Origin of the sequence: Streptomyces sp. PA03-5A, assembly GCF_033792725.1 — a bacterium.
Classification (GTDB): domain Bacteria; phylum Actinomycetota; class Actinomycetes; order Streptomycetales; family Streptomycetaceae; genus Actinacidiphila.
On the sequence record NZ_JARAVL010000060.1, the window covers coordinates 1 to 42,421 of the forward strand.

At 68.9% G+C, this 42,421-nt stretch carries 35 protein-coding genes and 3 pseudogenes; 19 read left to right on the plus strand and 19 right to left on the minus strand.

The features are described 5' to 3' along the window. Nucleotides 1–272: 272 nt before the first annotated feature. Nucleotides 273–1,510 (minus strand): annotated as a pseudogene (locus tag PV410_RS41920) (IS701 family transposase). 35 nt (nucleotides 1,511–1,545) lie between these two features. Between PV410_RS41920 and PV410_RS41925 the strand changes: the two are divergent. Continuing rightward, nucleotides 1,546–1,912, plus strand: a pseudogene (locus tag PV410_RS41925) (IS701 family transposase); the annotation flags it as partial. A 760-nt stretch (nucleotides 1,913–2,672) separates the two neighbouring features. Here PV410_RS41925 and PV410_RS41930 read toward each other — a convergent pair. Together PV410_RS41930 and PV410_RS41935 are read right to left on the minus strand one after the other, a co-directional pair. Beyond that, nucleotides 2,673–3,341 (minus strand): Type 1 glutamine amidotransferase-like domain-containing protein, encoded by a 669-nt coding sequence (locus PV410_RS41930; RefSeq protein WP_500331958.1) that lies wholly within the window; start codon nucleotides 3,339–3,341, stop codon nucleotides 2,673–2,675. Between the two features lie 95 nt (nucleotides 3,342–3,436). Beyond that, on the minus strand, nucleotides 3,437–3,850 hold the full coding sequence (locus tag PV410_RS41935) for a hypothetical protein (RefSeq protein WP_500331959.1): 414 nt from the start codon (nucleotides 3,848–3,850) through the stop codon (nucleotides 3,437–3,439). Between the two features lie 408 nt (nucleotides 3,851–4,258). Between PV410_RS41935 and sigJ the strand changes: the two genes are divergently transcribed. Continuing rightward, nucleotides 4,259–5,218, plus strand: coding sequence for an RNA polymerase sigma factor SigJ (gene sigJ / locus PV410_RS41940; RefSeq protein ID WP_500331960.1), 960 nt, complete (start codon nucleotides 4,259–4,261; stop codon nucleotides 5,216–5,218). A 12-nt stretch (nucleotides 5,219–5,230) separates the two neighbouring features. Here sigJ and PV410_RS41945 read toward each other — a convergent pair whose 3' ends face one another. Next, complete coding sequence (locus tag PV410_RS41945; protein WP_500331961.1) at nucleotides 5,231–6,217, minus strand: nitrilase-related carbon-nitrogen hydrolase; 987 nt, start codon at nucleotides 6,215–6,217, stop codon at nucleotides 5,231–5,233. A 341-nt stretch (nucleotides 6,218–6,558) separates the two neighbouring features. Further along, a complete protein-coding gene (locus tag PV410_RS41950) occupies nucleotides 6,559–7,020 on the minus strand; it encodes a MarR family winged helix-turn-helix transcriptional regulator (RefSeq protein ID WP_500331962.1) in 462 nt (153 codons plus the stop codon). 340 nt (nucleotides 7,021–7,360) lie between these two features. Between PV410_RS41950 and PV410_RS41955 the strand changes: the two genes are divergently transcribed. Further along, nucleotides 7,361–8,431 carry an alpha/beta fold hydrolase gene (locus tag PV410_RS41955; protein ID WP_500331963.1) on the plus strand — a complete coding sequence of 357 codons (1,071 nt, stop codon included), beginning with the start codon at nucleotides 7,361–7,363 and terminating at the stop codon, nucleotides 8,429–8,431. A gap of 147 nt (nucleotides 8,432–8,578) precedes the next feature. On the opposite strand, the gene PV410_RS41960 is transcribed toward PV410_RS41955, so the two are convergent. After that, nucleotides 8,579–12,436, minus strand: coding sequence for a S8 family peptidase (locus PV410_RS41960; RefSeq protein ID WP_500331964.1), 3,858 nt, complete (start codon nucleotides 12,434–12,436; stop codon nucleotides 8,579–8,581). Between the two features lie 639 nt (nucleotides 12,437–13,075). On the opposite strand from PV410_RS41960, the gene PV410_RS41965 reads away from it, so the two are divergent. From PV410_RS41965 to PV410_RS42010, 10 genes are all read left to right on the plus strand, one after another. Then, a complete protein-coding gene (locus PV410_RS41965; protein WP_500331991.1) occupies nucleotides 13,076–13,252 on the plus strand; it encodes a PLD nuclease N-terminal domain-containing protein in 177 nt (58 codons plus the stop codon). A gap of 606 nt (nucleotides 13,253–13,858) precedes the next feature. Beyond that, on the plus strand, nucleotides 13,859–14,383 hold the full coding sequence (locus PV410_RS41970) for a cupin domain-containing protein (protein WP_500331965.1): 525 nt from the start codon (nucleotides 13,859–13,861) through the stop codon (nucleotides 14,381–14,383). A 150-nt stretch (nucleotides 14,384–14,533) separates the two neighbouring features. Then, nucleotides 14,534–15,376 (plus strand): alpha/beta fold hydrolase, encoded by an 843-nt coding sequence (locus PV410_RS41975; protein WP_500331966.1) that lies wholly within the window; start codon nucleotides 14,534–14,536, stop codon nucleotides 15,374–15,376. Between the two features lie 387 nt (nucleotides 15,377–15,763). Then, on the plus strand, nucleotides 15,764–16,870 hold the full coding sequence (locus PV410_RS41980) for a metal-dependent hydrolase family protein (protein WP_500331967.1): 1,107 nt from the start codon (nucleotides 15,764–15,766) through the stop codon (nucleotides 16,868–16,870). A 626-nt stretch (nucleotides 16,871–17,496) separates the two neighbouring features. Then, nucleotides 17,497–17,904, plus strand: coding sequence for a hypothetical protein (locus PV410_RS41985; RefSeq protein WP_500331968.1), 408 nt, complete (start codon nucleotides 17,497–17,499; stop codon nucleotides 17,902–17,904). A gap of 457 nt (nucleotides 17,905–18,361) precedes the next feature. Beyond that, nucleotides 18,362–19,186, plus strand: a complete 825-nt coding sequence (locus PV410_RS41990) for an isocitrate lyase/PEP mutase family protein (protein ID WP_500331969.1) — start codon at nucleotides 18,362–18,364, stop codon at nucleotides 19,184–19,186. A gap of 59 nt (nucleotides 19,187–19,245) precedes the next feature. Beyond that, on the plus strand, nucleotides 19,246–19,893 hold the full coding sequence (locus tag PV410_RS41995; RefSeq protein ID WP_500331970.1) for a nitroreductase family protein: 648 nt from the start codon (nucleotides 19,246–19,248) through the stop codon (nucleotides 19,891–19,893). A gap of 52 nt (nucleotides 19,894–19,945) precedes the next feature. Next, nucleotides 19,946–20,863 (plus strand): NADP-dependent oxidoreductase, encoded by a 918-nt coding sequence (locus tag PV410_RS42000; RefSeq protein WP_500331971.1) that lies wholly within the window; start codon nucleotides 19,946–19,948, stop codon nucleotides 20,861–20,863. 107 nt (nucleotides 20,864–20,970) lie between these two features. Next, nucleotides 20,971–21,354, plus strand: a complete 384-nt coding sequence (locus PV410_RS42005; protein WP_500331972.1) for an MmcQ/YjbR family DNA-binding protein — start codon at nucleotides 20,971–20,973, stop codon at nucleotides 21,352–21,354. Between the two features lie 50 nt (nucleotides 21,355–21,404). Further along, entirely contained in the window at nucleotides 21,405–22,292 is an 888-nt protein-coding gene (locus PV410_RS42010; protein ID WP_500331973.1) for an SDR family oxidoreductase, read from the plus strand. A 56-nt stretch (nucleotides 22,293–22,348) separates the two neighbouring features. Here the strand turns inward: PV410_RS42010 and PV410_RS42015 are convergent, their stop codons facing one another. Together PV410_RS42015 and PV410_RS42020 are read right to left on the minus strand one after the other, a co-directional pair. After that, nucleotides 22,349–22,828: an IclR family transcriptional regulator gene (locus PV410_RS42015; protein WP_500331974.1), complete on the minus strand. Its 480-nt coding sequence runs from the start codon at nucleotides 22,826–22,828 to the stop codon at nucleotides 22,349–22,351. 135 nt (nucleotides 22,829–22,963) lie between these two features. After that, the gene (locus tag PV410_RS42020; RefSeq protein ID WP_500331975.1) at nucleotides 22,964–23,320 is read right to left on the minus strand and encodes an alpha/beta fold hydrolase; all 357 of its coding nucleotides are present in this window, start codon (nucleotides 23,318–23,320) and stop codon (nucleotides 22,964–22,966) included. Here PV410_RS42020 and PV410_RS42025 point away from each other — a divergent pair. Next, the gene (locus PV410_RS42025; RefSeq protein ID WP_500331976.1) at nucleotides 23,277–23,861 is read left to right on the plus strand and encodes a TetR/AcrR family transcriptional regulator; all 585 of its coding nucleotides are present in this window, start codon (nucleotides 23,277–23,279) and stop codon (nucleotides 23,859–23,861) included. The two genes, PV410_RS42020 and PV410_RS42025, sit on opposite strands and share 44 nt — an antisense overlap. Before the next feature lie 44 nt (nucleotides 23,862–23,905). Here the strand turns inward: PV410_RS42025 and PV410_RS42030 are convergent. The 6 genes and pseudogenes from PV410_RS42030 to PV410_RS42055 all read right to left on the minus strand — a co-directional run. Continuing rightward, a pseudogene (locus tag PV410_RS42030) lies at nucleotides 23,906–24,061 on the minus strand (IS5/IS1182 family transposase); the annotation flags it as partial. Between the two features lie 182 nt (nucleotides 24,062–24,243). Continuing rightward, on the minus strand, nucleotides 24,244–27,585 hold the full coding sequence (locus PV410_RS42035) for a S8 family peptidase (protein ID WP_500331977.1): 3,342 nt from the start codon (nucleotides 27,583–27,585) through the stop codon (nucleotides 24,244–24,246). Nucleotides 27,586–28,047: 462 nt separating this feature from the next. Then, nucleotides 28,048–28,713, minus strand: coding sequence for a GNAT family N-acetyltransferase (locus tag PV410_RS42040; protein ID WP_500331978.1), 666 nt, complete (start codon nucleotides 28,711–28,713; stop codon nucleotides 28,048–28,050). Further along, nucleotides 28,710–29,438 carry a DUF2470 domain-containing protein gene (locus tag PV410_RS42045; RefSeq protein WP_500331979.1) on the minus strand — a complete coding sequence of 243 codons (729 nt, stop codon included), beginning with the start codon at nucleotides 29,436–29,438 and terminating at the stop codon, nucleotides 28,710–28,712. Before PV410_RS42045 ends, PV410_RS42040 begins: the two co-directional genes overlap by 4 nt. A 262-nt stretch (nucleotides 29,439–29,700) precedes the next feature. Next, nucleotides 29,701–30,360 (minus strand): response regulator transcription factor, encoded by a 660-nt coding sequence (locus tag PV410_RS42050; RefSeq protein ID WP_500331980.1) that lies wholly within the window; start codon nucleotides 30,358–30,360, stop codon nucleotides 29,701–29,703. Next, on the minus strand, nucleotides 30,357–31,535 hold the full coding sequence (locus PV410_RS42055; RefSeq protein ID WP_500331981.1) for a sensor histidine kinase: 1,179 nt from the start codon (nucleotides 31,533–31,535) through the stop codon (nucleotides 30,357–30,359). The genes PV410_RS42050 and PV410_RS42055 overlap by 4 nt, the downstream gene beginning before the upstream one ends. Before the next feature lie 320 nt (nucleotides 31,536–31,855). Between PV410_RS42055 and PV410_RS42060 the strand changes: the two genes are divergently transcribed. Next, complete coding sequence (locus tag PV410_RS42060; protein WP_500331982.1) at nucleotides 31,856–32,350, plus strand: DUF308 domain-containing protein; 495 nt, start codon at nucleotides 31,856–31,858, stop codon at nucleotides 32,348–32,350. Between the two features lie 147 nt (nucleotides 32,351–32,497). Here PV410_RS42060 and PV410_RS42065 read toward each other — a convergent pair whose 3' ends face one another. The 4 genes from PV410_RS42065 to PV410_RS42080 all read right to left on the minus strand — a co-directional run bounded on the left by PV410_RS42065 (nucleotide 32,498) and on the right by PV410_RS42080 (nucleotide 36,274). Continuing rightward, nucleotides 32,498–33,034, minus strand: a complete 537-nt coding sequence (locus PV410_RS42065; protein WP_500331983.1) for a DUF4240 domain-containing protein — start codon at nucleotides 33,032–33,034, stop codon at nucleotides 32,498–32,500. A 368-nt stretch (nucleotides 33,035–33,402) separates the two neighbouring features. Beyond that, nucleotides 33,403–34,080: a hypothetical protein gene (locus PV410_RS42070; protein ID WP_500331984.1), complete on the minus strand. Its 678-nt coding sequence runs from the start codon at nucleotides 34,078–34,080 to the stop codon at nucleotides 33,403–33,405. Nucleotides 34,081–34,410: 330 nt separating this feature from the next. Continuing rightward, nucleotides 34,411–34,833, minus strand: coding sequence for a hypothetical protein (locus tag PV410_RS42075; RefSeq protein WP_500331985.1), 423 nt, complete (start codon nucleotides 34,831–34,833; stop codon nucleotides 34,411–34,413). Between the two features lie 433 nt (nucleotides 34,834–35,266). Further along, entirely contained in the window at nucleotides 35,267–36,274 is a 1,008-nt protein-coding gene (locus tag PV410_RS42080; protein ID WP_500331986.1) for a hypothetical protein, read from the minus strand. Nucleotides 36,275–36,650: 376 nt separating this feature from the next. Here PV410_RS42080 and PV410_RS42085 point away from each other — a divergent pair, with 376 nt between their 5' ends. The 4 genes from PV410_RS42085 to PV410_RS42100 all read left to right on the plus strand — a co-directional run bounded on the left by PV410_RS42085 (nucleotide 36,651) and on the right by PV410_RS42100 (nucleotide 41,961). After that, nucleotides 36,651–37,244, plus strand: a complete 594-nt coding sequence (locus PV410_RS42085; RefSeq protein WP_500331987.1) for a uridine kinase family protein — start codon at nucleotides 36,651–36,653, stop codon at nucleotides 37,242–37,244. A 276-nt stretch (nucleotides 37,245–37,520) separates the two neighbouring features. Then, complete coding sequence (locus tag PV410_RS42090) at nucleotides 37,521–38,006, plus strand: hypothetical protein (RefSeq protein WP_500331988.1); 486 nt, start codon at nucleotides 37,521–37,523, stop codon at nucleotides 38,004–38,006. A 582-nt stretch (nucleotides 38,007–38,588) separates the two neighbouring features. Beyond that, the gene (gene abc-f, locus PV410_RS42095) at nucleotides 38,589–40,223 is read left to right on the plus strand and encodes a ribosomal protection-like ABC-F family protein (RefSeq protein WP_500331989.1); all 1,635 of its coding nucleotides are present in this window, start codon (nucleotides 38,589–38,591) and stop codon (nucleotides 40,221–40,223) included. A gap of 82 nt (nucleotides 40,224–40,305) precedes the next feature. Next, the gene (locus PV410_RS42100; protein WP_500331990.1) at nucleotides 40,306–41,961 is read left to right on the plus strand and encodes an ABC-F family ATP-binding cassette domain-containing protein; all 1,656 of its coding nucleotides are present in this window, start codon (nucleotides 40,306–40,308) and stop codon (nucleotides 41,959–41,961) included. Between the two features lie 287 nt (nucleotides 41,962–42,248). On the opposite strand, the gene PV410_RS42105 is transcribed toward PV410_RS42100, so the two are convergent. After that, a partial coding sequence (locus tag PV410_RS42105; RefSeq protein ID WP_500331992.1) for an AbrB/MazE/SpoVT family DNA-binding domain-containing protein occupies nucleotides 42,249–42,421 on the minus strand: 173 nt, incomplete at its 5' end.

Sequence of the window (42,421 nt, forward strand, 5' to 3'; positions counted from 1 at the left end):
CAGCCGTTCCCACTCTGCGTCTGTCAGATCACCCCGCCCCATGTCCACATCAACGACCTGGACGGCGAGTAGTCACATGATCGGGCGGACAAGTCCTAGTACTCCAGCAGCGTTTCGCTATGTGGCCTGGTGACAGGCGCCGTTCGGAGTGTAGGGCGGGGGTTGTGTGTCGGGGGCGGTCTTGCCGGACCGCCCCTCCATCGAGTGGAGTCGTCGCCTGTAGTGGCAGTGGCGGGCGATGGCCTGGTGTCTGCGCCGCCAGAGCGACCAGCTCACCGTGTGGATGCGAAGCTGCCGGCCGGGTTGGGGCGGGCAGCGAGTTGCCAGGAGCCGGCGGACTTCTGCCACGGTGAGTGGGACCAGGGTGCCGGAACCGTTTCTGCATCCCCCTTTGCCGCCGCTTGAGCTGCGGTGGCCGCGAGAAACGCGTGGGCGAGCATGGCCAAGGTGATGTGCCGGTACCAGCCGGTGTAGCGGCGGACTTCGTACTGGTCCAGGCCGCATTCGTTCTTCGCGGCCTGGAAGCATTCCTCGATGGCCCACCGGCGTCCTGCGCCCGTAACGAGTTGGTCGATGCCGGTACCCACCGGGGCATAGCCGAGGTAGTAGGCGACCTCATCGGGCTTGGTGATGCTGCGCCGCGCCAGCGCCCAACGCTGATGTGTGGGCGTGTCACCGTCGAAGTCCTCGATCGCTGGGATTTGGACGGCCGCCCAGTGGTAGAAGCGAGGACCCTTGGCGCCGTTGCCGCACGAGCGCTTCTCCCACGCCTCCCGCGGAGCCTGTGAGAACAGGTAGTCCATGCGGCCGAAGCGAGGCACGTGCTGAGATTTCGGAACGGCAAGCACGTAGCCGACGGCGGCTTCCTCCAGCAGACGGCGAAAGCGCCATTCCTGACCGTAGGCGGAATCGGCGGTCACCCAGGCGATCGGCAGCGGTGAGGCAAGGGCCCGCAAACCATGGTCTTGGCCAGTTCGCCCTTGGTGGCGAAGGCCCGGTCTTCGGGGACCTTCGCAGCGCGGCAGCGCTGGGAGTCGTCGGTCCATGACCTGGGCAGATACAGTTCCCAGTCCACCAGGGCCCGGCCGCGGGTGGTGGCGTAGGCGGCGAACACTCCGATCTGGCAATTCTCGGTGCGGCCGGCGGTGCCGGAGTATTGCCGCTGCACGCCTGCGGAGGTGGTGCCCTTCTTGACGAAGCCGGTGTCGTCGATGATCAAGACGCCCTCGGCGTCTCCGAGCTGTTCGGCAACGTATGCCTGCAGGTCGTCGCGGACTTCGTCGGCTTCCCAGATAGCCCTGTTCAACAGCCGCTGGAAGCCGTCGGGTGTCCGATGGCCGGCGAACTCGGCCAGTTGCCAGCCGTTCTTTCGGCTGACCGGACCGAGCAGGCCACGGGTGTCGTCACGCATCCTGCGGCGCAGGTCAGCGCGGCCGAAACGATGGCCAATACGGAGGAAGAGCTCGTCGAGTTCCGGGTCCCAAGAAGCACCCGCAAAGTCGTCGATCACGCCAGGAGACTGCCCCGACCACGGCGCGGCCACGTGGACCACGTGTCTACCACTGGGCAGCAGTACGGCTGCCGGCCGTTGCCGAGTTCGACTACCAAGGCGAGATCCCCCACTGGATGCGGTGGGCTATGGCCCGGCGCAGTATCCGCAAGCCCGACGAGATCGCCTACTACCTCGCCTACGCTCCCCTGGGCACCACCGTCCAGGAGTTGGTACGGATCGCCGGGACGCGCTGGGCGATCGAGGAGTGCTTCCAGGCCGCGAAGAACGAATGCGGCCTGGACCAGTACGAAGTCCGCCGCTACACCGGCTGGTACCGGCACATCACCCTCGCCATGCTCGCGCACGCTTTCCTGGCCGTCACGGCGCACCAGGTCCGGGAAAAGGGGGCGGAACCGATGAGGCAGCCAGGACCATTGCGCTCACAGTGGCGGAGATTCGGCGACTCCTGGCAGCTTGTCTCCCCCCGATCCCCGCAGCTGCCTGGACACCGAGGACGACACCACGCGCTGAGCTGGTCGAACTGGCGCCGACAACGCCAAGCAGTCGCCCGCCATTGCCACTACTTACGTCGCTCTCGCATGATCGAGGGGCGGCCTACCGAAAGCCACCCTTGACCTTTCCGCGGCCCGCTACACTCCAGCCGCCCAGTGAAACCCGCAGGTCAGACAGCGAAATCCTGCTGGAGTACCAGACGTGTGGGTACGGTGAAGCCACCCATCGGTCCGGCACAGTACGTTGCCGAAGGCCTCAGCCCACATGTCGTCCAATACCCCTAGGAGTCACTGCCCGGCGGGTGCGGTGGTACGACGCGTTCTTCTTGCCCGATGGTGCGGTGCCGCTGGAGATCGGCCACTCACGTAGGAGGGCGTCAACCCCGCGGCCCGTACGGCGACGTCGAAAAGGGCTGGCGCGTGTCGGCGTAGGCGATGACAGGCGAACTCACCGAAGGCGAAGACTTCCTGCGGTCGCCCCGAATTGCCGTCCCGGCGGGTGCTGTAGCGGGCCTCGAAGCGCCCGCGCACGTTCACCGGATAGGTGTGGCCCGGTTTGCCTCCCATTTCCTGTGCCTCCAGGACGCCCGAGTCCCGCATCGGCTCCGCATCAGCGCGGCCCGTGGGCGCCGCACTGCCCTGCCCGGGACTCTCCACCAGGAGCTGAGTCACGGATGGAACCGCCACCGGCCTTCGGAGACGACATCCTCCTTGCCGTCCCTGACGCGAACGGCTGTCTCGTCGTCGATGAAGTAGATCGGAAAGTCCGCCCGCGCAACGATGCGATCAGCCCAGGCGTCATCCCGCTCGGGAAAATCCGGCGAGTACAGGTGGGGCTTGAGATACCAGTCGAAGAGGCCGAACGGCGGCTCCACGTTCGTCGCGCCGAGTACGTGGAGGTCCGCAGTGTCCCCGATGACGTCGGCGGAATGCCCGGTGAGATGACGACTGAAGATCATTGATCCGGCGCTGACCCCCACATAGACCCGGCTCTCCAGCGCCTCAAGGAAGCCGTCGGCCAGGCCGTTGCCGGTGATGCTGCGCGCAAGGTGGTAGTGGCTGCCGCCCTCGACATAGATGACGTCGGCGTGGAGCAGCCGGTCGAGCACCATCTGCCGGGGCAGGCCGTTCAGCTCCAGGACGTTGAACTCCCGCCAGCCGAGGCCGTGCAGGCGGTTCACGTCCTTGACAACCCACCCGTGGTCCCCGGGCTCGGCGACCGAAGCCGTGGGAACGAACACGACGTTCGCCGATCCGAACGGCTTTCCCAGCATGTCCCGCAGCGCATCTCGCAGCGTCTCGTTGCGCAGGCCACTTGCCGTCAAGAGAAAGTCCATCCGGTGAGCCAAGCACGACTGGCGGGCGCGCGCAACGAACATCGGATCCACCCCCCCCCCCGTAGCCGACGGGGCCGGACGGCCCAACCATCGGCTCAGGACTCGCCGGCGAGGAAGTGCTCGGCGAGGGGGGTGCCGGCGAACTTCTTGTTCATCTCGCGGGAGAAGAGCAGCAGCGTGTTGCGCGGCCGATGGAGCACCGCGAGTTCCTGGGCCTGCCCGTCGGCGTTGCAGGTGACCGTGACGACGACCTTCATGGGCTCGCCGAGGACCGCGGCGTCGTAGATCTCGAGGAAACCGTTGTCACCGAAGTCTCCGGTGAAGCTGAAGTTCTGGAACTCGTACAGTTCGCGGGCCTTGACCACGATGGCGCGAACCGCTTCCGCGCCACGCGCGGTGCCGTTCATGGCGGCGCCTTCCAGCGTGACGTCGTCGGCCAGGTTGTCCAGCCACCACGGGTAGTAGCTGAGTCCCTGGCGGTCGGTGTCACTGCTTTCCGCGTTCGTCATGTCGTGTCTCCTTCGAAGATCCGGCCGGGGCGGGCTTGCGTATCGATCGGTTGCCGGTGATTCCGGCGAGAGATAGGAGCAGATGCTCTCATCCGGCCGAGGGCAACCCTGCCGATCCGGCCCGCGCGGTGTGAGGCCCGTCAGGGACCTCGACACTGAGAGTATATGCTCCTATTGCTGAGGCCCGGCGAAGCCGCTGGCCACATGTCGCTGGACGTGCCGGCACCGGCGCAAGCGCACGCTGCCGCCGAGGCGACATGTGCGCCGAACCCTGGAGCACGACCGACAGGTCTGCACGACATGGGCCTCTCCCAACATGTACTCCCCGTGCAGGGAGGTGCCCACCTGAACACCGGGGCGAAGGAGGCCACGTCGATGGACGCGAGTCATGCACCCAGGCCACCTGGGATGCTCGAGAACGAGTGGGAAACCCTCCGGCCCGCCGTCTTCGGAGCGGCGTACCGCTTGCTCGGCAGCGTCGCCGATGCCGAGGACGTGGCCCAGGACGTATGGCTGCGGGCAGCCACAGCCGACCTACGCGACGTCCGTGACCTGCGGGCCTGGCTGGTCACGGTGGCAGCGCGACGGTCGTATGACATCCTCAAGTCCGCCCGCGCCCGCAGGGAAACCTATGTCGGGCCGTGGTTGCCGGCGCCCCTGCTGACGGGGCCGGACGCATCCGAGCCGGTGTTGGTCGACGAATCCGTCGGATCCGCGATGCTCGTGGTGATGGAAGAACTGAAGCCGCCCGAGCGTGTGGCCTTCATCCTCCATGACGTGTTCGGTCTCGAGTTCAGCCGCATCGCCGACGTGCTCGGCATCTCCGTGGCGGCCGCCCGACAACTCGCCTCACGAGCACGGCGGAAGGTGGCCGGGGCCAGGCAGCGCACCGTGGGCGCCTCCCGGGCGGAGCGCGAGCGCCTCATCGCCGCCTTCCGCAGCGCCTACGAAGCGGGGGACATGGCCGGCCTGGTGCGTCTGCTGCATCCCGATGCCGTATATGTCACCGACGGTGGCGGCAGGGTCGTCGCGGCGCGCAAGCTCATCCGGGGCGGCGCGCGCATCGCCATGGTGATGATGCGGGCGGGGCGCCTGTTGCGCGCGGACAGTATTGAGGCCATCGAGGTCGGAGGCGAGCCAGCGCTCCTCCTCCGCAGGGACGGGCGAGCCGTCTCCGTAGACACGGTGGAGATCAAGGACGGTCTGATCACCGCCTACCGCAGGGTCCTCAACCCGGACAAGCTTGCGCACGTGCCCTCCGAGGACACACGGTGCTCCGCTCGACCAGCGTTCTCCGCGAGGCCGGCCGGTCCGGACGCGCCGTGGCACCGGAAAGGAGGCGTGCCCACCAGCGGCAACGCCTCCTGACGCGGGGTGGCCTCAGACTTCCGAGTGCAGGCCGTCGTTGGGTATGTGGACGCGCTGGACCGGCGTGTGCGTGCTGCGGTCGAGCAGCGGTGCGGTGGGTGTGCGGTCGATCTGCAGGCTGAGGAATTCGGGGCGGCTGTAGTGGCCCCGGGCGTCCATCAGGCGCTTGCGCCGGTCGATCATCGTGAGGTCCAGGTCGGCGATCACCTCTCCCTCACCCGAGGTGAGCGGTTCGCCGATGATGCCCCCTTCGGGGTCGACGATGGCGGTGAAGAACCCTTGGGAGAACACCCCGGCCGGGGCACCGGTGTCCGCCGCGAGCTGCGCCCGCTGGTCGGCGTCGAGCCAGGCGGTGGCGTTGACGACGAAGGCGGCTGCCTCCAGCGCGTGCTGACGGATGGCCACCTCCATCTGCGGCGCGAACAAGGGGCCCCCGAACGCGCCGGGGAACATGGCGGCGTGGATCTGCTCACCGTCGGCGATCAGGGCGTAGCGGGCGAGGGGCTGGTAGTGCTCCCAGCAGGCGAGCTGGCCGACGCGGCCGACGGCGCTGTCCACGGCACGCAGCCCGGAGCCGTCGCCCTGCCCCCAGACCATGCGCTCGTGGTACGTCGGCGTGATCTTGCGGCGGCGCTGGAGCAGCGTGCCGTCTGCGTCGAAGAGCAGCTGCGTGTTGTACAGGGAGTCGCCATCACGTTCGTTGACGCCGATCGAGACGACCACGCCGGCTTCTCGGGCCGCCGCGCCGATCGCATCCGTGTCGGCGGACGGCACGGTCACTGCCTCCTCCATCAGCCGCAGGTGCTCCTTGGCCATGGTGTAGGGCGGCTGGACGAAGGAGAAGTAGGGGTAGTACGGGACAACGGTCTCCGGGAAGACCGCGAACCTGACACCTTTCCGTCCCAGCTCACGGATCTTCTCCACCACCTTCCCGACCGTGCCCGCACGGCTGTAGAGCACGGGGCTGATCTGGACGGCAGCTGCCTTCACAAGGGTCATGACGTGGTTCCTTCTCGCGATGCGGGGTCAGCGATCTCTCGGCGGTTGCGGTGACCGGAGGCGGGGCTCAGTCGGCACGGGAACCGGCCTCTTCAAGGGGCCTGGAGTCGGGGAAGGCGCCGAGCTGCGCGCTGACCAGTTCTGCAGGCGGCCGCGCCGGGCCACCATCTCACAAATAAGAGCATATGCTCCTATTTACGGAAGGGCAAGGCGCCAACACGCCCTTGCCGGCCTTCACGCACCGCGGCGGATCCGAGGTCCTCAGCGCGGAAAGACCTCGCCTGTGGGCGACGGCCCCATGGACAGCCGCGCGACCGCCCAGCACGGCGCAGTCGCAGTGTTCACTCAGCCCAGGGATCGAAGCCAGTGTCGAGGACGGCATCGAGGAAGGCGCGCATCCTGGCCGCGTTCTCGGCACCGAACTTCTTCTCGAATTCCGCCTGCACCCCCTCCCACCGCGGGACTGCCGCCCCCATCCGGGCCAGGCCGGCGGGCGTGACGGCGACGATGCGTGCCCGGCGGTCGGTTGCCGACGTCTCGACGGTGACGAGCCCCTCGCGAGCGAGGGGCTTGAGGCTGGAGGCCATGGTCGTGCGGTCCATGGCGATCACGTCGGCGAGGGCGGTGATCGTCATCTCTTCGTGGACGCTGAGCTGCTGCAGGATGCTGAACTGCGTCGCCCGAAGGCCGAGCGGGGCCAGCGCCTTGTCGTACGTCGCGCCGAGGTACCGTGACGCTTTCCGCAGCGCCAGGTTGTTGCACAGGTCCGCTTTCGACGTAGCACTTGTCATTGCGTCCTCCACAGGCTTCCCGTGCACTATACGAGCATCTACTCTTAATTGGGAAGTCCACCACCCGTGCCGATGCGGGGCCGGGCCCCTCCTCCGGAATGAGCCAGAGCACACCGCATCGCCCTTCCGAACATAGGAGCATATGCTCTTACATGTTCCTCGTATGCCAGGCGTGCCGCATGCAGGGACGCAAGGGGGCTCGTACCGGCGCAACGTCACGCCATCGGGCACTGCCGGCACCCCACCCCGTCGCCGGGCGCCTTGCCCCGCCGGCGTCGTCTGATCACCACCGCAAAAGGAACCGAGTGTGAACCCCTCTCCCATCGAACCGCCCGGCCCAGTTGGCCCCGGCATGTCGTCATCGCGCCCGGACCAGCCGCCGCGCCAGGTCTCCCGGCGCGCTTTCGTCGGCGGCGCGGCAGCCGTCACTGCCGGTCTCGCGCTCACCGGTGTCTCCGCTCTGCCCGCCACGGCCGCTCCGCGGCAGACCCCGAAGGGCTTCGGATCCGTGTCCGGTGTTCCCGGGCTCCCGGCAGGGTTCCGTCGGACGTTCACCAGCCGGCTCATCCAGGCCGGTGGCATACGTCAGCACGCCGTCGTCGGCGGCGACGGGCCGCCCCTGCTCCTGATACACGGCTGGCCGCAGAACTGGTACGCCTGGCGCCTGGTCATGCCGGTGCTGGCGCGGAACCACACGGTCGTCGCCGTGGACCAGCGCGGCATCGGGCTGACCGACAAGCCCCGCGACGGCTACGACACCGCCACCCTCGCGAACGATCTGGCCGCGCTGATGGACACCCTCGGCCACGAACGCTTCGCGGTGGTCGGCCATGACACGGGCATGCCGATCGGCTACGCGCTCGCAGCGGACCACCCTCACCGCGTCGACCGTCTCGCCGTCGCGGAAGCCGTCATTCCCGGTGTGACGCCCTCGCCGCCTCTGCTCGGCCCCGCCCAGGCCAACAACATGCTCTGGCACTTCCCCTTCAACCGGCTCGACGACGTCAACGAGCTCCTGGTGGCAGGCCGGGAGGACGTCTACTTCGGCTGGCAGCTCGACACCAAGGCCGCGCGAAAGCTGCCCGACTACGCCATCCGGTACTACATCGAGTCCCTCACCTCGCACCGTCACGCGCTGGGCGGCAGCTTCGGCTGGTACCGCGACCTCGACACCACCTTCGCGCAGAACGCCGACCGCGTGAAGCGACGCCTGACCATCCCCGTCCTCGCCATCGGTGGAGCGCAAAGCGTCGGAGAGGGAGTGACGACCACCATGAAGCTCGCGGCAGACGACGTGCAGTCCCTGGTCATCCCGGGCAGCGGCCACTGGGTTGCCGAGGAGGCCCCGCAGGAACTGCTGGCGGCACTCACCGCTTTCCTGGCCCCCTACCGCGCCACCGCCGCGGCGAGGAACCGCAGGTAGGCGCCGCAAGGGCGACCTGGACCGTCTGTCGCGTGGTCGATGTCCCGCGGGGCCGCATGCGCTTCTGACGGGGTGCGGGTGCCGGGGCTCACATACCCCGGCACCCGCCGCGACGTCACGAGGTACTGGTCAGCGTTGCAGTCCCTGTCACCGTGCGCCGCTGTGCAGGTAGGCGCGGTCGACCGTCTGCCGGACGGAGTTGCCTGCCGCGTCCTTCGCAGTCACGCGCAGCGTCACGTACGCGTCGCCGTGCACCTTGGCCGGCCGCTGCACGGTGGCGGTGAAGCCGCTGCCCTTGGGGGCCGTACGTGCCGTGGTCCAGGTCTTCCCGTCGTCGTAGGAGGTCTCGACCAACAGCCGCACGCCGCGCGGCGCCGCCATTCCGTCCTGCATCCGGACGTTGAGTCCCAGGTTGTGCGTGCGCTGCGAGCCGACCGCGTTGCGGGCGTCGACCGGCACGGCGTAGTCGACCTGGAGCAGCGGCAGCAGCGTCGTGTCGGCGGCGGCACCGGAGCGGAACGTCCACGAGGTGCGGGTGCCGGCGCCGAAGCGCCAGTCGTCCGACACCCGGGTGGTCTCCAGGTCCAGCCGGTACTCGGCGTCGCCCGCGGGCACCTCGATGTCGCCCCACGCGCCCTGGCTCGACTCGGCGATCTGCTGTCCGTCGCGGTAGAGGACCGCAGTGGCGGTGTCGTCCACCGGGTCCGCTCCGGCGCCGCGGGCGCCCGCTCCTCTGCCCCAATCGATGACGTTGAGCTCGTAGAGCGACCAGTGGCCGGTGCCGGAGTCGTTGAACTCCGGAACGAAGACGGACATGGTGTTGCCCTTGCGCACCGACGGCCAGGGCGCACCACGCGGGATCGACGGACGGACCACGGCCCCGAACCACCGCTCCGCCGCCCGCTGACCGGGCCGGTAGGTGCGTGGCAGGTCGCGCATGCCGACCGAGAGCGTGTTGTCGGGGTTGTCGACCACGTTGTGGTGCACGACATGGCGCCACAGCGTGTCCCCGCCGGTCACGTACTCCACGCGCTCCCGCCCGTTGGGGACGTAGCGGCTGTACTGGTTCCAGGCGGTGTCCTGGTACGGACGCCACCCGAAGCGCTGCTCGCTCGCCCAGGTCGAGGCACCCGTGCGGGTGTAGGTGCTGCGGACCACGGCGCTCTCGCGCGCGGAGACGGTGTGCACCAGGTTCTTGGGAACGAAGCCCTTGGACACCTGCATCACGTCGTACAGATACGGGCTGCGCACCGTACCGGAGAACTCCACGGTGGTGGTCCGCTGCTTGACGAGCTTCAGCAGGGCCGCCCCCTCCTTGAAGGAGATCCGTACGGTGGGCAGTGCCATCCGCTCACCGTCCGGACGCCACCGTGTCCAGGAGAGCTCGCCCTCCGGCCACGCCAGCAGCAGTGCCTTCGCGCCTGCGGTCTCCGCGGCCCGGGCCAGCGTCCTCGTGTCGTCGGCGATGGAGAGGACCTGTACGACGGCCACCTTGCCGCGCGCGCCACGGAAGTCCGGAGCCGCGGACGTGCCGGCGTCCACGGCGGTCAACCGGGCGCCCTTGTCCCCGAAGACCTTGGAGTCCAGTTCGTAGTAGGGGATGAAATCCAGGGAGCTGCCGGTGACCTTGACCCGCAGTTGCGGGGCCACCATCTGCCAGCGCGAGTTGAACTCGAAGGTTCCGTCGGTGACCGGCGCGGTCGTGCTGACGTAGAGCCGCTTGACGATGTCGAACATCATGTGGCCCTGGATCAGGCCGTTGCCGTCGATCACGCGGTGGAACGTGGTGCCGATGATGCCGCGCTGCTCGGCGGGCCGGGGGGTGCGGATCTTCACCTCGGTGACCTTGGAGGCGTCAAGCGTCGCTGTCATGTCCTTGGTGACCTTCACCTCGGGGTTGACGAGCTCGCCCGCCTCGAAGCCGTCCTCGACCTGTTCGAAGAAGCTACCGCTGATCTGGTAGGTGCCCTCTTCCACCTCGGCGGTCGCCGTGTCCCTGTCCGTGTACGGCACGAACCCGTCGCCGGACCCGTAGGAAGGACCCCAGATGTTCGGCAGCATGCCGGGCACGACCCGGCCCTGCCGGTCGCGGTAGACCACGGTCAGCCGGTGCGTCTTGCCCCGCACCTTGAGGGAGACGGTGGTGTGGGCGAGAACGGTGCCGTCCGTGGACTTCGCGGTGACGTAGCCGTAGTAGGTACCGCGGGCGGTCGCGCGGGCGGCGTCGGTGCTCAGCGGCACCTCGGCCGTGGCGCCGGGGTCCAACTGCACGGTCTTGGAGCCCAGGGTGACCGCGCCGTCCGCGAGGGCGCGCCCGGTGGTGGTGGCCAGATCGACGGCCAGGGAGAGCGTCACCGGCTTGTCGCCGGTGTTGGTGTAGCGCACGGTCGCGGCCCGCCGGTTGCTGCGGGTCGCTCCGGCCTGCAGTTCCGGGAGCATGACGGTGCCGGTGGCGGTGACCGGGCCCATCGCGGTGGCCAGGTCGATGCGGCCGCCGCCCTGCTCGGTCACCTTGGTGCCGGCCACCGTGTGCGAGGTGCTGACCAGGGCGTCCTTGATCTGCTGCGCCCCCCAGTCCGGGTGCTGCTGGGCCAGCAGCGCGGCGGCGCCGGCGACGTGCGGGGTAGCCATCGACGTGCCGGACGCGGAGGTGTAGTCGGCGTCGACCGGGGTGCCCATGGTGGTGCCTGAGGCGCGGGCGGCCACGATGCCGACACCGGGAGCGGTCACGTCGGGCTTGACCGCCCCGTCGCCGGCGCGAGGGCCGCGGCTGGAGAAGGGGGCCAGCGAGTCGTCGCGGTCGACGGCCCCGACGGTCAGCGCCGCGTCGGCCGCACCCGGGGAACCGACCGTGCCCGGACTCGGGCCCGCGTTTCCGGCGGCGATGACGAACAGCGTGCCGGTGGAGGCGGTGAGGGTGTTGACGGCCTGGCTCATCGGGTCGGTGCCGTCGGAGGCGCTCTCCGAGCCGAGGCTCATGTTGACGACCTCGGCGTGCTCGTCGGCCGCCCATTCCATGCCGTCGATGACCTGCGACTCGGTGCCGTAACCGTTGTCGCCCAGTACCTTGCCGACCAGCAGGTCGGCCTTGGGCGCCACGCCGCGCCGCGTCCCGGCGGACGCGGCGCCGGTGCCGCCGACGGTCGAGGCGACATGCGTGCCGTGACCGAAGCGGTCGTCGGTGTTGCCGCTGCCGGAGAAGTCCTTGGCCTGGGCGATGCGCCCGGCCAGGTCGGGGTGGGCCGCGTCCACACCGGTGTCCAGGACCGCCACCCTCACGCCTTGGCCCTCGTAACCGGCCTTCCAGGCGGTGGGCGCGTTGATCTGCGCGGTACTGCGGTCCAGAACGGCCTTGACCTTGCCGTCCAGCGAGATCCGCGGAGCGACCGCGGCGCGGGCGGCGTCGGAGGGCCCACCAGGGTTCAGCGTCTTCCAGAACGCACCCAGGTCGTCGCCGGCGACCCGCAGCGAGCGGGCGCCGATGCTGGGCAGGTTCCGGGCGGGCGTGGTGGGCGCGTGCAACGCCACCAGCCGGTCGGCGGTGTCCGCGGCGGCCTTGGCCGCACGCGCGGTCCCTCTGGTCCCGTCCGCTGCGGGCCGGGAGGCGACGATCAGCGGCAATGCGGAGGCGTGGGCCTGGTCGTAGCCCTGGGCGATCAACGCCGTCACGTCGAACAGCCGGCGGTCCAGCGTGCCGGCGGTCACCAGCGCCTCGGCGTCGGACGGCACCACCGTGAGCGCCTTGTCGTCCCCCTCCAGCGTCCTGAAGGAGACGTGCTCGCGCCCGGGCCCGGGCCGCACCGAGGCGGTACGCCTTCCGTCGGGCAACGAGGTCACGGTCACCAGGTCGCCGGTGAGCAGTCGCACGGTGGCGGAATCCGCCTTCGCGCGCTCGACGAATCGCGCCTTTCCTTCCGCACCCGTACCGGCGGAGGCGGACGCCACACCGCCGACCGTCACCACCAGTACGGTCGATATCGCCGTCGATAGACGGAACCATGACATCCGTCAGACACCTTTCATTCAGAGCCAGTTCGTGAGCTGCACGACAGAATCAGTGGTGTCCCAGCACATGTCACTGGTATCCGCATGTCGCGGAAGCGACATGTCCCAACGACGACATGGCCACGGGGCGGCGCGGTGGCGACACGATCCGGCCGGTCGGCGTCTGCGACGGCGGGCCGGCGGACGACTCCCCGGCACCCCGGCCCGAAGGGCCGCATCGCCGGCCACGTTCGCTTCGGCGCCCACGAGTTGGCCAGGGCGTGGGGCCCCAGGGATGCTCCGTCTCCTGCCGGGCGCCGCGCTTGGCCGATGGCGCGCAAGCGCTCCTTCGCCAGCAAGCCCCGCCGCACCCGTCACATTGGCGGTGGCTGTCTCGTCCACCTGAGGAAGTGGCAGCGGAGCGAGCCGGCGGATCGCGCCGCCCGGCCAACTCCTGACCGTATTCGCTCAGGGGCAACGAAGTTGCCTGGCTGCGCACCGAGCCAACCGTAACGATCACAGGAAGGGCGGAATCATCGTGACCACAACTACCGGGCATGACAGGGGATCTGCCGGACTGCCTGCGGTAATCACTGCTGCGGCACAGGAGATAACCCCGTGACGGCAGTGCTGGAATGCGCGATATACGGGATAATCGCGGTGTTGTACATCTATGCTCTGGTTGACTGCATAAGGACCCCCGAAGCCCGCATTCGCATACTGCCCAAGGCGGGCTGGGTAGTCATCATGGTCCTGACCCCGCTCCTGGGCGCCATAGCCTGGCGGAACCTGGGCAAGCGGTCCCTTCCTGTCGAAGGCCGGCCGTCCACGGACTGAGCTCGGTCGCTCGCCGCTCCCTGTCGGGTCGCAGCGCCGATCACACCCTTCGCTCCTGACTGCGACCAGCACGGCCGCTTCGCGGCGGACGGCGGGCTGTCGCGCCTTTGCACGGCCCACGCCGTGTCCGCGGAGGGGTGACGAAGGCGCCGGGCAGCGCTCCGAGTCATCCGCCTCGCAATCACAATGAACCGAAAGGCCGCGAATGGAACTCCGTAAGGTAATTGTTAGGGTCGGTTGGGGCGTTGCCGGGCTCCTGTGCGACTTTGCGATCAGTTACGGGGTCATACCTGCTTCATGGGACGGAACTCGGTGCGAGATTGCTCGTGACGCGTGACCCATCACGGCCGCCCGCGACCGTTGCGGGAATGCCTTGATCCCGGGGACTCCGGACACGGGGTTTCCCTCCGCGATCCAGATGCGATCACTCCGTGCATCCCCCCGCGGAACAGGGCTGTTGGCGGGTCGAAGGCACTCCCCTCCACCGAAGCGCCTGACGCTCCGCCTTCCCGGCCGGCGACATGCCCGGTTTCGCGATGCGTCACAGGCCCGGACGGACGGCTGTGACGCCTTCCATGTCAATCCCAGCCAGACTTCGAGGAACCGATGACCTTTTCCTTGGCCGATCTCGACTCACACGACCCGCACTGGAACAAGCGCGGCGCGCTCCATGTGCCGTCAGGCAAGGGCCCGACGGTGTGGGCCGCGGGTGACGTCTACACGATCAAGGCCACGGGTGCGCAGACCAACGGCGGGATGGGCTTCATCGAGGCCACGGTTCCGGCCGGCGGCGGACCCGTTCCTCACGCGCACCCCGAGCAGGAGGAGACGTTCTACATCCTCGACGGGGAGTTGGAGTTCCTCGACGGGGACCATCTCTTCACCGCGGTCGCGGGCGACTTCATTCACATCCCCCGGGGGGTCCGTCACCGCTTCAAGAACAAGGGCAGCCACGCCGCAAGGATGATTTTCATCTTCACGCCTCCGGGCCTGGAACAGATTTTCGTCGATCACGCCCTCCCCGCCCGGCCCGGTGAGGGGCCTCCGTCGGTCATCGACGACGACCAGCTCGCCCGGTTCGACATCATGGCCGGGCTGGCGAAGTCGATCATCATTCCGGAACCCTCCTGACTCCACACCACCCACGGCCCGACCGCGTTGCGGCAAACGAGGGCCGGGTGCTCGTCATGCACGGGGGCATCCGCCGGCAAGGCCGGCGTTCAACCGGTCATGGCCCGACCTCCGGGCAAGTGACCGCCATCGCACACAGGAGAACCAAGCATGCTCGAAGGATTCGAACACGGCTACGCCGACGTGAACGGCACCCGGCTGCACTACGTCACCGGAGGCGAGGGCGAGCCGCTCGTCCTCATGGACGGGTGGCCGCGCACCGTGCACGCTCTGCGCGAACTCCTCCCCCCACTGGCGCAGCGCTTCCGCGTCATCGCCGTGGACTACCGCGGGCAAGGCGCGTCGGACAAGCCCGCCGGCGGCTACGACAAGAAGAACATGGCGCAGGACGTCCACGAACTGATCCGCGGCCTGGGCCACGAGCAGGTCAACATCGCCGGCGGGGACATCGGGGCGATGGTCGCCTACAGCTTCGCCGCGAACCACCCCCAGGCCACGAAGAAGCTCGCCATCTGGGAGGGCGGACCCTTCTCCCAGATATTCCTCGACGTCATCAGTCCCTTCCCCACCCCGGAACAGCCGAACGCCTGGTGGTATCCGCTGAGCCAGGTCGACGGCCTGCCCGTCAAGCTGCTGGCGGGACGGTTCCGGCACATCATCGACTGGTCGACCGAGCACCTGGCGCTCCACCCGGAGCGGATCAGCGAGGAAAGCCGTGCCGTATACGCCGCGGCTTACGACGCGCCCGAAGCGGTGGCCGCGGCCTTCGGCGTGTACCGGACGTTCCACCAGGACCTGGCCGACAACAACTCCTACCCGCCGCTGACGATGCCGGTCCTGGGGCTGGGTGGCCAGTACGTCGCCGTGGTGCAGGCGATGATGGAGGGCAAGGCCACCGACATACGCTACGCCACCATCGCCGACAGCGGCCACTACATCGCCGAGGAGCAGCCTGCGGCGCTCGCCGCCGAGCTGGAGAAGTTCTTCGGCTGACGCCCCCCACGCTCACGGCGCATTGCCACACCAGTGGGGGCAACGTCGTCTTCTTGACGGGGCGCAGACCTTGCGAGGGCATCGGGCACGGCGGCACCAGCCTCACAGGCGGCAGTCCTCACCGACCATGCGTCCCGGGCGGCGAAGCATCGCCTGGTCAAGGAGCGGCCCCCGCACTGCCGAATAGGGGCCGTCGGCGGGGCTCCCGTGCGAACCCCTTCGTCGACCTGGCAGGAGTCGAATCCCGCATGTGCCGAGGCGCCGAGCGACCCACGCCTTCCGATCGGAGAAATACTGTTGAATTCCTTTGCCCTGCATGCCGGTTCGATGTTCGACGGATACACCCTGTCGGGTCCGGCCACTGTGCATGTTTCGGGGGACCGTATCGTGCGCGTCGACCGAACCGGCGCGCTGCCCGCCGACGGCAGCAAGGTCATCGACTTCGGCGTCTCGGCCTGTCTGCTGCCCGGCCTGATCGACACTCACGTCCATCTCGCCTTCGACGCCGGACCGGACCCCGTGACGTCCCTGGTCTCCGCCTCCGACAGTGACCTGCTCGCACACATGCGGGCCGCCGCCCAGTCCGCCCTACTGGCCGGCATCACCACGATGCGCGACCTCGGCGACCGCGGCTACCTCTCGCTGACTCTCGTGGAGGAGTTGACCGAACACCCGGAGCAGGGTCCGGAGATCCTGGCCGCCGGCCCCCCGCTGACCACGCCCGGCGGCCACTGCCACTTCCTCGGCGGCGAGGTCGAGGGCGCCGAAGCGCTCCGTGCCGCCGTCCGCGAGCGTCACACCCGCGGCTGTTCCGTCGTCAAGATCATGGCCAGCGGCGGCCACATGACACCCGGTTCGGTACCGCCGCACGCATCCCAGTACAGCCTGGACGACCTGCGTGCCGTCGTGGACGAAGCACACCGCCTCGGGCTGCCGGTGGCTGCCCACGCCCACGGCATCCAGGCCATCAGGGACGCCGTTGAAGCGGGCGTCGACAGCCTGGAACACGTCTCCTTCCTCAGCGCCGACGGCGTCGCCACCGACCCTGACCTCATCGACACCATCGCGAGGAAGGGCACCTTCGTCAGCCTGACGCTGGGCCTGGCCCCCGGACAAGCCGTGCAGCCGCCCAGGGCCATGACCGCACATGCCATGTCCGCACATGTCAACAGCGTCTTGGACACGTACCGCAACCTGCACAAGCACGGCACGCATGTCGTCATCGGATCGGACGCCGGCATCGGGCCCTGGAAGCCCCACAACGTCCTCCCCCACGGCGTGGCCGACCTCGCCCGGCTGGGCGTCGCGCCGCTGGACGCGCTCAGGTCCATGACCAGCTTGGCGGCCCGCCTGTGCCGCGTCGAGGGCCGCAAGGGCCGCATCTCCGCCGGTGCCGACGCGGACCTTCTCGTCGTGGGCGGCGACCTTGCGCATGATCCCGCAGCCGTCCTCGACGTACAGGCGGTCTTCCGCGCCGGTACCCGCGTACGGTGAGCTGACGGTCTTCCGCCGGACCGACCTCTCCAACATCCGGCCGACGCCGCTCGCCGAACGGACAGCTAGCACCGTTCGCCTGCGAGCGGCAACCGGCCACCACCGCCCACCAGCCAAGACGACGCGGCACCTTGGCCAACGTCCAAGGACTGGCTGCCGCGCAACCGCGCCGGAAGAGGCCTTCCGGGTCCCCCGTGGCAACGTTGCCTCGACAAGGCGAGGTCGTATCTGGTCATGCGACGGCACCGGCACCGGCTACTCCTCCGCGCTGCTGTGTCACCGCCTGTGAGACGACCTGGTCACCTCCGTCGAAATGGACCCAGCGGTTGCGGGCGCGGCCGCAACCACGCCGGCCACCCTCGGCCACGCCCCCGGCCTGATCACCGGCGACGGCCTGGCCGGACACAAGGACGCCGCCCCGCACGACCGGGTCATCGCCACCTGCGGCGCCCTCACCATCCCAGAGCGGTGGCTCCCAGACCCGCCCAGGGCGGCCAGATCCTGGCCGCCCTGGGCGGGTGGATGCACTCCTCGGAACTGGCCCGCCTCACCGTCCACGACGACGGCAGTGCGACCGGACGGCTCCTGAACGGGCAGGTTTCCTGCATGCTCGCCCGCACCTGGGCATGCTCCCCGTCACCGACGGCGGCACCGTCATCGACGCCAGCATCCTGGACGACTGGGCTGCCCGGTTCGTGGCCGAGACCACAGCACCCGGGGCACAACGGCTCGACCTCGGCACCCAAGGCCAGCTGCTCGTGGACACCGCCGCCGGGAGCCGGGCCCTGCTCCAGCCCGGTCCGCACGCCTGGCGGGTCCGCCAAGGCGGCCCCGAACGCATCTGGGACCCCATCGAAGACCACCTCCTACGGTGGCGCCACGACGGATCCCCCGCCCTGAACCGGTTCCGCACGACGCTCATGCGCGCCGAAAGCCATAGCCGCACCGGAGCTGAGCTGCCCCTGACGGCGAGGCGGCACCAAGAAGTCCCGGTGCTGCGTCACACGGGGTTCCGCCGCGGTTTCCGTACGTGACCACGCTTCCCCGACGGGCGAAGGCGGCCCAGCGATGCGTGACCACGAGAGGACGTTTTCGTCCACTGATTCCAGGGCCTCACCCGCCACAGATGGGGACTAGCCGCACAGAAGCCGGATGCCTCGCCAGGATGAGAGGACTATCTGGTCCGAAAAAGTCGCCGATCTGCGGTACGTTTGGAGAAGGCGGTTCCCTGCGGACAGCCAAGCAGCGTGGCCTCACGAGGATCTCCAGGGCGGTAGGCACCATGCATGCAGGCGTCGACTTCTCAGTGCTCGGCCCAGTCCGGCTGCACAAAGAGGGGGCGAGGCCGGAGCCGGCCAGCCGAGGCACAGCGACATCCCCGCTGCCAACTCGGCCGGTACGCCCGGCTGATTGCCGGGACCCCGTCGAGGCTGCGCACACAGCCGGTGAACCCCTCACCGCCCCAAAGCGATCACTCGGGAAAGGTTCGATATGCCGGGCTCCGACCTCTACGAGAAATTCATGGCGCTGCACACCCGCGACGGCGGCCTCGTCATGCCGAACGCATGGGACGGCCTGTCGGCGCTGATGCTGGCCGATGCCGGCTTCGAGGCGATCGCGACGTCATCGGCGGCGCTCGCCACCACACTCGGCCGGTCCGACGGGCGTCACGAAGTCACCTGTGGTGAGCACCTTGAGCATGCGCGGCTGCTCGGCCGTCTCACCGGGCTGCCCGTCAACGGGGACTTCGAGGACGGCTACGGCGACACGCCCGAGGACGTCGCTGCCACCGTGGAAGCCGCCGTCGAGTCCGGCCTGGCCGGTATCGGGATCGAGGACACCTCGGGCAATCCCGATCAACCGATCCGCGACTTCGACGAAGCCGTCGACCGCATACGGAGCGCCGTCGAGGCTGCCAAGGGGCGCATCGTCGTCACCGGCCGCACCGACAACTTCATCCAGGGGCGGCCCGATCTCGACGACACCATCCGGCGTCTGACGGCCTTCGCGGAGGCCGGCGCGGATGTGCTCTACGCCCCCTACCCACCCGACCTCGACGCGCTCGTCGCGATCGTCACCGCCGTCGCGCCGACGCCGGTGAACGTCCTCGTCTCGCCGGCGGACAAGGTGCTGACCGTCGCCGAACTGCAGAAGGCCGGGGTCAAGCGCATCAGCGTGGGTCCAGCGCTCTACACCCACGCAATGGAGGCACTCGACCAGGCCATTACGGCTCTCGTCGCGGGTGACCTCAGCACCGCGACGACAGGAACCAGCTTCGACCGCATCGGCGAACTAATCTCCCGCGGATCGAACTAGCCCAGACCCTGCGAATCACCGCTCCTCACCCACTCATCGCAAGAAAAAGGCATATTCCCATGAACCTCGATAAGCTCATGAACAAGCATCTCACCAGGTATTTCGATCCCAGCAAGACCATTCCGGGGGAAACCCTTCAGCAGCTGCTGCGGTTCCTGCGCTCCGCGCCGTCATCGGTGAACGTACAGCCCAACCACTTCTATGTCCTCGCCACGCCCGAAGGCAAGGAGCGGCTCGCCGACAACCTGGGCGAACGATTCCGGGACAACGGCGAGAAGATCCTCAACGCGTCGCACACCATCATCCTCACCACCCGGGCAGATCTGCCCGACACCCACCTCGAGGCGGTGTTCGCAAAGGAGAGGGCCGATGGCCGGTTCCCTGATCCATCCAAGCAGGAGCTGTGGGAATCCATGACCCGGGACTTCCTCAACCTTCGCAACTACGGCTACAAGGACCTGAACCACTGGATGGAGAAGCAGACCTACATGGCGGTGGGCCTGACCATGATGGCGGCCGCCGAACTCGGCGTCGAGGCCACGCCGCTGGAGGGGTTCGACCCGACCAGTGTCGACAAGGCCTTCAAGATCCGCGAGAGGGGACACACCACGACGGTGCTGCTGGCCCTCGGCTACCCCGACCCGGAAAGGGTGTACACCACCCCGATCTCACGCTTCGACCCGGACCAGCTGTTCACCTTCGTCTAAAAGGCCGCCCGGAAACCAAAACCCACCACACCTACCAGGAAGAGCCATTTCGATGAAAGCCATTGTGGTCACCGACCCGGCCGCCGGAACGGCCGGAATGACGCTGACGGAGCGGCCTGAGCCGCTCGCAGCGATCAACGACGTCATCGTTCGCATCCATGCGTCGGGCTTCGTCCCCACAGAGATGGAGTGGCCGTCCACCTGGGCCGATCGCGCCGGCCGTGACAAGACCCCGTCGATCCCCGGCCACGAGCTGGCCGGAGTGGTCAGTGCTCTCGGCTACGGCACGACGGGGCTCTCGGTCGGGCAGCGGGTGTTCGGCCTCGCCGACTGGCACCGCGACGGCACCCTCGCGGAGTACGTGGCGATCGAAGCACGCAACCTCGCACCGCTGCCAGGCGACGTCGACTTCACGGTAGGCGCGTCCCTGCCGATCTCAGGTCTGACCGCGTGGCAGGGCCTGTTCCAGCACGGCCGCCTCCAGGCCGGTCAGACCGTCCTCGCCCACGGCGCAGCCGGGGCAGTCGGGACGATGGTGACCCAGCTCGCGCGTGAAGCCGGCGCCTACGTCATCGGCACCGGACGCTCCGCCGACCGCGACAAGGCCCTCGACTTCGGCGCGCACGAGTTCGTCGACCTCGAGAACGACACGCTGAAGGACGTCGGCGGCGTCGACCTGGTCTTCGATGTCATCGGTGGCGACGTCCAAAAGCAGTCCGCCACCCTCATCAGGGCCGGAGGAACACTGGTGTCCATCGTCGGCCCCGTCGAAGCACGGCCCGCCGACGGCCTGGCCGTCGACTTCGTCGTCGAAGCCGATCGCCTCGCACTCGGCGAGATCGTGCAGCGGGTGCGGGACGGACGGCTGCGGACCAACATCGGCGACGTCGCGAGCCTCGACGATGCCATCGGCGCCCTCAATCCGACCACCCGGCGCCTCGGGAAGACCGTCATCCGCGTCCTCCCGTAGGTGGTGGACGGCCACCGTCCGAGCGGCAGGTCATGGTCCCGATCCACGCCACGGCCATCGGCCACCGACCGGCGCAAGGACCCGAACCGACAGAGGAGTCAATCACCTTGGACGGACAGGAACTGCAGAAGATCGCGCGCGACTACACCGCGGAACTACCCGGCACCGACCAGGAGCGTCGTTTCGGCCCCGACTGGGAGCTCCACAAGGTGGGCGGCAAGGTCTTCATGCTCATGACCGATATGCCTGGACGCCCCGTCCTGATCCTGAAAGCCGATCCTGACGACGCCACAGCCCTGCGTGAGCAATACGCGGGCATCACCCCCGGCTACCACATGGACAAGAGGCACTGGATCACGGTGGAAGGCGGAGACGCCATCGACGACAAGCTGGTGAAGGAACTCGTCACCGACTCCTACCGTCTCGTGGTCGGCGGGCTTCCCAAGTCCAAGCGACCCGTGGATCCACACACTTACGACCGCCACGCCTGACCCCTACCCATCCTGCGACGCAGTGTCGCAGCAGTCATCTGGAGCCTCCCATGCGCGTTTTCGTCACTGGCGCCAGCGGCAGCATCGGCTCCGCTGTCGTTCCCGAACTCATCACGGCTGGTCACGAGGTCCTCGCCCTCGTCCGCTCCGATGCCGCGGCTACGGCCGTCGCCGCCGCCGGCGGGACGCCGCTCCGCGGCGACCTCACCGACCTCGACAGCCTCCGTGCCGGCGCCACGCAGGCCGACGGTGTCATCAACCTGGCCTTCAGCAACGACTGGAGCAACTTGGAACAGGGCATCGACGAGGAAGCGCGCGCCGTGCAGACCCTCGCGGCCGCACTCGAAGGCAGTGGCAAGCCGTTCGTGCATGCCGGCCTCACGCCGATGGTGCCGGGCCACACCTCCACCGAGGAGGACCGCGACACCACCAACGGTCCGGTCGGTGGCCGCGGCCGCACTTCCGACGCGGTGTTGACCCTGGCCGCCCAGGGCGTCCGATCCTCTGTCGTGCGGCTGCCGCGCTCCGTGCACCAACGCGGGTCGACATACGGCTTCTGCTCGGTGCTCATCGCCGCCGCGCAGAAGACGGGCGTGTCAGCGTACGTCGGCGACGGCACACAGCGGTGGCCGGCGGTCAACCTGCTTGACGCGGCCCGGCTGTTCCGCATCGCACTCGAGGACGCTGCGCCGGGCACGGTCCTGCACGCGGTGACCGACGAGGGCGACACCATGAGGTCGCTGGCCGAGGCCATCGGCGGCGTTCTCGCGGTCCCGGTCGAGTCGGCGCCGGCTGAGGGCTTCGGCCCCATCGGTCACGTGTTCGCCCTTGACATGCCATCGTCGAGTGCACTGACCCGGGAACGGTTCGGCTGGAAGCCCACCCACCCACGCCTGATCGACGACCTCGCTGCCGGCGACTATCCCGCCCTGGGCTGAAATCCTCGGGATGCCGCCGGACCGGACAGGGTGAGCGACTACTGACCTTCCGCACTCTATTCCTCTCGAACGTCGTCAGGCGCGTGGGCGAGCAGGACGAGTCCCGCTCCCGTGGCGAACGCTCCGAAGCGGCCTCCCACCCGGCTGTCGGCCTGCGGGGCGCCCGGCGCGCTCAGACGCTCGAGGAAGACAACGTCCAGGTGGTCCCGCACGGAGAGATGGATGTGCTGCTCCTTGGTCACGTCGTACAGGTCGTACAGGACCGGCAGGGCCGCGTCGCGCAGCGGGAAGCCGCGAGGCGCGAGGGTGGCCACCTCCCACAGCCGCAGGCCCACCCGGTAGCGCCGGTCGGGTCCACGCTCCAGGGCTCCCCAGGCGACGAGTTCGGCAGCACGACGATGAACCGTCGGCAGCGCCAGGCCCGTTCGCCTGGACAACTCGGTGGGGGTGAGCGCGGGGTCTTCGTGGGAGAAGGCGCGGAGCAACGCCAGGACCTTGTCGGTCACCGACATGCCGTGCTCATCGGACATGTCCATGCCCCTTCCTTCGTGTGCGGGACGGGCTGCGCGCCGTTCGGCGGACGCGCCGTCCACGCCCCCTCCCCGCACGACGGCCTGGGCCGTCGTGCGGGGTCGGCCGGGCCGCCGGGCGATGCCGGGGCCCGCTTGCTGTCAGTGGACGGACCCGGCGGCCTTCTCGATGAGGTCGGTGACGATGCCCGGGTTGGTCACCTGTGCGGCGTGCGGGGTGTCGGCCTCGACGGTGTGGGCGTGGGCGCGCTCGGCCATGAAGCGCTCGGTGGCGGGCGGGATCACGTGGTCGTCCTTGGAGACGAGGTACCAGGACTGGATGGTCTTCCAGGCGGGGGCGCCGGAGGCTTCGCCGAGTGCCTCGGGGGCGGCGGGGCTCTGGGTGGCGGCGAGTTCGGCGGCGGCCTTGCTGCTGACGCGGTTGCTGAGGAAGAGGTTGCGGTACTGGTCGGCCTTGGCGTACCGCAAGTCGGCGGCGAGGGAGCGGCTGCTGACCACGGCGAGCAGGCTCTTCTACACCGAGGGGATTCGCGCTGTCGGCGTCGACCGGGTGATGGCGGAGGCCGACGTCGCACGCGGCACCTTCTACCGGCACTTCGAGGGCAAGGACGACCTGGTGCGCGGCTACCTGGACGCCACCGATCACGACATCCGGACCCGGGTGGCAGTGGCGGCCGAGAAGACGGGGGGAGGTACCGCGTTGCTCGGCGTCGTCGCGCACGGCATCGGCGAGGAAATCTGCGGTAAGGGGTTTCGGGGCTGCCCGTTCATCAACGCGGCCGCGGAGTACCCGGATCGGGAGTGTCCGATCCACCAAGCCGTGCTGAGGCACCGCGAGTGGTTCCACCAGGTACTGGAGGACGCCTTCGCGACCATGGGCGTCGCGGACCCCCGGCAGTCTGCCGACCTGGTGGTCGCCCTACGTGACGGGGCAATGGTCGCGGGCTGCCTCGGCGACTCCCGGTCCGCGGCGCGCACCCTGGTCCAGGGTGTCGACCTGGTCGTCGCGTCGGGCTTACGGAAGGGCGGGCTGGCGTGAGCCCGCTGTCGTCGGCGACGCCACCTCACACGCCCCCGTCGCGCAGCCCCCCTTTTCGGAAGCCCAGCCGCGTGCCGATGGGCCCGGCAGATGGTGGGGGACCGTCCACTCACGTCGTCATCCGTGTCGGCCGTGGCCAGGACGGCGGCGAGAATCCGTGCCTCGGTGCCGTCGACGGCCCACCTGATCAGGCGTTTGTGTCCCGCGGCAACCCCTTCTCGTGAAACAGAGCCGCTCGTCGCTGACCGGGGCGTGGCGCCGCCGTCGCCGCTGAACTCAACAGCCGTCCACGCAGACGCTCGGCTGGGAAACCCCAGCCGAGCGTCCGGCCGGAACCGCGGTGGGTGCGAGCCCTGGACCGCGGTTCCGGCCCGCGCGTGGGCTACTTCGTCAGGTAGGCGTCGACGATGGTCTCGTCGACGGTGTTGCCCTGCTTGTCCACGGCCTGGGCCTTGAACGACACGCTGCCGCCGGCCTTGGGGTTGGTGATCTGAACCCGGCCGTCGCACACGCTCAGCTTCTGCCAGTGGGCTCCCTTGTCGTAGGAGGCCCACACGCTCAGGGACTTGAGGTTCCTGCCCGCGGCGGTGCCGCGGACGGTCACCGGGACCCACACCTTCGCCCGTGCCTTGCCCGTGTTGTCGAGGGACAGGGCGGGGGTGAAGCGCACGACGGAGGTGGGGAGCTTGGTGATCCCCGGAGCGTACTCGGAGGAGAACGTCCAGCTCGTGGTCATGCTCGTGGAGACGTCGGCGACCGTGCCGCGCTTGACCGAGACGGTCAGCCGGTAGTCGGCCCGCTCGTTCTCCGCGATGTAGAAGACGTCCATCGGGTAGATGCTGGTGTTGACGAGCTCACCGTTGCGGTAGAGGGATGTTCGCGCGCTCTCGATCGGCGAGTTGTTGTCGCTGATGTTCCCCTCGCTGTCCGAGAAGAGCGGAAGCCGTCCGTCGATCGCCTCGTCCGCCCGGAGCAGCCCGATGAGTCCGGCGCCCTCCGGGAGATCCGGCCCGAAGACACCGACGTTGAACACGTGCTGGTAGGAGCGTCCGGGCTTGAACGTCCTCGGAAGTGCGTCATAGGTGGACTCGTACGAGTCGTTCGCGTCGACCTGCATGAAGCCCAGCTGCCACGAGGTGTTCCCCGAGAGCAGGTGCAGGGTGCCGGTGTAGGGCAGGGCGTGCACGGTCCCGAGTCCGGCGCCGCCCTCGGTGATCGGCGTGATGAATCCGAACTTGCCCTTGGCGGGTGCTCCGAGCTTCGCCTCGACCTTGGCGAACTCTCTGGACTTGGCGTGGTGGGTGAAGCCGGTGAGGTACCTGTCGCCGGTCGGCTGGTACACCAGGTGATACTCGTCGTGCCCGTTGACGCCGGTGGAGAAGGTGGTCATGAGCTGCTGCGTCAGCTGGTCGCCCGCGGCGGCCTTGGGGCCCAGGTGGCCGGTGCGGTACTGCGCGAGGGAGTTGGTGAAGACCCCGTAGCGGGTGCTGTATCCGTCGGCCAGTTCGATGCCCGCGCTGAAGAAGCCGAGGACCGGCTGGGCCGAGCGGTCGGGGACGGTGATGTCGAGCGGCTTGGCGGTGCGCGCGTCCACCGTCACCGTGGTGTCCTGGGTGACGTCGAGGTTGGGCTGGTTGAACCAGTCACCGCCCTGGTCGTACGAACCCGCCGGGTCGACCCGGACCATGCTGTTGAGGAAGTACCGGCCCTTGGGGACGCGTACCGAGTGCGTGTCGCCGCTCAGCACGGTGTTGGCGCCCTTGGCCGGTCCTTCCAGGCCCTGCAGCTGGGCGTCCCAGGCGGGGGCGGGTGCGGGCTCGCCCTTGCGGTCCAGGGCCTTGACCGTGACGGTGTACATCTCCGACTCGCGGTCCACGGCCAGCGCGGTGCCGACGGTCTGCCCGTCGCCGGTGGCCGTGACGCGTCCGGTGAAGGCACCGGTCGTGTCGCCGCCGAGGCGGGTGTCGGCGGTGACCTTCACCGTCGCCTCGCCGTGCGCCGGGACGGTGACCTGGTCGTCCGCGGTGAACATCCCGCCGGGCGCGGCGCTTCCGTCCGGCCCGGTGGCGTCCACGGTCAGCTTCAGGGTGACCGGGGCACTGCCCGTGTTCCGGTAGGTGAGGTTCTTCGTGAGCGGCTGGTCGTCGGTGTGCGGCCACTGCGCGACACCGTACGAGAGCGACGTCTCGCGGGCGACGACGGTCTGCTTGATCGCCTTCCGCAGGTCGACCCGGCCCGAGCCCTGTTCAAAGGGCGTGTAGCCGAGAGGAGTCGTCGAGGAGACCAGCGCGTCCTTGATGTCGTCGCCGCTCCAGTCGGGGTGCTGCTGGATGAGGATGGCGGCGGCGCCGGCGACGTGCGGGGTGGCCATGGACGTGCCGTTCAGGGCGATGTAGCCGTCTGCGACGGAGGGGGCGACGCTGGCCAGGTAGCTGTCGTGCGCGGCCGCGGCCCCGATGGCCACGCCGGGCGCCGTCAGATCCGGCTTGATGCCGCCGTCACCGACGCGCGGGCCGGTGCTGGAGAACGGGGCCAGCTTGTCCTGCTTGTCGACCGCGCCGACGGTGAGGGCGGCCTCGGCGCTGCCCGGCGAGCCGACCGTTCCGGATCCCTGCTCGCCGTTGTTGCCCGCCGCGATGACGAAGAGGGTTCCGCTCTCGGCCGACAGCCTGTTGACCGCCTCCTCCGCCGGATCGATCTCCGGGGAATCGTAGGCGCCGAGGCTGAGGTTGACAACGTCGGCCTTCTCGCCGACGGCCCACTCCATGCCCGCGATGATCTGCGACATGCTGCCGCTGCCGCTGTCGCCGAGGACCTTGCCGCTGAGGATGCGGGCCCCTGGCGCCACACCCTTGTACGTGCCACCGGACTTCGCGCCGGTGCCGGCCGTGATGGATGCGACATGCGTGCCGTGACCGAACCGGTCCTCGGTGTCCGGCGAGTCGGAGAAGTTCCGCTCCTCGACGACCTGCCCGGCCAGATCGGGATGCGTGGTGTCGACACCCGTGTCGAGGACGGCGATACGCGTACCGGTGCCGTCGAAACCGGCCGCCCACGCCTCGGGGCCGCCGATCTGCGGGACGCTCTTGTCCAGGCTCGCCTGGACGACGCTGTCCAGCCACACCGAGGCGATACCCGGTGCGACGGTGCGCTTCATCGCGTCGGCGGACCCGCTGGTGACCGCGGACCACAGTTCCGCGGTGCCGTTCGCGGGCGCGGTGACGGCGTCGGCGTTGACGCTCGACAGGGTGCGCCGGACCTCGGCGCCGCCGGTGGAGCGCAGGGCCGTCCTGGCCGCCGGACGGGCCGCGTCGTACATCACGATGAGCCGCAGGTCATGACGCTGTTCATAGGCCGGCCCGCTCAGCGTGGTGACGTCGAACAACTGCCGGTCCACCCGGCCGCTCTGTACGAGGTCCCGGGCGTCATCAGGCATGGCGTAGGTGTGGCCGTCACGGGTCTCCACCCGGATGGGTATGTCCTCGCGGCCCTTGGCGGGACGCGCGGCGACGATCTCGCCCTTCGCGTTCACCGCGATCCGGTCACCGGTGATCAGTGGAATCCACCGGTGCACGCCGGTCCCGGCCGCAGCCCCCTTGACCTCGGGGCCCGTTCCGAAGGCCGAGGCCGAGAACGGCGTGGCCGACGATGCCGTGCCGGTGGGCGCGGAGAGTGCCACGGACACCGACGGGGTAGCGGCGACCAGCAGCAAGCTGATTCCCAAGACCGTGCCGATCGCAGGTCTCTTGGACGTGAATTTCACGGTTTCCTCTCGTTCATTCACCCCGCGCCAACACGTGAGTTTCACGGCGGACTTGGGGTGCGCCGCACAGCGAAGCACCAGCGTCGAGAGGGTGTCAATGGGTTGATCTTGGATGGCGAGCCGGTAAACCGGTCACCAACTGGTGGATTTCGCCCGGCATTAGCGCACTTTTCGCCCCCAATGCATCCGCTGTCCGGCAAGACAGGCACAGACGGCGTGCCACCTGCCGTGATGCATGCAGCGAGACACTGGGAGCCGGTCACCCGCGCACGAGGGTCGGCAGCGCTCTCCCCGTCCTCGTAAGGAATCTGTCCGGAATTCGGAATTTCCCGCCCGCCCCATTCGGTTCGGCCGGATTCGACAGGTCGCAATCCGCTGAGGGTGCGGACCTGGCCATAGAAGGCCTAACGGTGCCAGCGGCCGTCACCGGCAAAGGGACCCGGCCGATCGGGTCAGGATCCTCGACCCTCGACGTGGGTCCAGCGTGGCCAGCCAGGCGGCAGGTGCGGTGGTCGCGTCGCAGTAGCGGAAGCCGTGCCTTAGGAACAGTTCACCGTTGCCTGTGGTCGCGGTGAACACGGGCTGCGTTCCGGTGCGGGAGAGCACGGCCCGCAACAGGCCCGAACCGATGCCACGGCCCTGGCTACCGGGTGCGACGCAGAAGTTGTAGAGGACCGCGGCGGCGCAACCGGCTCCCGCAGGACCTACCTGCCGAAGGCTGCGGTACGCGGGCGATCGCTCCTGGTAGCGGTGCACCGCGACACAGCCTTCAACCTCCCCTGCCTCGTCCTCGGCGACGAGGAAGTCGCCCGCATGACGGGCATAGTGACCGAGCGGGCGCTCTCGCAGCGCGCCGCCGAGGACGAACGCCGAGGACAGCTGATGCAGAGCCCAGGTGTCCGCAAGTGTGGCGGTCCGCACCGCGCCCGGACGGCCGAGGCGGCCGGTGACCTCGGGCGCAGCCGTGGTCAATGCCGTCTCGCTCTCATGACGTTGGGGCAACGCGGAGGGTTCGCGAACTCCGCGAGGAGATCGCCCTCCGGCGCGCATGTCGGGCACCTTGCCGCAGGCAGTGATCGATCCGTTCACCGGTGATCGGCGCGGCACCGACGGGAACCGCCACGGGCCAGGGCCACGAGGTGTGCGAGCCGTTGACCGATGTCGGCTGCGCTGCGGGCCGGAAAGTGCAAGGCAACCCGGACGTCCTGGTACCCGCGGGCGTACTCGCACCGCAGGGTGAGCCCGTGGCGGTCCAGTGCGATCGGGCGCAGTTCGACGACGTCTTGCAGGACGTTCCGGTTGACGAGCCTGCCGAGTTGGGCCATCACATCGCTGTGGTCCCGGTCGAGATGGGTGAGCAGCGCCGTCTCTTCGATGGCCAACGGGTCGGTCCGCGCGGCAGCCAGTTCGTCGAGGTCGACGCCGACGGTCGTCCCGTCCCGTTCGATGGCGGCGCGGGCCAGATCGAGGCGGAGAACAAGCACCTCGGGCGCATCCTGGATCTCGGCTGGAGTGAGGAAGCCGGCAAGGGACACGCGGGCCCGGACCCGGTCGCGGACCGCCGTCGGGGCAAGGTCGGTGAACTCGACCAGACTCGCGAGAATGCCACGCGGGGTGAACGCGGCTTCGTCGACAAGCAGGCTGTCCGAGGGGACGTGCAGTCGTAGCGTTCCACTGCTGTCGACCGTGTGCATCGAGATCAGGTCGTAGCAGTTGCCATCGGTCGTGAGACTCAGGGAGTCGGAACGTGCCAGGACCGAACGGATCCGCTCCGCGTTGGTGGGGTAGGCCGCCGGGACGAATGTAATGGCCATCAACGCGCTCCTTAGGTTAGCCTCACCTAAGTTAGCATCCCGGCTGGTGCGCGGCCCGCGGCTGTTCGCCTGGGACATCGGCTGGGGGGGGAGGACGTCCCCTCCCAGGTTCGCAGCCCGGCCCCTTCGGCGACTGCTTCTGGGTCCACATCGTGGGGCCCTCATCGACGGCATGATCGGGGTCCGGGTCCACATCGGCTGACGTCCCGCACATCCGTACGCGCATGGCCAAGGTCCCGGAAGTCGGCTGCACGCGCCCGGCTCAGGGGTAGAGGCCGGCCCGGAAGGCGAACGAGACGAGCTGCGCCCGATCACGTGCGCCGACCTTCGTCATGGCCCGCACCGCATGCGTCTTCACGGTGAACGGCGACACGGACATCTGGGCCGCGATCTCGTCGTTGGCGAGGCCGCTGGCAACGAGAACGACCACGTCCCGCTCCCTGGGTGTCAGAGCGCCGAAGCGCCGCAGCAGCTCCTGGTCGATCACCGGGGGCGGTCTGTCGGTCATGTGACCGATGAGCGCCGCCGTCGCGGCGGCCGACAGCGCACCGCCACCGCCGACGACCTCGGTGATCCCGGCGACGAGTTCAGCGGGGCTCACCGTCTTGCTCAGGAAACCGTTGGCGCCCGCGCGCAGGGCGGCGAGGACGATGTCGTCCTGGTCGAAAGTGGTCAGCACGATCACCCGCGTCTTTTCGGGCGGATGCTCCGCGCGGATCCGGCGGGTCGCTTCGACACCGTCGATGCCGGGCATCCGGATGTCCATCAGGACCAGGTCGACGGGGTGCTCCCGGAGGAAGGGGACGACCTGGAGTCCATCGGAGAGATCACCCACGACGACGAGACTCGGGTCGAGCCGAAGCATCGCCCGGATCCCGGCCCTGATGTCGTCCTGGTCGTCGACGATCAGAATCCGGCTCATCGGACGACGGCTCCCAGAGGGCTGAACTCCGCGTGGACCCGGAATCGCCCGTCGTGACTGTCGATCGTCAGCCGCCCGCTGGAGGACTCCACACGTTCGCGCATCCCCACGAGTCCGAGTCCGCTACCCGAGTCGGAGCCGCGGGGTGAGCGACCGACGCGGTTCTCCACCGTGACGCAGATCCTGCCGTCGCACTCGCGCACATCCACCGTCGCCGTCCCCTCTCCGTGCCGGTAGGCATTCGTGAGTGCTTCCTGAACGACCCGGTAGACCGTCACGCCGACGCTGGGCTCCACGAAGCCGACGGGGATGTCGATGGAGGGCCGGATGTCGAGGCCGATGCTCTCGAAAGAGGCGATGAGTCCTTCCAGGCCGCTGAGCGCCGGGGTCGGCCGCAGCGCCTCGTCGTCGGAGATGTCGTCCCCGAGGCGGAGAAGCGCGAGGATGCGCTGCGTTTCGACGACGACGGTGCGGGCGCTGGACCTGGCTGAGACGAGGGCCTGCCGGGAGGACTCGGCGTCTTCGGGCAGCCCGATTTCCGCTGCACCGAGGTGCAGGCTCAGCATCGCGACCTGGTGGCCGATGACGTCGTGGAGGTCCCGGGCGATGCGGAGTCGTTCCTCGGTCACTCGTCGGGTGGCTTCGATCTCGCGGGTGGCGATGGCGCTTTCGGCCCGTTCCTCCAGGGTCCACCAGTGGTCCCGGTGGATGCGGAGCGCGGCCCCTGTCGCACCTCCCGCCACAGCCGAGAAGACGGCGGCCGCTCCCACGACAGCGCCGCCACGGAATCCTCCGACCGTCATGAACGCCCCGAGGAAGAACGCCGCCACAATGCCGGTTCCGGCCAGTGGCTGCTTTCCCCTGAGGGTGACCGAGAACAGGACGAGCACCGCCATCATCCACACCGACAGGGGGTCGTTTCCCACCGCTGTCACGGCGAAGGACGCCGCGCTCGTCACGACCAGCCCCGCCCACGGCTGCCACCACGAGAGGGTGACACCGATGCCGGCGAGGAGCACGGACAGGGCCGTCGGCCAGTCCGAACCTCTCAGGATCACTGCCACGATCTGACCGGTGAACACCAGCGCGGCCAGTGCATAGGCGACTCGGTGCAGCACCTCGGGGCGGCGGACCCACAGCGGTGCCGCGAGCCCGTCCTGACTGTTCTGCGCCATGACCATGAGCCGATTCTCGTTCACGTATGCGGCGGTCGTGTACTTCGAATGAAGTAGACCGCGCAGCTGCTTGGGTCGATCGGGACGGCAGAGCACATGCCGTCGAAGCGGATGGCAGAACTACTTCGTTCGAAGTACACGGCGCCTCCCGAGGCCCCTGAGACTCGTCAGCGAGGCGACCGTCTCACACCGTCACGATCACCACGGGACACCTGATGACTCAGACCACCGTAACCTCGACCACTTCGACCACGGCGACGACGACGCCTTCCGGGCTCCGATCGCTCCACCTGATCCGAGTCGTTTTCTCCCTGATCTGGGTGGCACTCGTCTTCACGACCTCCGCCTCGCTCGCGTCCGCGGACAGGCCCACGGTGATCGCGGCCGTGCTACTCGTCGTCTACCCCTTGTGGGACGCCGTCGCCACACTCCTCGAGCGTCGCCTGGCCGGCACCGGCTCCACGAACCGTGTCGGTACCGTCAACCTGGGTCTCGGCCTGGCCACCACCGCGGGAATGATCATCGCCGTGTTCTCCACCGTCGGGACAGCCCTTCTCGTGTTCGGCGTCTGGGCCCTGCTTTCCGGCGCCATCCAGCTCGTCGTGGCGATCCGACGCCGGCGCACCGTCGGCGCCCAGTGGCCCATGGTCATCAGCGGTGCACAGTCCGTACTCGCCGGCGCCACCATCGCCGCCTCGTCCGCTTCGGCGACGAGCAGCCTGTCCACCGTCGCCGGGTACTCGGCCTTCGGTGCCTTCTGGTTCCTCGTCTCCGTCATCGCCCTCAGCATCCGCAGCCGACGCGAGAAGCGTTGACCACCGCCGTAGCAGCCCGCCACCACCTCTCCCCCGGCATTCAGCTGAACAACAGAATCGCGTGTCCAGGCCGAAGGATCGCTCGCTCGGGCCGTCGTCCCGCAACATGGCCAGGTTGTGATTCGCACCAGGTTCCTGGTGGGCCGATCACTCCGGGTAGAGCGCCGCGATCCGGGGCAGTCGGGCGGCGACCTCCTTGTGGTCGCCGAAGTCGAAGTTCCAGGCGGGGTCGAGGTCAGGGTAGTTGATGGTGAAGGCATCGCCTGGGAGTTCTGTACCGGTTGCGTTCTCATAGGCGTTCCAGCCGATGCTCAGGGTTCGCTCGCCCTCAAGGTCGGTGCCTACGGCTGCTGCTGCCTGGACAGCTGGTACGTCAGCGAGGCGGTCGGCATCCGCTGTGATCTGTTCGAATACCGTGCGGCCTTGGGCGATCAACCATCCACGAAAGTAGTCGAAGCCGTCGTCGGAGCATCCGCCGTTGATGAGGTAGGCAGCAGCCCAGAGAGGGGCTTGATAGGAGGCGGCCATGAGATTCCAGAGAATCTGCTGTACGGCGATGATCTGTTGAGGGTCATGGGCGGCCAGCAGCGTCGTAGCGTGGCTTGCGATGTCGTCGACATCCGCAGAGTCGCCGGCTCTGCCCCGAGCTTGGTCAATGAGGTGCCAGAACTGTTCGATGTCCATGGCGGCACAGCATGGCACCCAGGGCAGACAACGAGCCGGGACTCGGGGTGCCTCATGTCGTCTGGGAGGGCATTGACTGGGCCCCCTGGGCGTCGGTGACGTCGCATGTCATGGCGAGGTGAGGGTCCGGGTCCGGACCCGCAGAAGCGTGAACGATGCGCGGCCACCCATTGCTCGTTGAGGGCTGCGGGTGAGTCCGGCGGTGACGGCGTTGCTGCGCAGCCTGTATGTCGGCGCCGAGCCGGTCGGCCGCGGTCGCGGAACCGTAAGCGCAGGCGCGCTGGCCGCGGGTGTCGGAGCGGCTGGGCCGTCGGGGTGCGTGACCCTGGCACCGCCGCAGCTCCGCGAAGGTGTCGGCGAGCGGTCCCTCAGGCCGCCAGGACGTTCCGGACTCTGGCGAGCTTGTGCTGGGTGACCTGGTGGTGGACCGTAGTCGACAGAGCCACGGGATCAGTCGCCTTGGCCCGCAAGCCCTCCAACCACGCCGCTGTCCCCGGCCAGTTGAGAGGGAGCCTGAATTTCGACCACAGGCCTGCCAGCTCACCGGCGAGTGCCAGGCCGCCCTGGAGGAGGTCCGCCAGGCCGGCCGCCGCCGCGATGAGGACGCTGTCCTCCACCTCCAGCACGGCCGGCGGGAGTCCCTTGTCGTGGCTCGCGGAAGCGGCCGAGAGGTAGGCCCTGACGACCTGCTCCAGCGACGGAGGTTCCTCGCTCAGGGACAGAAGGCTCTGCTCGCGGAGGGCATCGACAGCTGCCGGATACTCGCCGTCGTGGTTCCCGAAGAGCACTCGCTCCGGCTGCCCCGAGGCTCCTTCCAGTCGCTGCCCCAACATCAAGGAGATCACCGGAAAGTCCCGCGTCAGCGCGTGAACATGCGCCGTCGGTATGTACGCGTTGCCGGACGTCGTACGGTCGAGACAGACACCCTGGACAACCGGGCCGATGCGACGGAGCAGGTGCAGCGGCTTCCAGGCGTCGAACCCAGGAAGCGCGGCGGCCCAGTCCGCTGTGACCCGTCGAGGTGTGGGGGCGCCTGGTTTCGTCATGAATTCACCACGATGGCCAGTCTGGCACCCGGAACCTTGAGACGGGCCATAGGGGTTGTGTCCCTTCGGGTGGTCAGGCCGGCGCCCCCGGCAAGCGTTGGGATGCGGTCAGCGGCGACCACGTCGCCGGGCTCGGCGCAGAGCCGAGTGCCGAGGCGGGTGGCGGCTGGACGGCGCAGCCGCGTGGAGCAAGCCCGAGGATGTTGGGGCCGAGTCGGCTATCGACGCTGCGGAGCGTGCAGAGCCGCAGTCTTGCGGCTCAAGCGGCCGAAGGCGAGAAACAGGCATGACCGCCAGAACTGGCTCGGCATCGAAGGCAGCCCCTTTATTTCATTCTTGCAGGCGATCGTTCACGGAGACTGACGGATACACCCCGACGTCAAGATATCCCACATATTCCCCCAGCTCGAACCTCACCATTAGATGCGTTTCCCAAAAGTTCTCTTCAATCGTGATCTGACTGGCGCCTTCTCGATAGATTCGGAGAATCTCTTGGTTATCGCGCAACCAGCGGACCATGAAGGACCTGACTGTGACATCGAAGGAGAATTTGAGGGTCTCATGCCTGTTAACCCAGACTTCGAAGGCCTCCACGCCCTCGTCACCCTCCACCGACACCGGGGCAACGCCAAACGCCTCAAGAAAATGTGTAGCATCCGGTACGTAGAACAGGCTGCTTCCACTGCCAGCCGGGTGGGGCGACGCCTGGTCCCGTGGTTGGGCCTTGTTTGGGTTTTCCAATTCCAGTCCCACATTCATCATGATGGTTGCCAGTTCACATCTGGTGTCTTTTTCCGACCAGCAGGTCCCGATCAGCCTGCCTCCACGGGGCCCGGCCAGCAGGGATCCCCGTTTCACTCCTAGGAATTCATCTTTCCGCATCTGCGTACAACGTCCTGAGCACGCCACCAAAGCGCTTGACCAGCTTCCCATGCATGGCTGAATGCAGAATCGAATCACCCTATGCCCTGACCTGGCGGCGTTGTGAGGGTTGGAGGTTACTCGACCGAAGCGGTAGTCCCACTTCCGGGCTGGATTACTGTCCGCCGAACGCTCCTGAAGTTGAACGTGTGATGTCCGTCGACCACGTGTGATCAGATGCCGTCCTGGCCCCGGCTGCGGCTCGGCCCATGACTACGCCGTCCACCTCGAACCCAACGTCCAGGTTCTCAACACCCCTGACGGGTCAACAGCCCCGGTCGTAGATCGCCCGCAGCCACGGTTCCCTGACGGCGGGCATCCGCGCGAGCGTGTACCGGAACGCCTCCGTCGACGGCTGGAACGGGTACCACGCGTGCGGCGGCAGCGGGTCGTCCCGCTCCACCCCTGCCGGCAGTCCGCCGACCACCGGCAGCCGGGTCCGGTGTGGAGGGAAGGCGAGCTCGGCCCAGAGCGCGGCATCCATAGGTACCGGCACCGCCCCGGCAAGCGGCTGCCACATGTCTCCGGTCTGCGGATGTACCGGCACCAGCACCAGGTCAGCGGCCGGCTCACCGAACCCCGGTCCCGCCAGGTCCAGCCGCTGCGCACCTTCCCCGGCGGGCAGCAGCGCGCCGAGTGCCCGACCGAGGAGCTCAGCGACCGGCCCGGGCGCCACCTCGACCGGTGCGCCCCCGGCGGCCACCACCACCTGGGCGAGGGCCACGCCCGCGGGGATGTCCCGGTACTTGCTCAGCCGGTGCCACAGCGCGCCGGTGGCCAGCAGCTCCGCCCAATCCATGACCGGCCGCTCCGCCGGGGCGGGCAGCCGCACCACTGCCTGCGGGACGAGCCGGACGAGCTGCCAGCACCCGCAGTCGTCCATCCTCGTTCCGACCGGCAGACCGCAGCCCAGACAGGCAAGGTTCGGCCCGTCCCTCCCGTCGATGCCCATGCAGTAGCCCCCGGCCCGCTCGAGGATCAGCCTGGTGCCGCGCATGTCACCGGGCGCGAGCAGGACAGTGCCCGACGGTCCGTCGGACAGCGCACCGAAGGGCGCGAAGCGCCCCCGCTCCGCCGCCTCGCGCCCCCCGACCTCGTCCCACTGCCGCCATGGCGGCCCGTACGGCGCAGGGTCGACGGCGTAGGACCCGGCCTCCAGCAGTGGCGGGTGCAGCTTCTCCCAGTGGGTGTCGGCCAGGTGGATCGGCAACGCCACCTGCGACACCGCCGCCGTCAGGACCGCACCGCAGCCCGCACACCCGAAGACCGCCAAGCTGTCCCCTCCCGCCGCCGAAACCCCTGCATCCCACCAAGCAGGCAGACCAGGGAGCAACGGGTTTTCAGACGGCGCTGAACGCCCCGCCGACAGGCAGAGCGGGCCTCGACGTCCCAGTCGCGGCCTCAGGAAGCCGGAAGCCGCGCGGAACTGTGCCGCTGAACGTGATTCGATCCGCCGGTCAGCCGCCGGCTCTGGCTCGGCTTCTGTGATGCGTGTGCGTCGAGCGACGACTGTGAGTCGTTGGGAGGCTTGGTATGTTGCCCGACAACGAAGAGTGGCCGGGTGTCGGGCCGACAGTTCGGGGTCCTGGGATCGTGATGCGAAGTCGTTGCCCTTCTCTTGAGGCGCCTGCTGTGATCAGAATGCCGCTATGACGACGATCTCCATCGGTGCTGAAGAGGTTGGCGCCGCTATCGACGCCCGAAGCCGCCGAGGAGTGTTCCTGATCGCCATCGATGGCATGGGTGGCTCCGGCAAGTCGACCTTGGCGACAACCCTGGCGGAGCTGCGCGGCGCTGCGGTGGTTCACGGTGACGACTTCTACCGCCCCATGGACCCGGAGGAGCGCGCCGGGCTGGATCCCGAAGAGGGCTACCACCGCTACTTCGACTGGCAGCGGCTGCGCGAGGAAGTGCTTGTCCCGCTCGCAGCCGGCCGTGACGCCACCTACCGGCGCTACGACTGGGCGACCGGTGATCTGGCCCCGGACGAAAGCCATGGCGTCTCCGCCTGCGGCATCGTCATCGCGGAGGGCGTGTACACCGCCCGGCCCGAACTCGCCGACTACTACGACCTCCTTGTGTACGTCGACACCCCGCGGGAGGAATCCATGCGCCGCCTGCGAGAGCGCGGTGACGACCACGGCCCGATCGACTGGGAGTCCCGTTGGCGCCTGGCCGAGGAGCACTACCTGGCCCTGACCCGTCCCCGGGAAAGGGCCCACCTCGTGGTCTCCGGGCACTGACCTGCCGCTGGCCGTCCTCCGTCGTCTCAGGCTCGGCATGATGCGAGGTGGGTGCTCAGCGCCCTGTCCGGATAACCCAGCGTCACCGATCACAGAACCTGAGCCAGAACCCGAGTTCCGACCGCAGATGCGCACGACTCCAGCAGGCGTCCCACCCGAGCTGTGGTCGATGGTCACGAGAACGAGTACACCCGGTGGACCCTCCCGCCGACCGGCTGTAAAAGAGCGTCGGCCAGGCCGCGAGCCGGCCATCGGTGCCCCCGCTACGATGCGCCCATGCCTGAGCAGTTGTTCGACCGCACGAGCCGCGGTTGCACGTTTGAGGATCTGGACTCCCGGTTGCGTACGGCGATTCTGGCCGTCGCCGAGACCGAACTGCTTGGTGATGCCGCGTCGACCGCGGTCGCCGGCGTGGAGACCCGCAGTGTGCCCCGGCGCCGTCCCGGCGTCTTCGCGCGCTTGCTCGGGGGCGACCCACAGCGCGCAAGGCTGACTGCGGCCGTGTTGCTGCCGCGGCATCTCTTGGTCGCGGTCGCCGATACGTACACAGGGAAGACCACAGCACACTCCGGGCGGCTGGCTGACATGACCGTCACAGAGGTCGATCAGCGACTGGCCGTTGACCCCGGGGTATCGGTCTTCACCCGCTGGTCCAACCGGTCCGAGGCCGAGTCGATGCACGTCGCGCTGGGCGATGACCCCGCCGGCGCCTCGTTCAAGGACATGCTGCGCCACGCCGTCCAGGCGGCACGGCGCGGCTGAGCGGCCTGCAGCAGCTGGCAGGGGGCACCGTGGGTGCTTCCCAAAGCATCGCGGCGCGCTGCAGAGGCGCACAGCAGGGTGCCGGCTGCTCCGTCGTCCGCCTTCGGCAGCGGCAGGACCGAGCCGGTTGTTCTTCGGCTTGGACGGCTCATAGGCGGGCAGTGCCTGGGCGCAGCGTTCGTAGGTGAGGGCTCCTGTTCGGCGGAGATCTGCCCGCCGCGGTCGCTGCTCCTCATTCCGTCCGATGGGGCTTGGGGCATGGACTCCTGCCGTGGTGCCGCAGTGGTACGGAGTACGGGTCACCGGCCGGCAAGGCATGTCGGCAGCGGGAGCCGCCGATCGCGATCATGGGAAGGGCCGGAGACCGGGACGTGTTGTTATGCTGGTGGCTGACATAGGACGGCAATGAGGAGTCAGACGTGGTGGGTGACGACGACATCTCCGGGTGAGATCCGGATCTGACGGCCACCGGCCGGCGCTCAAGAGCGCTGCCGAGGTGGTCCGTTTCGTCGTACCTCCTTCTCCCACGTCTGCCCAGGGCAGAGGTCTACGCTCTGCCCTTGTACCTCCGAGGTCATTTTCATGTCCGACGCCGCTGTCGTCTGCTCGAACGTCTCCTTCGCCTGGCCCGACGACACCCCCGTCTTCCACGAGCTGTCCTTCTCCGTGACCCCGGGCCGTACGGGCCTGGTGGCGCCCAACGGCTCCGGCAAGAGCACCCTGCTCAAGCTGATCGCCGGTGAGCTGAAGCCCGCCACGGGCTCGGTGTCGGTGCACGGTACGCTCGGCTACCTCCCGCAGACCCTGCCCCTGACCAGCGACCTCACCGTCGCCGAGGTGCTCGGCGTCGCCGCGGTGATCCGCGCCCTGGACGCTGTGGAGTCCGGGGACGTCGACGAGAAGCACTTCGCCACCATCGGTGACGACTGGGACATCGAGGAGCGCACCCGCTCCCAGCTCGACCGGCTGGGCCTGGCCGACCTCACCTTGGACCGCAGCCTGAGCACGCTCAGCGGAGGCCAGGTGGTCTCCCTCGGGCTCGCCGCACAGTTGCTCAAGCGTCCCGACGTCCTCCTGCTCGACGAGCCGACCAACAACCTCGACCTCCAGGCCCGGCACAAGCTCTACGACGTGCTGTCGGAGTTCAATGGCTGTCTGCTCCTGGTCAGCCACGACCGCGCGCTGCTGGACCGCATGGAGCGCATCGCCGAACTCGGCAGCGGCGAACTGCGCCTGTACGGCGGTACTTTCACCGAGTACGAGGAGACCGTCCGTGCCGAGCAGGAGGTCGCCGAGAAGAACGTCCGCAACGCCGAGCAGGAACTGAAGCGGGAGAAGCGGGAACTTCAGCAGGCCCGCGAGCGCGCCGAGCGCCGGGCGAGCAACGCCGCCAAGAACCTGAAGAACGCCGGGCTGCCCAAGATCTTCGCCGGCAACATGAAGCGCGGCGCGCAGGAGGCCGCGGGCAGGTCCGGCACGATGCACGCCTCCCGGGTCAGCGATGCCAAGGCTCGCCTCGACGAGGCCGGGCGGGCCCTGCGCGAGGAGCAACGGCTCACGCTGGAGCTGCCCGACACCCAAGTGCCCGCCGGCCGGAACCTGTTCCTCGGCGAGGGCATGCAGGTCCGCCTGGGCGACCAGGAGGTATTCGCGGCGGGCGGCGTTGACCTGAGCGTCCGGGGCCCCGAGCGCATCGCGCTGACCGGGCCCAACGGCGCCGGAAAGACCACGTTGATGCGGCTGGTCACCGGTGGTCTCGCCCCGGACAGCGGGGAGATCAAGCGCAACGACGGGAGGATCGCCTACCTGTCGCAACGTCTGGACCTGCTGGACCTGGACCGCACTGTGGCGGAGAACTTCGCCGCGTTCGCGCCCGAGCGGCCCGAGGCGGAGCGGATGAACCTGCTCGCACGGTTCCTCTTCCGGGGCGCGCGGGCCCATCTGCCGGTGGGTGTGCTCTCCGGCGGCGAGCGGCTGCGCGCCACCCTGGCCTGCGTGCTGTGCGCGGAGCCGGCCCCGCACCTGCTGCTGCTCGACGAGCCCACCAACAACCTCGACCTGGTCAGCGCGGGCCAGTTGGAGAGCGCGCTCAACTCCTACCAGGGTGCCTTCATGGTGGTCAGCCATGACGAGCGGTTCCTCGCCGAGATCGGGATCAACCGCTGGCTGCGGCTGGCCGACGGGGTGCTGAAGGAGACGGGGGCACCGGCGGTGTGAGCCGCCGACGTGTGACGTGGTCCGCGTCCGAGGCCGTGCGCCCGGCGGACCGAGAACCGATCACGCCAGGACGGTATCCCCCGTGCCCCAGCCCGCTCTGCTCGCCCACGACCTCGTCCGTGACCTCGGCGGACGTCGCGTCCTCGACGGCGTCTGCCTCACCGCCTCCCCCGGTCACCGCATCGGCCTGATCGGGGAGAACGGCGTCGGCAAGTCCACCCTGCTGCGGCTGCTCGCAGGGGTGGACGAACCCGACGCGGGAAGCGTCTCCCGCCCCCGCGACGTCGGTTTCCTCCAGCAGGAGATGCCGTTCGACGCGGACTCCACCCTCGGCGCCGTACTGGACGAGGCGCTGCGCGAGGCCCGTGAGGACCTCGCCGAATTGGACCGGCTCGGCGAGGAGCTGGCCCGCGTCCCCGAGGACGACCCCGGCCACCGGGAACTCCTCGCCACCTACGGCAGACGTCTCGAACAGGCCCAGGACCGGGAGTCCTGGGACGCCGACCGCCGCGCCGCGCTGGTCCTGGACGGCCTCGGTCTGGGCGCCCTCGGCCACGACCGGAGCCTTCGCTCGCTCTCCGGCGGGCAGCGCGGCCGGCTGGCCCTGGCCGCGCTGCTGGTCCGGCGGCCCTCCGCGCTGCTCCTTGACGAACCGACCAACCACCTCGACGACGACGCCGCCGCTTTCCTCGAGGCGCAGGTCCGGTCCCTGCCCGGAACCGTGGTGGTCGCCAGCCACGACCGGGCGTTCCTCGACGCCGTCTGCACCGACCTGATCGACCTCGACCCGGCACTCAACGGACCCGTCCGCTACGGCGGCAACTACAGCGCCTACCTCTCTGCGAAGCACGCCGAGCGGCAGCGCTGGGAGCGGCGGTACGCCGAGGAGCAGGAGGAACTGGAAGAACTGCGCGAGTCGGTGGGTGTGACCGCACACCGGGTCGCCCCGGACCGCGGCCGCGTCGACAACGAAAAGATGGGCTACGGCCATCGGGCCGGCCGGGTACAGCACTCCGTCTCCCGCCGGGTGCGCAACGCCACCCGGCGGCTGGAGGAGCTGGAGCGCACCCAGGTCGCCGAGCCACCGCGCCCCCTGCGCTTCGCCGCCGGGGACCTGGCCAGGGGGGCCGAGGAGAGCGCGGAGCCGCTGGTGAGGCTACGCGACGTGCGGGTGCCGGGCCGGCTGGCACTGGACTGCCTGGAGGTGGCGGCGACCGACCGGCTGCTGGTCACCGGCGGCAACGGGGCCGGCAAGTCGACGCTGCTCGCCGTCCTCGCCGGAAAGCTCCCGGCCGAGGGCGAGGTGCGCAAGCGGCGCCACGTGACGGTGGGGCTGCTCACCCAGGACACCGTCTTCGAACGGCCAGCGCGCACCGTCCGCGACACCTATGAAGTGGCGGTGGGCCAAGCCCGGTCAGTGAAGGTGCCGCTCGGCTCGCTCGGCCTGATGCACGCGGCCGACCTGGACAGACCGGTCGGGGAACTGTCGGTGGGACAGCGCCGGCGGCTGGCCCTGGCACTGTTGGTGGCCCGCCCGCCCCACCTGCTGCTGCTCGACGAGCCCACGAACCACCTCTCCCCCCGCCTGTGTGACGAACTGGAGGAGGCACTCGGCACCGGACCTGGCGCCATCGTGGTCGCCAGCCACGACCGCTGGCTGCGCCGGCGGTGGCAGGCCCGGGAAGTTCGACTGCCCCCTGGGCTCGACCGGCGGACGAGCGACATCAAGACTCGCTGACATCAATCACCGATCCCGCAGGCGGTTACTCGCGAGGAGGCAAGTTGGGCTGGAGTACCGAGTACTCCAGCCGGACTGCGTGACCTCCCTCGTTACGAGGCGATGGGGGGGCGTCCTCGGCGCTCGTCTGCGCCGAGGCCACGCTACTCACGTGGTCGCGGGAGCTCTGGCAGCGAGGAAAGCTGCAGCGCCGACGCCACCAAGCCGGCGCCCGTTGGCACGACCACCGCCATCGCTGCGCACCCGTCGCACAACCAACCGCCAGATCATGACGTCCAGCCGACGTACTAGGACTGTTCCCCCGCAGCGTGGTCGGGGCGGACGGCGATGTGGTCGGGTTCGAGTTCGAGCATGACGCGGTTGCGGATGTCGAGGGCGTGGGTGTAGTCGCGGGGGAGTTGGAGGCGTCCGGAGCGGTCGACGGTGGCGTACTCGCTGGCGTGGACGGTGGTGCGGCCTT

What these genes read in the sequence shown, in the direction of transcription:
- abc-f (WP_500331989.1), top strand. Translation starts at nt 38,589, where the DNA reads ATGTCCGACGCCGCTGTCGTCTGCTCGAACGTCTCCTTCGCCTGGCCC.
- PV410_RS42065 (WP_500331983.1), bottom strand. Translation starts at nt 33,034, where the DNA reads ATGGACATCGAACAGTTCTGGCACCTCATTGACCAAGCTCGGGGCAGA.
- PV410_RS41995 (WP_500331970.1), top strand. Translation starts at nt 19,246, where the DNA reads ATGAACCTCGATAAGCTCATGAACAAGCATCTCACCAGGTATTTCGAT.
- PV410_RS42010 (WP_500331973.1), top strand. Translation starts at nt 21,405, where the DNA reads ATGCGCGTTTTCGTCACTGGCGCCAGCGGCAGCATCGGCTCCGCTGTC.
- PV410_RS42015 (WP_500331974.1), bottom strand. Translation starts at nt 22,828, where the DNA reads ATGGACATGTCCGATGAGCACGGCATGTCGGTGACCGACAAGGTCCTG.
- sigJ (WP_500331960.1), top strand. Translation starts at nt 4,259, where the DNA reads ATGCTCGAGAACGAGTGGGAAACCCTCCGGCCCGCCGTCTTCGGAGCG.
- PV410_RS41990 (WP_500331969.1), top strand. Translation starts at nt 18,362, where the DNA reads ATGCCGGGCTCCGACCTCTACGAGAAATTCATGGCGCTGCACACCCGC.
- PV410_RS41930 (WP_500331958.1), bottom strand. Translation starts at nt 3,341, where the DNA reads ATGGACTTTCTCTTGACGGCAAGTGGCCTGCGCAACGAGACGCTGCGA.
- PV410_RS42045 (WP_500331979.1), bottom strand. Translation starts at nt 29,438, where the DNA reads ATGGCCATTACATTCGTCCCGGCGGCCTACCCCACCAACGCGGAGCGG.
- PV410_RS42085 (WP_500331987.1), top strand. Translation starts at nt 36,651, where the DNA reads ATGACGACGATCTCCATCGGTGCTGAAGAGGTTGGCGCCGCTATCGAC.
- PV410_RS42050 (WP_500331980.1), bottom strand. Translation starts at nt 30,360, where the DNA reads ATGAGCCGGATTCTGATCGTCGACGACCAGGACGACATCAGGGCCGGG.
- PV410_RS41975 (WP_500331966.1), top strand. Translation starts at nt 14,534, where the DNA reads ATGCTCGAAGGATTCGAACACGGCTACGCCGACGTGAACGGCACCCGG.
- PV410_RS42090 (WP_500331988.1), top strand. Translation starts at nt 37,521, where the DNA reads ATGCCTGAGCAGTTGTTCGACCGCACGAGCCGCGGTTGCACGTTTGAG.
- PV410_RS41960 (WP_500331964.1), bottom strand. Translation starts at nt 12,436, where the DNA reads ATGTCATGGTTCCGTCTATCGACGGCGATATCGACCGTACTGGTGGTG.
- PV410_RS42070 (WP_500331984.1), bottom strand. Translation starts at nt 34,080, where the DNA reads ATGACGAAACCAGGCGCCCCCACACCTCGACGGGTCACAGCGGACTGG.
- PV410_RS42055 (WP_500331981.1), bottom strand. Translation starts at nt 31,535, where the DNA reads ATGGCGCAGAACAGTCAGGACGGGCTCGCGGCACCGCTGTGGGTCCGC.
- PV410_RS42000 (WP_500331971.1), top strand. Translation starts at nt 19,946, where the DNA reads ATGAAAGCCATTGTGGTCACCGACCCGGCCGCCGGAACGGCCGGAATG.
- PV410_RS41935 (WP_500331959.1), bottom strand. Translation starts at nt 3,850, where the DNA reads ATGACGAACGCGGAAAGCAGTGACACCGACCGCCAGGGACTCAGCTAC.
- PV410_RS41985 (WP_500331968.1), top strand. Translation starts at nt 17,497, where the DNA reads ATGCTCCCCGTCACCGACGGCGGCACCGTCATCGACGCCAGCATCCTG.
- PV410_RS41955 (WP_500331963.1), top strand. Translation starts at nt 7,361, where the DNA reads ATGTCGTCATCGCGCCCGGACCAGCCGCCGCGCCAGGTCTCCCGGCGC.
- PV410_RS41945 (WP_500331961.1), bottom strand. Translation starts at nt 6,217, where the DNA reads ATGACCCTTGTGAAGGCAGCTGCCGTCCAGATCAGCCCCGTGCTCTAC.
- PV410_RS41970 (WP_500331965.1), top strand. Translation starts at nt 13,859, where the DNA reads ATGACCTTTTCCTTGGCCGATCTCGACTCACACGACCCGCACTGGAAC.